48 protein-coding genes and 5 pseudogenes (1 of these 53 cut by a window edge) are annotated in these 57,400 nt (G+C 63.7%); 33 read left to right on the top strand and 20 right to left on the bottom strand.

The features are described 5' to 3' along the window. The 3 genes from SP5_RS13930 to SP5_RS13920 all read left to right on the top strand — a co-directional run. Positions 1-606, top strand: the 3' portion of a protein-coding gene (locus SP5_RS13930; RefSeq protein WP_042489849.1) for a response regulator transcription factor. The gene continues 72 nt to the left of window position 1, outside the view; 606 of the gene's 678 nt are visible here — the last part of the coding sequence; the start codon falls outside the window, past its left edge; its stop codon occupies positions 604-606. Further along, positions 584-1,945 (top strand): sensor histidine kinase, encoded by a 1,362-nt coding sequence (locus SP5_RS13925; RefSeq protein ID WP_042489847.1) that lies wholly within the window; start codon positions 584-586, stop codon positions 1,943-1,945. Before SP5_RS13930 ends, SP5_RS13925 begins: the two co-directional genes overlap by 23 nt. A 113-nt stretch (positions 1,946-2,058) precedes the next feature. After that, complete coding sequence (locus tag SP5_RS13920) at positions 2,059-2,721, top strand: Dps family protein (RefSeq protein ID WP_042489845.1); 663 nt, start codon at positions 2,059-2,061, stop codon at positions 2,719-2,721. Between the two features lie 590 nt (positions 2,722-3,311). Here the strand turns inward: SP5_RS13920 and SP5_RS13910 are convergent. Beyond that, the gene (locus tag SP5_RS13910) at positions 3,312-5,492 is read right to left on the bottom strand and encodes a catalase (RefSeq protein WP_042489841.1); all 2,181 of its coding nucleotides are present in this window, start codon (positions 5,490-5,492) and stop codon (positions 3,312-3,314) included. A 186-nt stretch (positions 5,493-5,678) separates the two neighbouring features. Here SP5_RS13910 and SP5_RS18850 point away from each other — a divergent pair, with 186 nt between their 5' ends. The 4 genes from SP5_RS18850 to SP5_RS13890 are packed head-to-tail and all read left to right on the top strand — an operon-like array spanning position 5,679 to position 8,966. Further along, positions 5,679-6,689, top strand: coding sequence for a glycosyltransferase family 2 protein (locus tag SP5_RS18850; protein ID WP_167334719.1), 1,011 nt, complete (start codon positions 5,679-5,681; stop codon positions 6,687-6,689). Next, positions 6,686-7,684 carry an acyl-CoA dehydrogenase family protein gene (locus tag SP5_RS13900; protein WP_042489913.1) on the top strand — a complete coding sequence of 333 codons (999 nt, stop codon included), beginning with the start codon at positions 6,686-6,688 and terminating at the stop codon, positions 7,682-7,684. The genes SP5_RS18850 and SP5_RS13900 overlap by 4 nt, the downstream gene beginning before the upstream one ends. After that, positions 7,681-8,334 carry a PIG-L deacetylase family protein gene (locus tag SP5_RS13895; RefSeq protein ID WP_042489839.1) on the top strand — a complete coding sequence of 218 codons (654 nt, stop codon included), beginning with the start codon at positions 7,681-7,683 and terminating at the stop codon, positions 8,332-8,334. The genes SP5_RS13900 and SP5_RS13895 overlap by 4 nt, the downstream gene beginning before the upstream one ends. Beyond that, positions 8,331-8,966 (top strand): class I SAM-dependent methyltransferase, encoded by a 636-nt coding sequence (locus tag SP5_RS13890; protein WP_042489837.1) that lies wholly within the window; start codon positions 8,331-8,333, stop codon positions 8,964-8,966. The genes SP5_RS13895 and SP5_RS13890 overlap by 4 nt, the downstream gene beginning before the upstream one ends. 121 nt (positions 8,967-9,087) lie before the next feature. Here the strand turns inward: SP5_RS13890 and SP5_RS13885 are convergent, their stop codons facing one another. Then, positions 9,088-10,101: an AI-2E family transporter gene (locus tag SP5_RS13885; protein ID WP_042489835.1), complete on the bottom strand. Its 1,014-nt coding sequence runs from the start codon at positions 10,099-10,101 to the stop codon at positions 9,088-9,090. Then, positions 10,098-11,003, bottom strand: coding sequence for a YihY/virulence factor BrkB family protein (locus tag SP5_RS18575; protein WP_167334718.1), 906 nt, complete (start codon positions 11,001-11,003; stop codon positions 10,098-10,100). Before SP5_RS18575 ends, SP5_RS13885 begins: the two co-directional genes overlap by 4 nt. 82 nt (positions 11,004-11,085) lie before the next feature. Here SP5_RS18575 and SP5_RS13875 point away from each other — a divergent pair, with 82 nt between their 5' ends. Beyond that, complete coding sequence (locus SP5_RS13875; RefSeq protein ID WP_167334717.1) at positions 11,086-11,424, top strand: hypothetical protein; 339 nt, start codon at positions 11,086-11,088, stop codon at positions 11,422-11,424. A 124-nt stretch (positions 11,425-11,548) separates the two neighbouring features. On the opposite strand, the gene SP5_RS13870 is transcribed toward SP5_RS13875, so the two are convergent. From SP5_RS13870 to SP5_RS13850, 5 genes are all read right to left on the bottom strand, one after another. Then, positions 11,549-11,734: a helix-hairpin-helix domain-containing protein gene (locus SP5_RS13870; protein WP_042489910.1), complete on the bottom strand. Its 186-nt coding sequence runs from the start codon at positions 11,732-11,734 to the stop codon at positions 11,549-11,551. A 196-nt stretch (positions 11,735-11,930) separates the two neighbouring features. Next, on the bottom strand, positions 11,931-12,878 hold the full coding sequence (locus SP5_RS13865; protein ID WP_042489833.1) for an SMP-30/gluconolactonase/LRE family protein: 948 nt from the start codon (positions 12,876-12,878) through the stop codon (positions 11,931-11,933). Next, the gene (locus tag SP5_RS13860) at positions 12,875-13,360 is read right to left on the bottom strand and encodes a cupin domain-containing protein (RefSeq protein ID WP_042489832.1); all 486 of its coding nucleotides are present in this window, start codon (positions 13,358-13,360) and stop codon (positions 12,875-12,877) included. The genes SP5_RS13865 and SP5_RS13860 overlap by 4 nt, the downstream gene beginning before the upstream one ends. Positions 13,361-13,961: 601 nt before the next feature. Next, positions 13,962-14,999 (bottom strand): ferritin-like domain-containing protein, encoded by a 1,038-nt coding sequence (locus tag SP5_RS13855; protein WP_042489830.1) that lies wholly within the window; start codon positions 14,997-14,999, stop codon positions 13,962-13,964. Positions 15,000-15,029: 30 nt separating this feature from the next. Beyond that, positions 15,030-15,983: a ferritin-like domain-containing protein gene (locus SP5_RS13850; RefSeq protein WP_042489828.1), complete on the bottom strand. Its 954-nt coding sequence runs from the start codon at positions 15,981-15,983 to the stop codon at positions 15,030-15,032. 253 nt (positions 15,984-16,236) lie between these two features. Here SP5_RS13850 and SP5_RS13845 point away from each other — a divergent pair, with 253 nt between their 5' ends. The 4 genes from SP5_RS13845 (at position 16,237) to SP5_RS13830 (ending at position 21,584) form a co-directional block, all read left to right on the top strand. Further along, positions 16,237-19,107: a TonB-dependent receptor gene (locus SP5_RS13845; protein ID WP_084220698.1), complete on the top strand. Its 2,871-nt coding sequence runs from the start codon at positions 16,237-16,239 to the stop codon at positions 19,105-19,107. 412 nt (positions 19,108-19,519) lie between these two features. Further along, positions 19,520-19,852 carry an ArsR/SmtB family transcription factor gene (locus SP5_RS13840; RefSeq protein WP_042489825.1) on the top strand — a complete coding sequence of 111 codons (333 nt, stop codon included), beginning with the start codon at positions 19,520-19,522 and terminating at the stop codon, positions 19,850-19,852. An 11-nt stretch (positions 19,853-19,863) separates the two neighbouring features. Continuing rightward, the gene (arsC, locus tag SP5_RS13835; protein WP_439645619.1) at positions 19,864-20,292 is read left to right on the top strand and encodes an arsenate reductase (glutaredoxin); all 429 of its coding nucleotides are present in this window, start codon (positions 19,864-19,866) and stop codon (positions 20,290-20,292) included. Continuing rightward, on the top strand, positions 20,292-21,584 hold the full coding sequence (locus tag SP5_RS13830; protein WP_042489821.1) for an arsenic transporter: 1,293 nt from the start codon (positions 20,292-20,294) through the stop codon (positions 21,582-21,584). The genes arsC and SP5_RS13830 overlap by 1 nt, the downstream gene beginning before the upstream one ends. A gap of 125 nt (positions 21,585-21,709) precedes the next feature. Here the strand turns inward: SP5_RS13830 and SP5_RS13825 are convergent, their stop codons facing one another. Next, complete coding sequence (locus SP5_RS13825; RefSeq protein WP_042489819.1) at positions 21,710-22,579, bottom strand: MBL fold metallo-hydrolase; 870 nt, start codon at positions 22,577-22,579, stop codon at positions 21,710-21,712. Between the two features lie 68 nt (positions 22,580-22,647). Here SP5_RS13825 and SP5_RS13820 point away from each other — a divergent pair, with 68 nt between their 5' ends. The 10 genes from SP5_RS13820 to SP5_RS19295 all read left to right on the top strand — a co-directional run bounded on the left by SP5_RS13820 (position 22,648) and on the right by SP5_RS19295 (position 32,291). After that, positions 22,648-22,965: an ArsR/SmtB family transcription factor gene (locus tag SP5_RS13820; protein WP_042489817.1), complete on the top strand. Its 318-nt coding sequence runs from the start codon at positions 22,648-22,650 to the stop codon at positions 22,963-22,965. Between the two features lie 4 nt (positions 22,966-22,969). Beyond that, positions 22,970-23,488: a rhodanese family protein gene (locus SP5_RS13815; protein WP_042489815.1), complete on the top strand. Its 519-nt coding sequence runs from the start codon at positions 22,970-22,972 to the stop codon at positions 23,486-23,488. A 7-nt stretch (positions 23,489-23,495) separates the two neighbouring features. Next, the gene (locus SP5_RS13810; protein ID WP_042489813.1) at positions 23,496-24,275 is read left to right on the top strand and encodes a sulfite exporter TauE/SafE family protein; all 780 of its coding nucleotides are present in this window, start codon (positions 23,496-23,498) and stop codon (positions 24,273-24,275) included. Positions 24,276-24,563: 288 nt separating this feature from the next. Beyond that, the gene (locus tag SP5_RS13805; RefSeq protein WP_042489811.1) at positions 24,564-27,815 is read left to right on the top strand and encodes a TonB-dependent receptor; all 3,252 of its coding nucleotides are present in this window, start codon (positions 24,564-24,566) and stop codon (positions 27,813-27,815) included. Between the two features lie 59 nt (positions 27,816-27,874). Further along, on the top strand, positions 27,875-28,579 hold the full coding sequence (locus SP5_RS13800) for a SapC family protein (protein WP_042489809.1): 705 nt from the start codon (positions 27,875-27,877) through the stop codon (positions 28,577-28,579). After that, the gene (locus tag SP5_RS13795; protein ID WP_052811563.1) at positions 28,572-29,609 is read left to right on the top strand and encodes a cupin-like domain-containing protein; all 1,038 of its coding nucleotides are present in this window, start codon (positions 28,572-28,574) and stop codon (positions 29,607-29,609) included. Before SP5_RS13800 ends, SP5_RS13795 begins: the two co-directional genes overlap by 8 nt. Further along, positions 29,606-31,138, top strand: coding sequence for a tryptophan halogenase family protein (locus SP5_RS13790; protein WP_042489808.1), 1,533 nt, complete (start codon positions 29,606-29,608; stop codon positions 31,136-31,138). Before SP5_RS13795 ends, SP5_RS13790 begins: the two co-directional genes overlap by 4 nt. A 287-nt stretch (positions 31,139-31,425) precedes the next feature. Next, positions 31,426-31,605 carry an OmpA family protein gene (locus SP5_RS19300; RefSeq protein ID WP_076709914.1) on the top strand — a complete coding sequence of 60 codons (180 nt, stop codon included), beginning with the start codon at positions 31,426-31,428 and terminating at the stop codon, positions 31,603-31,605. A gap of 29 nt (positions 31,606-31,634) precedes the next feature. After that, positions 31,635-31,919, top strand: a complete 285-nt coding sequence (locus tag SP5_RS18570; protein WP_157013743.1) for a hypothetical protein — start codon at positions 31,635-31,637, stop codon at positions 31,917-31,919. After that, positions 31,920-32,291, top strand: a complete 372-nt coding sequence (locus tag SP5_RS19295; RefSeq protein ID WP_157013742.1) for a hypothetical protein — start codon at positions 31,920-31,922, stop codon at positions 32,289-32,291. Between the two features lie 32 nt (positions 32,292-32,323). Here the strand turns inward: SP5_RS19295 and SP5_RS13775 are convergent, their stop codons facing one another. Beyond that, positions 32,324-33,757, bottom strand: coding sequence for a DUF6880 family protein (locus tag SP5_RS13775; RefSeq protein WP_042489804.1), 1,434 nt, complete (start codon positions 33,755-33,757; stop codon positions 32,324-32,326). 40 nt (positions 33,758-33,797) lie between these two features. Between SP5_RS13775 and SP5_RS19290 the strand changes: the two genes are divergently transcribed. The 4 genes from SP5_RS19290 to SP5_RS13760 all read left to right on the top strand — a co-directional run bounded on the left by SP5_RS19290 (position 33,798) and on the right by SP5_RS13760 (position 39,605). Next, on the top strand, positions 33,798-33,962 hold the full coding sequence (locus SP5_RS19290) for a hypothetical protein (RefSeq protein WP_157013741.1): 165 nt from the start codon (positions 33,798-33,800) through the stop codon (positions 33,960-33,962). A 537-nt stretch (positions 33,963-34,499) separates the two neighbouring features. Then, positions 34,500-36,038: a flavin monoamine oxidase family protein gene (locus SP5_RS13770; protein ID WP_281177334.1), complete on the top strand. Its 1,539-nt coding sequence runs from the start codon at positions 34,500-34,502 to the stop codon at positions 36,036-36,038. Positions 36,039-36,445: 407 nt separating this feature from the next. After that, positions 36,446-39,037 (top strand): TonB-dependent receptor plug domain-containing protein, encoded by a 2,592-nt coding sequence (locus SP5_RS13765; protein ID WP_042489800.1) that lies wholly within the window; start codon positions 36,446-36,448, stop codon positions 39,035-39,037. Between the two features lie 61 nt (positions 39,038-39,098). Further along, the gene (locus tag SP5_RS13760; RefSeq protein WP_052811557.1) at positions 39,099-39,605 is read left to right on the top strand and encodes a RidA family protein; all 507 of its coding nucleotides are present in this window, start codon (positions 39,099-39,101) and stop codon (positions 39,603-39,605) included. A 129-nt stretch (positions 39,606-39,734) separates the two neighbouring features. Here the strand turns inward: SP5_RS13760 and SP5_RS13755 are convergent, their stop codons facing one another. The 3 genes from SP5_RS13755 to SP5_RS13745 all read right to left on the bottom strand — a co-directional run bounded on the left by SP5_RS13755 (position 39,735) and on the right by SP5_RS13745 (position 44,866). Further along, positions 39,735-41,243, bottom strand: a complete 1,509-nt coding sequence (locus SP5_RS13755; RefSeq protein WP_042489905.1) for a tryptophan halogenase family protein — start codon at positions 41,241-41,243, stop codon at positions 39,735-39,737. Next, on the bottom strand, positions 41,240-41,956 hold the full coding sequence (locus SP5_RS13750; RefSeq protein WP_042489798.1) for a DUF6445 family protein: 717 nt from the start codon (positions 41,954-41,956) through the stop codon (positions 41,240-41,242). Before SP5_RS13750 ends, SP5_RS13755 begins: the two co-directional genes overlap by 4 nt. Before the next feature lie 69 nt (positions 41,957-42,025). Beyond that, positions 42,026-44,866, bottom strand: coding sequence for a TonB-dependent receptor (locus SP5_RS13745; protein ID WP_084220695.1), 2,841 nt, complete (start codon positions 44,864-44,866; stop codon positions 42,026-42,028). Positions 44,867-45,406: 540 nt separating this feature from the next. Here SP5_RS13745 and SP5_RS13740 point away from each other — a divergent pair. Continuing rightward, positions 45,407-46,013, top strand: a pseudogene (locus SP5_RS13740) (integrase core domain-containing protein); the annotation flags it as partial. On the opposite strand, the gene SP5_RS20000 reads toward SP5_RS13740, so the two are convergent. Next, positions 45,950-46,087, bottom strand: a complete 138-nt coding sequence (locus tag SP5_RS20000) for a DUF3649 domain-containing protein (RefSeq protein WP_369386093.1) — start codon at positions 46,085-46,087, stop codon at positions 45,950-45,952. The pseudogene SP5_RS13740 and the gene SP5_RS20000 sit on opposite strands and share 64 nt — an antisense overlap. On the opposite strand from SP5_RS20000, the pseudogene SP5_RS19995 reads away from it, so the two are divergent. Continuing rightward, positions 46,024-46,280 (top strand): annotated as a pseudogene (locus tag SP5_RS19995) (transposase domain-containing protein); the annotation flags it as partial. The gene SP5_RS20000 and the pseudogene SP5_RS19995 sit on opposite strands and share 64 nt — an antisense overlap. Before the next feature lie 113 nt (positions 46,281-46,393). Here SP5_RS19995 and SP5_RS13735 read toward each other — a convergent pair. Genes SP5_RS13735 through SP5_RS13725 form a run of 3 tightly spaced genes read right to left on the bottom strand, consistent with a single transcriptional unit; the run spans position 46,394 to position 49,061 of the window. After that, a complete protein-coding gene (locus tag SP5_RS13735) occupies positions 46,394-47,116 on the bottom strand; it encodes a phosphocholine cytidylyltransferase family protein (protein ID WP_042489795.1) in 723 nt (240 codons plus the stop codon). Next, a complete protein-coding gene (locus SP5_RS13730) occupies positions 47,113-48,210 on the bottom strand; it encodes an inositol-3-phosphate synthase (RefSeq protein WP_042489792.1) in 1,098 nt (365 codons plus the stop codon). The genes SP5_RS13735 and SP5_RS13730 overlap by 4 nt, the downstream gene beginning before the upstream one ends. After that, entirely contained in the window at positions 48,210-49,061 is an 852-nt protein-coding gene (locus tag SP5_RS13725; protein ID WP_042489790.1) for a CDP-alcohol phosphatidyltransferase family protein, read from the bottom strand. Before SP5_RS13725 ends, SP5_RS13730 begins: the two co-directional genes overlap by 1 nt. Positions 49,062-49,191: 130 nt before the next feature. On the opposite strand from SP5_RS13725, the gene SP5_RS13720 reads away from it, so the two are divergent. After that, positions 49,192-49,401 (top strand): glutathione S-transferase family protein, encoded by a 210-nt coding sequence (locus tag SP5_RS13720; protein WP_042489788.1) that lies wholly within the window; start codon positions 49,192-49,194, stop codon positions 49,399-49,401. Positions 49,402-49,653: 252 nt separating this feature from the next. On the opposite strand, the gene SP5_RS13715 is transcribed toward SP5_RS13720, so the two are convergent. Beyond that, positions 49,654-52,077, bottom strand: coding sequence for an ABC transporter permease (locus SP5_RS13715; protein ID WP_042489786.1), 2,424 nt, complete (start codon positions 52,075-52,077; stop codon positions 49,654-49,656). A 332-nt stretch (positions 52,078-52,409) separates the two neighbouring features. Here SP5_RS13715 and SP5_RS13710 point away from each other — a divergent pair, with 332 nt between their 5' ends. The 3 genes and pseudogenes from SP5_RS13710 to SP5_RS13700 form a co-directional block, all read left to right on the top strand. Next, the gene (locus tag SP5_RS13710) at positions 52,410-53,657 is read left to right on the top strand and encodes a sigma-54-dependent transcriptional regulator (RefSeq protein WP_042489784.1); all 1,248 of its coding nucleotides are present in this window, start codon (positions 52,410-52,412) and stop codon (positions 53,655-53,657) included. Positions 53,658-53,673: 16 nt separating this feature from the next. Then, positions 53,674-54,816, top strand: a complete 1,143-nt coding sequence (locus SP5_RS13705; protein ID WP_245613501.1) for a sensor histidine kinase — start codon at positions 53,674-53,676, stop codon at positions 54,814-54,816. Between the two features lie 69 nt (positions 54,817-54,885). Then, positions 54,886-55,164, top strand: a pseudogene (locus tag SP5_RS13700) (transposase); the annotation flags it as partial. Positions 55,165-55,215: 51 nt separating this feature from the next. On the opposite strand, the gene SP5_RS13695 reads toward SP5_RS13700, so the two are convergent. Together SP5_RS13695 and SP5_RS13690 are read right to left on the bottom strand one after the other, a co-directional pair. Continuing rightward, a complete protein-coding gene (locus SP5_RS13695) occupies positions 55,216-55,551 on the bottom strand; it encodes a transposase (protein ID WP_042489778.1) in 336 nt (111 codons plus the stop codon). Positions 55,552-55,721: 170 nt separating this feature from the next. Then, positions 55,722-55,967 (bottom strand): annotated as a pseudogene (locus SP5_RS13690) (transposase); the annotation flags it as partial. 63 nt (positions 55,968-56,030) lie between these two features. Between SP5_RS13690 and istA the strand changes: the two are divergent. Continuing rightward, positions 56,031-57,400: pseudogene (gene istA / locus SP5_RS13685) on the top strand (IS21 family transposase); the annotation flags it as partial.

Genomic DNA, 57,400 nt, shown 5'->3' with positions numbered 1-57,400 from the left:
GGGCATGAGGTTTGCCATGTCGGCAGTCTCGCCTCGGCCGCCAGCCTCGTCGAGGAATTGGATTTCGACCTGTTGATCCTCGACCGGCAATTGCCCGATGGCGAGGGGCTGGATCTGCTGTCCGATCTGCGGGGGCGGGGGCGGCGCACACCCGCCTTGGTGCTGAGCGCGCTCGGCAGCCTGGACGACCGGGTGCGCGGCCTGCGCGCGGGGGGCGACGATTATCTGCCCAAGCCGTTCGCGCTGGTCGAACTGATCGCGCGGGTCGAGGCGCTGCTGCGCCGCCCCAACGACACGCGCGAGACGCGGCTGATCGCGGGGCCGGTCGACCTCGACCTGCTGGCGGGCAGCGCCACCCGCGCCGGACGCGACCTGGAACTGTTGCCGCGCGAGTTGAAGCTGCTCGATTATATGGTGCGTCGACCGGGGCGGATCATCACCCGCTCGATGCTGCTCCAGGATGTCTGGGGTTATAGTTTCGAGCCCAATACCAATGTCGTCGACGTCCATATGGGCCGCCTGCGCCGCAAGGTGGACGGCGAGGGTGAGGCGCAGCTGATCCGCAATGTGCGGGGGCAGGGCTATGTCTTCGATCTTCCCCACTGATCCGCGCGCGCGGGCGACCTGGCGCTGGGGCAGCGCGCTGGCGGCGATGCTCGTCCTGCAATCGCTGGCGCTGGCGGCGGTGTTCTGGGTGCTGGTCGACGACAATCACCGGCGCGAGATCGAGCATCAGCTGAGCGACGACTGCACCTTCTTCCGCCTGACCCCAACGGAGGAGCGGCCCGAGGAACTGCGCGAGAAGCTGGACCGCGACCTGCACCGCGACCTGTTCCTGGCGCTGTTTGATGCGAACGGACGGCGGATCGCGGGCAATGTCGCGCGCCTGCCGCCCGGCCCGCCGCCCGCCGCCCCGTTCGTCGCCTCGATCGCGCCGACCGAACTGCCCGGCAAGCATAGTGACGAGGCGCGGGTCCAGCTATGCCCGATGGGCGACGGCACCCTCCTGCTGGTCGGCGTCGATCTGGACGATACGGAGGCTTCGATGCGGCTGGTCGGCCAGTCGCTGCTGGTCGGGCTGGTGCCGGGCATCCTGATGGCGCTGGTCTTCGGGCTGATCGCCGGGCGGCGCGCGGCGCGGCAGGTCGACGCGGTCCGCCGCCTGACCGAGCGCATCCTGTCAGGCGATCTGTCGCAGCGTCTTCCCGTGCCGCGCGATCCCGACAGCTTCGGGCTGTTGTGCGCCGACATCAACCTGATGCTCGACCGGCTGCAACTGCTGGTCGCCGACATGCGAGGGATCGGCGACGATATCGCGCACCAGCTTCGCACGCCCCTGACGCGGCTGCGCGCACGGGTAGAGCGGGGGATGCGCGACGATATCGACCGCGCCGCCTTTGCCGCGACCGCCGAGGCGACGCTGGCCGATGTCGACAAGCTGCTGGGCATCATCGCCGCGCTGCTGCGTATCCGCGAACTGGAGGATCATGCCCGCCGCAGCCGCTTCGCGCCCGTCGATCTGGCCCGGCTGGTCGAGGATGCCTGCGACCTGCACCACCCGACCGCGGAGGATCGCGGCATCACCCTGTCCTATGCCATCGAACCGGTGCCGCCGGTCGATGGCGATGCCAGCCTTTTGATCGAGGCGGTGTCCAACCTGATCGACAATGCGATGAAGTTCGGGCCGGTCGGCGGCGCGGTGCGCGTCACCCTGGGGATGCAGGGGCGCGACATCGTGCTGAGGGTCGCCGATGACGGTATCGGCGTGCCCCCGGCCGAGCGCGCGCTGGTGCTGCAACGCTTTTATCGCGGCCGCGCCGATCAGCCGGGGGTGGGGCTGGGCCTGCCGCTGGTCAAGGCGATCGCCGATCTCCACGGCTTCGGCCTTGCCTTTGCGGCGCCGGGCAGTGCGGTGTCGATCATCTGCCCCGGCGCGGGAAAATAAACATAAATTTATAGAACCCTCTTCCGAGGGTCGCGTTCACCGTCCGCCGACTGACGGCCTGAGCCGAACTCTATTTCCCCCGGCTGAGTCCCTTTATCGAAGGAACAGGAACGATGCGTTACGCTTCGCTCGCGCTGGTCGCGTGCCTCTTTGCCGCGCCCGCTTTCGCCCAGACCAACGACATCCAGACGGGCAACGGATTTCCGCAGAACAGCCTGTCCAGCCAGCCGCATGGCGGCCCGCAGGGCGAGGCGCAGCGTGCCTCGATCATGGCGCTCCAGCAGACGCTGATCGAACTCCAGCAGCTTCAGCTCCAGACGAAGCAGGCGCATTGGAACGTGTCGGGCACGCTGTTCTACCCTCTGCACGAGCTGTTGCAGGACCATCATGACGGTGTCGCCAAATATGCCGACGAGGTGGCCGAGCGGCTGCTTGCCATCGGGGCGTCGGCCGACGGCCGCGCCAACACCATCGTCCGCACCAGCCGCGTCCCCGAGATGCCGGGCGGCTTCATCGACGATGCGCAGGTGATCGGCTGGTTCGCGGCCAACTACCGCGTGGTCAGCGACGAGATCGGCCAGGGCATCAAGGCCAGCGAGGACGGCGATCCCACGACCTCCAACCTGTTGCAGGAGGTCCAGCACGCCATCGACAAATATCAGTGGCAGATGCGCGCCATGGTCCAGCCGACACCGACCGACGCCAATAACGCTGCGGACCTGAACGGCGGCCGCCCGGTGCAGCCGATGGCCCGCACCGCGCCCGCACCGCGCTGATGGGCCAAGGGCTGCTCCCTAAGCGCCTGTTCCGTGTCGGGGCGAGCCCTTTCCCGGCGGGAAGGGTTCGTCGCGACACGCCTCCATGATGTCGCCGCCATGGACCATGCGGTTGCCGACAGCGAAAGCGGGCGGCGAGTATCTCGCCCCCCGCCCGTTGGTGGCGTCAGACCCGCTCCACCATCAATGCAATGCCGATGCACATGAAGGCGATGCCGCCCCGCCGCGACCATCTGGCGCACCGCCGGGTGCCAATCGGCGAAGGCCGCCACCGCGAAGACGTTGACGTGACCGCCATCGCGCCATGCACCGCTTCCCCGAACGCTATGGCTGAATCCATAAGTTCGATGCCTCCTAAGCGGTCTGGCCCGGCAATGCCGGTGGCGACCGAAGCCAAAGCGAATAGCCCCAATCTGTTGCCGCTCAAGTGCCCGCCTGGCTCCGACAACCAACCGACCATCGTTCCAGGGGCGAAGTTCATGAAGGACGGCGGCCAATTGCCGAGGGATCCATCGCTTATCGTCATTGTAGGAAGGGGGATGCCATGATGAACGGGAAGGCCATGTCGTGCCTTCCCGTTCCCCTGATCGTTACTGCGAGGTCTGAAGCGACGCTGCATCAAGGTCCACATCCAGCTCTCGCGACCAGATCCGGAGCGCACGGCACTGACTGACGAAAGTCTTGGCATCTTTGGCTTTGGCCAAGGCGACGAAACCCTCGTCCCGTTCCATCATTCCGGCGGCGTTGAACAGGGCATTGGCGGCGTCGTTGTGGCCGATGAACTTGCAATGGGCGAAGGCATCGGTGACGAAGTCCTTGGCTGTGGCATCCCTGGTAAGCATGGCCACGCCCGTCTCGGATGGCAGGACCGCGACGGCATCGTAGAGCACCGAGGGGCCGCCATCGATCTTCTGCTTGGCGGCGACTTGCGTGCCGTCGTCGAGCGTCACCCCACGGATCTTGGGAGCGACGACTTCCCAAAGCGCGCCCTCCGCCTCGAGCGCCTTCGTCAGTGCGGCGAACAGATCGGCGCTGCTGCCGTCCGTCAGCAGGATGCCCATCTTGCGCCCCTTGAAGTCCTTGGGGCCGTTGGACAGGATGCTCAGCTTGGCCGAGGGCGGCAGGTCGAGCGTGGGCTTGGCTGCCTGGGCGGGCTCGGGCAGGTCGAGGCCGAGCCCGTCGGCGACCGTCGCGGCCAGCCCTTCGTCGATCAGGCGCAGATGCGAGACGGCGCGCGCGCGGATGTCGACCCGCTCGACCTTCGACAGCTCGAACACCAGCGCATCGCCGATATGCTTCTGCTCGATGGGCTGCTGGCTGATGAAGAACTGCCGTGCCTGGCTGTAATGGTCGGCGAAGGTTTCGGCGCGGATACGCTGCTTGATGCCCTGCACCTCCGCGGGGAAGCTGCGATAGCCGATGGTCGGGTTCTCGCGCGGACCGCCATCGGGACCCCAGCTGTTCGGTTCGTAATTGGCGCGCCCCTTGGGGTTGCGCATCGCCATATGGCCGTCCTGCTGGAAATTCATCACCGGACAGCGCGGCGCGTTGACCGGGATATGGGTGAAATTGGGTCCGCCCAGCCGTTTCAACTGCGTATCCAGATAGGAAAAGTTGCGGCCGTGCAGCAGCGGGTCGTCGGAAAAGTCGATGCCGGGGACGACATTCTGGGTGCAGAAGGCGACCTGTTCGGTGTTGGCGAAGAAATTGTCGACATTGCGGTTCAGGGTCAGCGTGCCGACGATACGGACGGGCACCTGTTCCTCGGGGATCAGCTTGGTCGCATCGAGATGGTCGAAGGGCAGGCTGTCGGCGGTTTCCTGGTCGAACAGCTGGACGCCCAGGTCCCATTGCGGAAAATCGCCGCCCTCGATCGCGGTCCACAGCTCGCGGCGGTGGAAATCGGGATCGGCGCCGTTGATCTTGACCGCCTCGTTCCACAACACCGATTGCAGGCCCTGGCGCGGTTTCCAGTGGAATTTGACGAAGGTCGACTTGCCCTCGGCATTGACCAGGCGGAAGCTGTGAACGCCGAATCCCTCCATGGTGCGGAAGGAGCGCGGAATGGTCCGGTCCGACATCTGCCACATGACCATATGCCATGCCTCCGGGCTTAAACTGGCGAAATCCCAGTAATTGTCATGCGCGGACTGGGCCTGGGGGAAAGCGCGGTCGGGTTCCTGCTTCACGGCATGGACCAGGTCGGGGAATTTGATCGCGTCCTGGATGAAGAACACCGGGATGTTGTTGCCGACAATGTCCCAATTGCCCTGTGTGGTATAGAATTTGACCGCGAAGCCACGCACGTCGCGCGCCAGGTCCATCGACCCCTTGTTGCCCGCGACCGTCGAGAAGCGGACGAACACCTCGGTCTGTTGGCCGACCGTGCTCAGCACATCGGCCTGGGTGTAGTCCGCCAGGCTGTCGGTCAGCTCGAACACGCCGTGCGCGCCATAGCCGCGGGCATGGACCACCCGCTCGGGGATGCGCTCATGGTCGAAGTGGAATATCTTCTCGCGCAGGATGAAGTCTTCGAGCAGGGTCGGGCCGCGCTCGCCGACGCGCAGGCTGTTCTGGTTGTCCGCGACGGGAACACCCTGTTGGGTGGTCAGCGTCTGGGCCGTGTCGTCGGTGCTCTGGTGCGTCTCTCCCCCATGACCCCGGGACTCGGCATAATGGGTGGGCGTGTCCGATGCGGCAGGAAGGGCGGGGGCCTTGTCGGGTGTCTCGCCCTTTGTCGCGCCCGCGCGCGACTTGATCTTGTTGGCCATGATGATGCCTTTGCGTCCGTGAGGAATGTCAGCGTCTCAACGCATGGAAAGCACAATCGCCCTGCCGTTAAATGGTTGATATTGATCAAGTCTTATCCTGTCGGCCTGTCGTACACAGGCAGGGCCGATCCGCATAGGTCGAGACGCACGAAGCATGGGAGAAGGATTCTGAGCGAGGACATCCCCGTGATCATCTGTGTCCCGGCGCGCAACGAGGCGGGCTTGCTGCCCCAATTGCTGTCCGCGATCGCCGGGCAGTCGATAGGTGCGAATGGCATGCATCTTTGCCTGTATCTCGATGATTGCCGGGACGGCAGCCGGGATATGCTCGATCGCATGCAGCCGGTCTTGCCCTTCGGGTTGACGGTGGCGCAGGGCACCCGGGATACGGAGCCCAATGCGGGCGCGGCCCGCCGCGCGGCGCTGGCCATGGGCCTCGAACGGCTGGCTGGCGCAGAGGGCCTGATATTCACGACCGACGCCGACAGCATGCCGCATCGCGACTGGATCGCGGCGGGGTGTCGGGCTTTGCAAGAGGCGGATGTGGTGGCGGGACGTATCCTCCGCCTCGATGCCGCGCGAGACCCCCTGCAGTGCCGCATCGAACGCTATTATGATCGGCTCCACCGATATCGCCGCCTCGTCGACCCGGTGCCATGGGAGGCGCGGGATACCCATCATTTCGGCGGAGGCGCCAATATCGCGGTTCGTGCGTCCGCCTATCGCGCGATCGGCGGGTTCCGGCCGTTGCCGTCCGGCGAAGATGCCCGGTTTCTGGACGATGCGGCGCGGGCCGGCTTTCGCGTCCGCCGCGACGGGGCGATGGCGGTCGACACATCGTCACGGCGAGACGGACGCGTCGCCGGGGGCCTTGCGGACGTGTTGCGGGCGCTGGATCACGGCGAATGGCCATCCATGGCCGACCCGCGTGGATCGTCATGGCAATGGCGCGCACAGGCGGCGGCGAGACGCAGTTTTGCGACGATCGACCAGATTCATGTCCGCACGGCGCTGGGGGAAAGCCTGGGCCTGTCGGCGGACCATATCCTGGGCGTCGCGCGGGACTGTCCCAATGGCGAGGCATTTGCCATGCGCATCGTTCCGGCACCCATGGCCCATGATGCCATGGTGTCGCTGGCGACGGCGGAAGATCGTCTGGGCGAACTGGAAAGCCGGTGGTGCGAGGTCGCGGCATGACGATGATGGCCGATCAACTGCGGGGCGCGATCGCTGCACAGGGCTGGGCCGATCATCCGCCATGCGATCCGCAGACGGCGGACGAACTGATCGCATTGCTGGCCAGGCTGTACGGGATCGGCCGCCGCGACCTTCCGCTCGCCCGACTGGTCGAGGGGCATGTCGATGCCGTGCAGATCGTCCGGCGCTATGGCTCGGCCGCTCAGGTCGACGTGCTGGGCCGTGCCTTGGCGCGCGGCGCGACGCTGGGGGTGTGGAATGCCGGATGGCCGGGGGAGGCGCTGCGGCTGGACGACGGGCGGCTGAGCGGCGGCAAAAGCTATGCCTCGGGGGCGGGGGTGCTGAGCCATGCGCTGGTGACGGCGGACACGTCCGACGGGGTGCAACTGCTCCTCCTCGACCTGTCCCGCATACCACCGGCGGTCGACTCCGATTGGTGGCGGGTGATCGGCATGCAGCGATCCGAAACGCATCGGGTGCGCTGGGATCATGCCCCCGTCACCGACGCGGATCGGATCGGCCGGCCCGGCTGCTATGCGCATGAGCCCTTTTTCAGCGGCGGCGCGCTGCGTTTCGTGGCGGTTCATGCGGGCGGCGTGGCGGGCATTTGCGACCTCAGCCGCGATCATCTGGTTGCGGCGGGGCGGGGCGACGATCCCTTTCAGGCCGCCCGACTGGCCGAGTTGTTCGCACTGGCCGAGGGCGCGGCCGCCATCGTCCGGCGGACGGCACGGCTGTGGTTCGAGAATGCCGAAGAAGGCGACGAACCGCGCCTGGCGCGCGTGGCGGCGGCCCGACTGGCGGTGGCCGATGCGGCCGAGCGGGCGATGGTCGTCGCACGCGAGGCCGTGGGGCTTGCCAGCCAGTTCCACAGCCATCCTCTCTCGGCCATGCTCAGCGATCTGGCGGTCTATCTCCGCCAGCCCGCCCCTGACGCCCAAAGGCTTCGCGTCGGTCGCGGGGTTCTGCAGGGTCTGTTGGTGCCCGCCCTGTGAAACTGGATCTCAACGCCGTTCGCCATGCCGTCGTCGTCGCACCCCATCCCGATGACGAGATCATCGGGGCCGCTGGCCTGATACAGGCCTTGCGGCGGCAGGGCAGTGTGGTCCGGGTCGTCGTGGTCAGCAATGGCGCCGCCTCGCATCCCAACAGTGGGGCATGGCCCCCCGAACGGCTGATTGCGGCGCGTCGGCAGGAAAGCCTGTCGGCGCTCGGTCGTCTGGGTGTGGTGCGTCATCGCGTGACCTTTCTGGGGTTGCCGGACGGTGGCCTTTCCGCTCAATCGCTGCTGTGTCGCCAGCGGCTGAGCCGGGCGATCCGTCGGTGCCGGGGTTTGGACATGCTCATCGGCCCCGCCATGACCGACGCGCATCCCGATCACCGGGCCGTCGCGGCGGCGCTTCGGGACCTCCATTTTGCCGGACGACGCATGACCTATCAGGTCTGGCCACCACACCGCGCGAGGGGTGCCCGATGCCGGACCGTTTCGCTGGCGGGCGGCGTGGCGGCGAAGCGATCGCTCATTCGGATGCATCGTACGCAATTGGGCGTGATCGCCGACGATCTTCATGGCTTTACGATCGCACGCCATGAACTCGCAGTCTTCGCGTTCCCCGTCGAACAGTTTGCCGAGGAGCGGCGATGAGGCCTATCGATCTTGCCGGTTTTGCCGAGAAATTCGCGGCAAGTGGCGACCCCTGGGGGACCTATTCCGACCGGGACGAAGCGACAAAGCGTGCGGCGATCCTGCATGCCCTGGGTCCTGGCCCCCTCGGCCGCGTTCTGGAACTCGGCAGCGGGAATGGATCGAACAGCCGGGCCATGGCCGCGCGCGCCCTGCGCCTCGATGCGACGGAGGGGACCGCCGAAGGTACGGCTCTGACGGCCCGCGCCATCGCGGACCGCCCCCGCGCGCGCGCCATCAGCCTGGCATTGCCCGCGCGATTTCCGCAGAAAGACTATGACGCTATCGTGATCGCGGAACTGCTCTACTATCTTTCCCCGCCAGCGATGAGGCACGTCGCCAGGCACGTCACACAGGCGCTACGCCCCGGCGGGCGGCTGGTGCTCGCACATCATCGGATCGACTATTATGATTTCGCTCAGCACGCCGCCGGGATACAGCAACGCTTCCTCGACCTGACCGGCCTGTCCTGGCGGACAGCCACGGTGCGCCGTCAACGAAAATGGCATGTCATCGTCGCACGAGCGATAGGCGAGCCACGGCGCCGCAGCCAGCCGTCTCACGGTCATCATCCGCCATCGCCCAGGCCATAGGTATCGGGCAACCGCCGCCCATGGCCCATGGGACGAACGGGCCGATCCGGAAAGCCCAGATAGCGGCATCGAATGACCTCCTATCGGTCCGGAGGTGGCCATGGAACCCTGGCCATCGGACTTACGCGGACAGCAATTTGGTGATCCATCGGCTGCGATCGAACTGGCCGCAGATGATGACGATCGCGGCGGTGAGCGGCACGGCGATCAGGGCGCCGGCGATACCCCACACCCAGCTCCAGAACGTCATGGCGATGATGATCGCCAACGGTGACAGCGACAGCTGCTTTCCCTGGAGTAGCGGATAGACCACGTTGCTGATCGTCATCTGCAAGATCACGAAGCCGACGAAGACCAGGGTCGGCATCTGCCACCCGCCGAACTGCACGAAGGCGAACAGCACGGGTGGCACGATGCCGACGATGTTGCCGATCACGGGCACGAAGTTGAGCAGGAAATTCAGGATACCCCAGACCAGCGCAAGCTCCAGCCCGGTCATCCACGACCACAGGGCGGATGCAGCCCCCGTCAGGATGCTGGTGGCCAATGTGGTGCCGAGATACCGACGGACCTGACCCGATATCTCCTCGCTCACTTCCAGCATGTCGCGACGCGCGCCGCCTTCGCACATCTCGTACAGACGCCGCCGCAGCCGCGGCACCTCGGGCAGGCCGAGCATCACGACGATACCGATGAACCCGACATAGGTGACGAAGGCATAGGCACCGCTGGCCAGCATCTGCAACAGCCCCATGATGCGCTGGCGGTTGATGGTCCCCGCGATCGGTACGCCATGCTCCGCCGCCCAGGCGGCAAGCCGCATATAGGCCTTTTCAAGCCCGGCCCACTCCGCCGACATGGCCCCGATGACCTGCCCGATCGACAGATAGACGGATGCGGCAAAGGCCGCGAGGATCGCGATCAGCGACAACAGGGTCAGCGTATAGGCGATCCACGACGGCATGAAGCGGGCAAGCCAGCGCTTGAGCGGCCACAAGGCGGCGACGATGATCGCGGCGAAGGCGACCGGCATGATCACCGCAAATCCTGCCCGCAGCGCCGCGATCAGCAGGATCGCGGCAATGATCGTCAGCATGCGATTGCGGTAGCGGTCCTGCACCGGATTTTGGGTCATTTGCGTCGTTCCTCGATGCGGGTCCCGGAATCGGCCATGGCCTCGGCGTTGAGCCGTGCGCCGAGCAGCAGCGCCCATGCCGAGACCATCAGCCACAGCATCAGCACCACCACGGCCGCGAGGGATCCATAAGTGTCGTCGAACCGCGCGATGCGCGCGACATAGATGCGGAACAACAGCGTGGCGGTGAGCCACATCGCGACGCCTGCGATCGTGCCCGGCAGGGCGCGGCGCCACGGGATCGCCTGCTCCGCCGCGGGCGCGTAGCGATAGATCAAGATCAGCCCTGCGCCTGCCCCGAGGGTCAGCGAGCCGAACAGCGTGATCGTGGACACGAGGCGCGCGCCGGGCAGGCCATCGGGTACATAGCTTTGCAGGAACGCCAGGACGGACAGGGACACCAGGGCGGTCAGCACCAGCGCGGCGCAGCCCAGCACCAGCGCCGTCGACGCGAACTGTCGGCGCAGACCCTGGCGCTCCCGCTCGATCCGATAGGCGAGGTTGATGCCGTGAAGCAGCGACCGCCCGGCGCGGCGGGCACTGAACAGGGCGATAGCGATCGAGAGGAGGAATGCGGTGATGGAGGCGCGGTCCGTCGCCAGTGCGTTGTGCAATCCCCTGGCGACGATCCTTCGCGCATCCACCGGCATGATCGCGGTCAGTGTCAACAGATTCTGCGCCACCGTCGCGGCCGGCACGATGGAGCCATAGGCGCCCGCGACAAGGCCGACCAGAGGGATCATGGCGAGGAAAGCGGCAAAGGCGATCGAGCTGGCCGCGATACCGAAATCGTCGCGCATACCGCTACGCACCGTCCGCCACGAAAGGATGGTCCAGCGCCGTACGTTCGACGATCCCACCCGCAGATGCCTGCCGGTCGCTCCGCTCGACCCCCATTCCATGTCCCCGCCCCCCCAATCGATCCCGACGCCTGTGTCCGGGTGACGGACCCATAACGATCGGCCTCCATTTAGGTCCGATCGATTGCAAAAAGGACTGACGGACCCGATGATATCGGGGCGTCGCATCGGCTGGCTCGTCCGGCGTGTCGCTCGAAAATCCGGTTTCGTACCGCGCTCCACCCGCGCCGCCGGGATGGTGTCGCACGTCTTTGCCGGGATCGTCGCGCGAGCGGTGCCGGATCATTTCATCGGAGATATCCGACAGAATGCGGTCGGCACGCTCCCTGATGCTCGCCCCGATGCTCGCCCCGATGCTCGCGGCGTCAAACCGGCATCGGCCATCGCGGTTCAGCAGAACGCCCAACGGGAAATGCACGGTGAGGCCGCTGTCGCCAGAATGTCGGCAGCCCTGGTGACGTGAAAATGGAGAGAGGATTTCTGTTCAGAGGTTCGGCAAAAGGCCAATATGACCCAACGGTAGAAACTGGAAAGCGTTGGGTGCCTGTCGAATGGCGGCTGCCGGGGCCGGGGGGCGATAACGACCGTCATTCGGTGGAGACAACGGCCTCGGCCCCGTTCCACTTGCCTGCGAGGCCCGGCACTTCCTCGAGCTGGCGGACCTCGCTGAAGCTGCCACGCTCGTCCCGATATCTCACGATCTCGAAACCATGTCCCTTCAGCTGGGGCACCGCGTCCAGTTCCGCTGCGGTCGCGCTATTCAGGTTGATCATGTACGTCTCCCATCGGTCCGGACCAACGAACGTCGCGTCATGGCGTGCCATCGCATTCCAGGCTGGCGTCTGTTTGCAGGGCGAGAAACCCGTGCCCCTCCCGTCGCGACGTCATCCAGATCGAGCCATAGGACCTCGGACCGCGCGACACCGGCCTTGTCGCCTTGGCCTGACGACCGGGTGCGACCAGCATGGGCTATGCCAGCGGCAACATCCAGAGGTGCGCGCCGCCGGTCACGAACAGGCGCATTTCGTCGGCGTCGAAGGTACAGTTGCTGCACGTCTCCGGCGTCGGCACGGTGGCGAGATGCGTACCGTCATCATCGAACAGCTCGACCCCCTTTGCCGAACTGCTCCACAGCCAGCCGCGCCGGTCGATGGTGAAGCCATCGGGTATCCCCTCGGCCATGGTAGCGAACCGTCGCCGGTTCGACAATGCGGTCCCGTCCCAGTCGAAGGCGCAGATCGCCACTTCGCCCTCGCCATGCTCGGGAGTCTGCGAGGCGTAGAAAGTGCGTCGATCGGGCGAGAAGGCGAGGCCGTTGGGCTGCGCCATGTCGACCATCCGCCGCACCGTGCCATCCTCGTCGATCCGACAGATCGCGGTACGCCCGCTTTCCGAACGGCCGGGCACGCCTTGCTTGGGGTTTTCGAGGCCGAATGTCGGGTCGCTGAACCAGATCGCCCCGTCGGGGGTGACGATCAGGTCGTTGGGCGCATTGAGGCGGCTACCCTCCGCCGCCCATGCGATGGGGGTCGCGACACCCGTGCCGTCGGACCGGCTGATCGCGCGACGGCCATGCTCGCAATGTACCAGCGTGCCGTCCGGCAGCACCGCATTGCCGTTGATGAACGGCGTGGCGTCGAGGAGCACGTCGACCGCGCCGTCCTCACGCCACCCCAGCACGCGGCGACCGACGATGTCGCTCCATACCAGCGTTCGCTCGCGTGCCCACCATGTCGGCCCCTCACTCCAACTCGCCCCATCGTACAACGTGACGAGCCGCGCCTCACCGAGCACCGCGCCCGCCGCGGCGTGGTGGATGGTTGGTGGCGCCACCTCGGTCCGCTCGGGCGGTCCGGGCTGACGCAGCCGGGCGGGAGTCAACAGCGGGGCGAGCGGCGTCGCCTGAGCGTCCGTCATGCCCCGAACGGGTCGCGGGTCTGCGCGGCGGGCGATGTGGCGAACTGGATCATGATCTGGAGACAGGGCTCGTCGCCGATCTGGCCCGATCGATGCCCCTTGCTGTCGGTCGTGTCCTGATCCTGGCCGAAATGAATGTCGCCCGGTCCCATCTCCACCCGGTTGCCGTCCATCGTCTCGATGAACCAGCGGCCGCGCAGCGGGATCACCCATTGCGGCTTGGGGCTTTCATGCCAGTCGCCGACCCAGCCCACCGGCAGGATCGCGAAGTTGACCGCTTCCACCTCGCCGGGAAACGGTCGCATCCATTGCGGGTCCGCGCCGCCGCCGACACTCTTCTGGCCAAAGCCGGTCATGCGCGACAGGTCGATCCGGCTGCCGCCATCCGCCCCGGTCCACATATGAAGGAAGGGCAGCACCGGCGGCCGCTCGGCATCGGTGCCGTCATTATCGAGCGTCACCCGGGTCGGCAGGTCGGTCATCTTCGTCTCCTCCAGCCTCACGATGCGGCAGGACCGCGAAGCGATGGTCCAACGGCGGGCGGGCGCGGAGGTTTCGTGCGCCCCGGAACGTCGCGGCCTGCCGACCCAACGGCGCGATCCCATGATAGGGTGCGATGGCCACGAAGCGGATCGACGAGGTTCGCGGGCTGCGCATGACGCCGCTGTGATCTTCGCGGCGAGACTCCGCTCTCCTGCACCTTTGCGCTGCCAGCGATGCAGCATCGTCGGCATGATCCCCAACCCGGCCGAAACCTCGCTCTGCATCCGGCCACTCGTCTTTAACAGCGCCACCGCCTCGCGCGTACGCTCGTGCTTGAGCCGACGCTTCGTCATATTCGCAATCAGAACACGTCCTGGCTGCGCAGAGCCCGTCGTCGGTGTCCGGCAAACCAGCGGAAGATCAACGGAAGGCTGGCTCGGCGGAAATTCGAGCCGTTTGAGACGAGTTTGAACGCGCAAACAGCAACGCTCCATTCGAACGTCTTTTACCGCGATGCAAAAAGCGAAGAGGGGGAAGCCCTCTTCGCCAACGTTTCGTGCGCCGTCAGAGTGGGGTGCCGAAGGCGCACGACCCGAGGGATCACATGACGTTGTTCCCACTGGTCTTGATCAGCCCGTTCACACCGCCCGGGAAAAATCCTCCCGAGGATGCTGCGGTGCCGGATGCGTACAAAATGCCCAGAGCCTGTTCGGGCGTGCGGCGCAACGCTATCCAATTATTGTCGCGGAGCTGGATTTGGGAGCCAAAGTCCTCTCCGCCGCCGAACGACCCTATGCCGCGGTCCAGGCCGACGGGACCATCGAGCCGATCCCGAACCTCGGCCATGCGCCATGACCGTTCGAACAGGATTTCGCTTTCCGGGATCGATCGCTTCTGAAGGATCGCGCGCTGGTAGAGGGCGTTGCGAATGGCTCCGTCGCTGGCGGCTATGCCCGCGACGAGCGCCGCGACCGGGCCGCTTGTCGTCGCGCCCACCTGAAAGCCCTGGCCGACCGATGTCGTCATCACGACCGCCGAAAGGGCCACTGCGCCGAGCAGGAACTCGTCCTGGCTGGCATAGGGATCGAAGAAGCTGGTCGGTTGCGTCGTTGTCGACGCCACGCGCGCGATCGCATCGAACGGTCCGTTCTGGCCACCGGCGATGTTCAGGGCGGGCTGGGCGGTCGCCGCGCTGCCCAGCGTCTTGCGCAGGAAAGCGATCCGGGCGAGCACGGCATTGGCGACCTCATTCACCCCGGCCAGCGTCATCGGGTCGGCGAACATGACCTTGCTGCCGCCCGTCACGCCACCTGGGGTGCCGACTCCCGTAATCAGCGCGGCGGGCAGGGTGGTGCCGTCCAAAGCGCGGACCAGGAACGTGCCATAAAGATAATGAAGCTGCAGGATGAGGTTCATCCGGTCGGCGTCGGTCGCCGTATAGGCTGCGGGTGGCGTGGGAGTGGCGGTCGCCGATGCGGTAGGCGTCGGCGTGACCACCGATTCGGACCCGACGACATCGTCATTACAGCCCTCGAGAAAGGCCAGCCCGCCCGCCATGATCGAGGCGGTGCCGAACCAGCGGATCATCTGGCGGCGCGTGGTGTCGGCAGTGGCGATATCCTTGTCGGAATAGGTCATGTCATCCCCCTTGGGATCGAAATTGCGGACTTAGTTGGCGGCACCCGTCTTGAACGTGCCGTTGATCCCGGTCGGGAAAAAGCCGCCTTGGGTAGCGGCGCCCGGCGTCATGAACAGCACGTTGAGCGCATGGCCGGGCGTTCGCGACAGGTGCAGCCCGTCATCGTCGGTCAGCGCCAGCCGGGCCGCCAGGCGGCCATTGACCGGAACGGGAGACAGGCCACGATCGGTCGTGTCGCCCCCGCCAATGCCATTGCGCCACGACGCCATGCGGTCGACCATCGTCACGATTTCCGGCCGGGCTGCGGATGCGGCCATCAGGATGGTCCGTATCGTCGTGACGTCCGTCGCCGCCGTCGCCGCCATCGACAGCATCGATGCGCGGATGACCGGATTGGTATAAAGCGTCGACAAGCCGTTGAGCGCCGTTGCCTGCACGGCCAGGATCGTTTCCGCGGCCAGCGCCAGATCGACCGGCGAGGCATAAGGATCGAAGCTGTCTCCCGGTCCGATCGCGCCCGCCAGCCGGAACATGGCGGTGAACCGTTCTGCCGTCATGTCGATCTGATTCTGCGCCGGAGAGTCGGCGCGGAGCAGGTCGCGGAGGAAAAGAGTGCGAAACCAAAGCGAGTCCGCAATTTCCTGAATACGCGCCTGGATATCACGCGTCCCGGCCGGAAAACTGACCTGCTTGGCCGAGGTCGCCGAAACGCCCGGCCGATCCAGCGTCTCGCCGCCGCGGATATATTGGGCCGGCAACTGTCGGCCTGCGCCGTAAATCGCCAGTTGCAGCATGTTGGTCGAAAGATAGTGCAAGTTCAGCGCAAATTGCAGCGGTGCGGTGTCGACCGATGACGCCACCTGGGCCTGAGCTATCCCGGCAGTTCCGACGACCACGGCCCCGGCCAGCACGGCTCCGGTCAGAACTTGGCCGAAGAATTCGCGACGACCGGAACTTGTCGATTCGCCTCGATGTTCGGGCATGATTCGAAAGTCTTCCATTTCCCTCCCCTGTTGTTGACCGCCACGCCTGGGGGCGGCTGCGTCACCCGGTGCTCTGCCTATCTTTGGAACTGCGACATCCGGCCTCGGCGAATCCTTCCTGAGCGTCCAGGCATCCTATGGCTGCGCCCATATGAAATTTTTTTCAAGTTTAATTTGTCCGAGTTTAAGAGTCCAGCTACGTTGCACAAGCAAGTTAAAAGGGCTTCCGTAAACGTTTTTGGGGGAGGTGAGGATGCTGTCCATGCATGGACTCGCAGGCGGGGTTGCTGTTGCTGCTTTAATTGCTGCTTTTCCGGTTGACGATGTTGCTGCGCAGCAGAAGCAAGATGTTACTAAAAAAGCACAGAATGTGTTAACTGGCGGGGCTTCTGCAAAGAAGGCGAAGCGCAACCGCACAAAGCGCGATGAGAAAATAGCGAAAGATGCTGCGAAGAGCGGCGAATCGCAGCCTCAACTCTCGAACACTAATGGGCGACTCGAAGGCGATATTATTGTCATGGGGCTTCGCGAGAATGTGAAGTCGGCCCGAAACGCCAAGCGCCGGGCATCGCAGATCGTCGACGTCGTGGTCGCGCAGGACATCGGCAAATTACCAGACAAAAACATTCCCGAGGCGCTGGCGCGCATTCCCGGCATCCAGATCGAGCGCAATCGTGGCGAAGGTGGGGAAGTCAAAATTCGCGGCCTGGGCGGGGCCATGACAACGGTCAACGGATCGCCGACCTTCTCGGCCGGTGATCGAACGACCTATCTGAACGACATCTCGTCCGATCTTGTCGCTGCGATCGAGGTGTTCAAGACACGAACACCGGACCAGGTCGAAGGAAGCCAGACCGGCGTCATCAACCTGACCCTGCGTCGGCCGACCGACTTCAAGGAGGGAGCCACCTACGCCTTCAATGTGCGCGGCGATTACGCGGACCAGATCAGGAAGGTGAACCCCTATGTCAGCGCCCTCGTCGCATATAATGCGGACACCGATATCGGGCGGATCGGGTTTTCGGTGAACGGCACCTATAACGACGTGCGCTACAATGAATCGAGCCGCTGGAACCAGCGACCGATCGTCCCGAACAACCCGCGCCAGATCGTGCTGCCCAGTACGACCCCAAGCAACATCTACATGCCCTTCGAAGTCGGCTTCGCCGGACCCAATGGCTGGTCGCGCCGCGCCGACGTGCAGGTTTCGACGCAATGGCGGCCCGACGATCATTGGTCGATCACCCTGGAAGGCGGCTATCGCAATCAGAAAATGCTCTGGGCCGACAACGGCTTCGTCCTGCCGCTGACCTATTCGGCATCGGCCGCACCGCCGCCGGTGTTGTCGAACATCAAACTCGGCCCCGATGGCCGGCTGGTCGAGTCCCTGACCGTCACCTCGCTCGACCCGTTCGGGCCGGGCCGCGAATCGTTTCAACATGAAAGCCGCAATTACAATGGCCGCTTCCAGGTCGACTTCACCAATGACCGGCTGGAATTCAACGGCTGGCTCAACTACGCCCGGGCCGAAAATTATTCGAACAACATATTCCACTGGATCCGCTTCAACCAGCAGCCTGAATTTGACATCATCTTCAACGACAAGCGCGACCCACTTGGCGGGTCGCACGTAACGTTCAAGAATTTCGATCTGCTCGATTCTAAAAATTATTTGTATATTGATGGATTCAACCAATCTCGCCAGTTCACGACCAGTGCCGAACTCGAGGTGAAATATGATCTCAAGCTCTACACCGGCTGGAATCTGATCGACTATCTGAAGACCGGTTTCCGCTACGCCAATCGTAGCTACGACAGGCAATATGGGCGCCGTGGCGACTATCGCAATCTGCGCCTGCCGATCAGCAGCCTGCCTGACTATAAGTTGGTGAGCAGCGGCAAGGGCTTTCAAGGCTCGCCATCGGCATCGACCGCCGAATGGTTGATCGGTGATACCAATTCGATCCGGCAGAGCTGGGATGCGATACGGGGGCAACTGGTCGGCATCTATCCCGAGCTTGCCGATCCTTATCCCACCTACAACCCGCTCGATTATTTCGAAGGTTCGGACGGCAGCTATGCGGCCTATGCCATGGCGCATTATAACGTGAAGCTGTTGTTTCCGATCGACGGGGTGATCGGGGGCCGCCTGGTCAACAATCTGACCAACCTGACCGCGGTCCAGCGCGTCGCGCGGTTCGTGAATATCGACGACCGACTGGTTGAACAGACCACGGACGAGACGATCTCTCCGAAGGGCAACTTCCTCGACTTCATGCCCAGTGTGAATGCCATCATCCACTTCACCCCCAAGCTGCAGCTGCGGACGGCGTGGACGTATGAAGTGGGCCGCCCCAGCGTCTATCAGATCAACCCGCGGCTCCAGATCGATGTCCGCAACGCCGCGCGGCCCGTCGCGGGCGGCGGCAACCCAAGGCTGGGTCCGATCACCACCACCAAATATGACGCCTCGTTGGAATGGTATTTTGGGCCTACCGGATTGGCCAGCCTGGCCGTTTGGCAATGGAGCCAGGAAGGCTTTATTGGCAATCGAACGCTGCCCGAGGTTTTGCCTCAGGCGCCCAATGTCCTGACACTGGTCACGCGCCCCTATAATCTGGGTCGCGGGCGCCATCGCGGGATCGAAGGCAATGTGACCACCTTCTTCAGCTTCCTGCCCGGTATCCTGAAAAGCTTCGGGATGCAGGTGAACGGCACGATGAACATAACGCGGCAGGCATTCCCCGTGTTTCGTCCGGACAGCAACGAGATTCGCGACGCGGAATTCGTGTACGGCCCGTTCCTGAACGTGTCCAAGTACATGTACAACATCGTCGGCTTCTTCGAGAAGGACGGGCTGAATGTCCGCGTCGCCTATAACTGGCAATCGCGGCGTCAATGGTGGCGTGACGGCGCTGATCCCTTCAACAATCTGTTCCTCGATCCTGTTCGTCGCCTGGATGCGTCGATCAACTATGACGTGAACAAGAACCTGACGCTCGCGCTGGAAGGCTCCAACCTCACGGCGGACGGCAATCGAAGCTATTGGGGATCCTATGCCGCACCACAGGATGTGCGGTACTTTTCTCGCAATTTCAGTTTTTCGGTGCGCACTCGCTTTTGAAAGGAGCGGCATCGTCGGGATGCCACGGCCCTGCGTGGCGTCACCGGAGAATGCCGGGATCCTATATCTCGCGCCTGATCCCTTCAGGTGGGAGAGATGCCGGTCCGCTGCCTTGCCTCACCGGCTCCTGCCATGACGCTGCGGGAGACCGGGTGGGGATTGGGCGGGTGCCAGGCTGACGTAGAGCGTTGAGCATGAAATCCGGATCACAGGATCATGCAGATCATGGATTGCGATCGACCGTTGGCAAAGGGGGATCATGGGGCAGGTCGCAGGGCATCCGGCGGCGCCGTCGCGCTTTCTCAAGGCGGCAGCCTGCCCAAAATCCGCCATCGGACGGGTGGTGGAATGTTCGATCCGCATATGAGGACGCGGCAATGGCGTCGAACAATATATCCATTATGCTGGATGGATGGAAAACGATTCGGCTATCGCTGCGCTCGGTGCTTTGGCACAGGAAACCCGGCTGGAGGTGTTCCGACTGCTGGTCCGCCACGAACCCGCCGGGATGGCGGCCGGTGAAATCGCCCGTCAGCTCGGCGTACCGCAAAACACCATGTCGGCGCATCTCGGTATCCTTGCTCGCGCAGGCCTGATCCGATCGGCGCGCCAAAGCCGATCTATCATCTATCGAGCCGATCTCGGCGGCCTGCGCGCGCTGACGCTGTTCCTGGTGAAGGACTGCTGCGCTGGCGCGCCTGCACTATGCGCGCCGCTCATCGCCGAACTCGCCCCCTGCTGCTGAAAGGACAAGCCGTGGCCGTCGATATCGTCATCTATCACAACCCCGGCTGCGGCACGTCGCGCAATGCGCTGGCCATGATCCGCAACGCCGGTATCGAGCCGCATGTGGTGGAGTATCTGAAAACGCCGCCCTCTCGCGCGCTGCTGGTCGAGCTGATCGACCGCGCGGGCATGACGCCTCGCGAGTTGCTGCGCGAGAAGGGCACGCCCTATGCGGAGCTTGGCCTGGGCGATACGGCGCTGTCCGACGACGCGCTGGTCGACGCGATGATGGCGCATCCGGTCCTCATCAACCGACCGCTGGTCGTCTCGCCGCTCGGGGTGAGGCTGTGCCGCCCCTCCGAATCCGTCCTCGATCTGTTGCCGAGTGGCCAGCTCAGCGCGTTCGCCAAGGAAGTCGGGGAACAGGTGGTGGATGCCGCGGGCCAGCGTTTCGCCTGATGATCCTCGCCATCCTGATCTTCGTCGCGACGATCGCACTCGTCATCTGGCAACCCAAGGGCCTCGGCATCGGGTGGAGCGCCATGGGCGGAGCCATGGTGGCATTGCTTGCGGGCGTCGTCACGCTTTCCGACGTGCCGGTGGTGTGGGGTATCGTCTGGAACGCGACCGCCGCGTTCGTCGCGATCATCGTCATCAGCCTGCTGCTGGATGAAGCGGGCTTTTTCGAATGGGCGGCGCTGCACGTCGCCCGCTGGGGCGGCGGGAACGGTCGCCGCCTGTTCGTCCTGATCGTGCTGCTGGGCGCAGGCGTGTCGGCGCTGTTCGCCAATGACGGCGCGGCGCTGATCCTGACGCCGATCGTCGTCGCCATGCTGCGCGCGCTGGGGTTCAAGGACAGGGCGACGCTGGCGTTCGTCATGGCGGCGGGGTTCATCGCCGACACCGCCAGCCTGCCGCTGGTCGTATCGAACCTCGTCAACATCGTGTCGGCCGACTTCTTCCATATCGGGTTCGGCGACTATGCGGCCGTGATGGTGCCGGTCGACCTGGTGTCGATCGCCGCCACGCTGGGCGTGCTGCGGCTCTTTTTCCGACGCGACATACCCGTGGACTATGACGTGGGGGCGCTGCGGGCGCCGCGTGACGCGATCCGCGATGCCGCGACCTTCCGCGCCGGATGGATCGTCCTCGCGCTGCTGCTCGCGGGCTTCGTCCTGCTCGAACCGACCGGCGTGCCGGTCAGCGCGGTCGCCGCTGCGGGCGCGATCCTGTTGCTCGTGATCGCCGGACGGGGCGATGTGATCCAGACACGCAAGGTCGTGCGCGGCGCTCCGTGGCAGGTCGTCATCTTCTCGATGGGCATGTATCTGGTCATCTACGGCCTGCGAAACGCGGGGCTGACGGACCATCTGGCGGCGCTGCTCGATCGCACCGCGCAAAATGGTGTGTGGGGGGCGGCGCTGGGTACGGGCGTGATCGCGGCTGTCCTGTCGTCGGTGATGAACAACATGCCGACCGTGCTGGTGGGCGCGCTGTCGATCGACGCCAGTCACGCGACCGGGACCGTCAGGGACGCGATGATCTACGCCAACGTGATCGGCTGCGATCTCGGCCCCAAGCTGACCCCGATCGGCTCGCTCGCGACACTGCTGTGGCTGCATGTCCTGGGGCAGAAGGGCGTCAGGATCGGTTGGGGTTATTATTTCCGGGTCGGGGTCACGCTCACCGCGCCGGTCCTGCTCATCACGCTGGCGGCGCTCGCGCTGCGGATGGGGATGGGGATGGCTTGAGGCCTCTCCACGACCTTGTGGCGCAGCCCCGAACGCCACGACCCGGTTACCGGCCAATCGGTCACGTGCCGCGCAACAGGGTCGGGCGCTATTCCGGGCGGACGATCGCGACCGCACCATGATCCTCATCGCGCTTTCCACGTCACCGGAATGCGAAGGTAGCTGACGCCGTTCGCCTCGGCCTCGGCGAAACGCCCAGCGCGGATGTTGACCTGGATTGAGGGCAGCAGCAGCCTGGGGACGGACAGCCCGGCGTCGCGCTGCTCGCGCATCGCGACGAAATCATCCTCGCTCACGCCGTCATGGACATGGACGCTCGACCGGCGCTGCTCGCCCACCGTCGTCTCCCAGCGATAGTCGTCGCGGCCCGGCGCCTTATAATCGTGGCACAGGAACAGTCGCGTCGCCTTGGGCAAGGCCAGCAACCGCCGGATCGAGCGATAGAGCGTACGGGCGTCCCCGCCGGGGAAGTCGGCGCGGGCGGTGCCATAGTCGGGCATGAACAGCGTGTCGCCGACGAACGCCGCATCGCCGATCCGATAGGCGATATCGGCCGGGGTATGGCCGGGGACGTGCAGCACCTCGACCTCCAGCCCGCCGATCGCGAAGCGGTCGCCGTCCTCGAACAGCCGGTCGAAGTCCGAGCCGTCGGTCTTCAGGTCGTCCATCGCGAACACGGGGCGGAAGATCTTCTGCACGTCGCGGATATGCGCGCCGATCCCGATCCATGCGCCGGTATGCGCCTTGATGAAGGGGGCGGCCGACAGGTGATCGGCATGGGCGTGCGTCTCCAGCACCATCACGATCCGCCAGCCCTGTGCGCGGGCAAAGGTGATGATGCGTTCGGCCGAGCCGGTGTCGGCGACGCCGCTCGCCATGTCGAAGTCGAGCACCGGATCGATCACCGCCGCTGTCCGCGTCGCGGGATCGCCCACGAGATAGCTGATCGTGTTCGTCGGCTCGTCGAAAAAGGCCTCGATAAAGGGCTGGGTCATGATTTCCTCCGTTAGCGCTTGCTAATATATTAGATAGTGCTACATAAGCAATACCTAATGGAGTAGCGATGATGCACAAACCCCCGATGGACCTGGCGACCTTCGAGGCGAAGGCCGGACAGGTCGCCGACACGCTGAAGGCGATCGGCAATGCGCGCCGGCTGATGCTGCTGTGCAAGCTGGTCGAACATGGCGAGGTGACGGTCGGCGACCTGGCGCGCGATGTGGGGCTGTCGCAATCGGCCTGCTCGCAGCACTTGGCCAGGATGCGCGACGAGGGCCTCGTCACCTATCGGCGGGAGAGCCAGACGCTCTGGTACGCCGTTGCCGATCCCCGCGTCGAAACGCTGCTCGCCACCCTTTACCAGCTCTATTGCAAGGATTGATGCGATGACGCTTGCGACCCTATCCCCCGCCGAGACCCATGCCGTGATCCGATCCGGTGCGCGCCTGATCGATATCCGCGGGGCTGACGAACATGCGCGCGAGCGTATCCCCGGTGCGGTGAACGTGCCGCTCGACCGGATCGGCGACCTGCCGTGTGACGGTCGCCCGGTCGTCTTTCATTGCAGATCGGGGATGCGGACTGCCGCCAATGCGGCGCAGCTCTGCGCGGCGGCGGGCAACGCTCCAGCCTATATCCTCGGGGGCGGCATAGAGGCGTGGCGACAGGCAGGGCACCCCGTGGTCGCCGACCGGTCGCAGCCGCTGGAGATCATGCGGCAGGTGCAGATCACCGCCGGGGCGCTCGTGCTGGCTGGCGTCCTGCTCGGCCTGTTCGTGACCCCCGGCTTCTTCGCGCTGTCGGCGTTCGTGGGGGCGGGACTGATATTCGCTGGCGTGACGGGGTGGTGCGGCATGGCCAATCTGCTGCGCATCATGCCGTGGAACCGGCGCGCGGCGGCCTGAGGCGATCATGGGCACCGCCGCCATCCTCGCCGCGCTCCTATCGGGTGGCGTGATCGGCCTGATCCTGGGCCTTGTCGGCGGGGGCGGGTCGATCCTGGCCGTGCCGCTCCTGATCTATGTCGTCGGGGTCGGATCGCCGCATGCCGCGATCGGGACAGCCGCTGTCGCCGTCACGGTCAACGCGCTGGCCAGTCTGATCGGTCATGCCCGTGCCAGCCGCGTGAAATGGCGGTGTGCGAGCGTCTTCGCCGTGTCGGGCATGATCGGTGCTGCGCTGGGGGCGGAACTGGGCAAGGCGTTCGATGGCAAGCGGCTGCTCGTCCTGTTCGGGCTGCTGATGATCGGTGTCGGCATGTCGATGCTGCGCAAGCGCCGTACGGCGGAAGCGCCCGACGTGCGGCTGAGCCGCGACAGCGCCAGGGCGCTGCTGCCGCGCCTCGTGCCGATCGGACTGGGCGTCGGATTGGCGGCAGGCTTTTTCGGGATCGGGGGCGGTTTCCTGATCGTGCCGGGGCTGATCCTGGCGACCGCCATGCCGCTACCCTTCGCAATCGGCACCTCGCTGGTCGTCGTCAGCGCGCTGGGGCTGACCACCGCCACCTCCTACGCCTTGTCGGGGTTGGTCGATTGGCAGGTGACCGCGCTCCTGATCATGGGCGGCGTCGTCGGGACGATCGGCGGCATCGCGCTGGGCAAGATTCTCGGCACTCGCAAGGGGCTGCTCGAACGCGGATTTGCCGCCATAGTGATCGCGATCGGCGCCTATATCACGGCGTCATCCATCTAGATCGATCCGCCATCCCAGCGTGGCGGACGGCAGGCCGTGGTTGGGGGGCTGCGCCGGACCGCGATCGCCTGACACTTGCCACCGATGCCCAAAGTCTCGTCGCGAAAGGCGAGGGGAGTGTGGCGGCGGAAGCACAGTCGCCCGGTTGATTGACCGGGCACCATGCCGCCACGGCATTTTGATTGACACCGATGCCGGTCGGTATAGCTATGAACTATAAAGAAAATAATTAGCCGAATTCATCGGCGAACAATCAGAGCAAAAAATAGCCGTAATGGGAGAGGTGGGATGAAGGGGAAGACGCTTGCGCGCGTGCTCGTGCGCTCGACATCGGTGCTAAGCCTGACGGCGGGGCTGTTGCTGGCTTCGCAGGCCCAGGCGCAGACGGCACCGATCGACCCGCAACAGGGCACGCCCCAGGCGGACACCAGCAGCCAGACACCCCCGCCGGGCGAGGCAAGCCCGACCAACCCCCAGCCGGAAACCACGCCGGACGACATCGTCGTCACCGGCGTCCGTGCCTCGCTGGAACGCTCGATCGCCATCAAGCGCGACTCGAACGGCGTCGTCGACGCGATCAGCGCCGAGGATATCGGCAAGTTCGCCAACACCAACCTGGCCGAGTCGCTGCAGCGTATTACCGGCGTTTCGATCGACCGGCGCAATGGTGAGGGTTCGACCGTCACGGTCCGCGGTTTCGGCGCGCAGTACAATCTGGTCACGCTGAACGGCCGCCAGTTGGCGACGTCCAACATCGTCGCGGTCGGCGGCGACCAGGGCGGTGACGGCGCGGGCGGCTTCGGGCGCTCGTTCGACTTCTCGAACCTCGCCTCGGAAGGGGTGAAGACGCTGGAGGTCTACAAGACCGGGCGCGCCGCGATCCCGTCGGGCGGCATCGGCGCGACGGTCAACGTGGTCAGCCGCCGCCCGCTCGACAATGCCGATACCGGGCTGGTCGGGTCGCTGGGCGTCAAGGGCAGCTATGACAACAGCTCGGCCGACTGCATCGACTGCGGCGCGCGCGTCACGCCCGAGGCGTCGGGCACCGCCAGCTGGACGGACAGCGAGAAGCGTGTCGGCGTGTCGCTGTTCGGCAGCTATCAGAAGCGCAATTTCAGCTTCGCCAGCGTCGCCCCGGACAATTGGAATATCCGTTCGCTCAACGACTTCCTCAACCCGTCCAACGGCTTCATCAACGGCGCAACCAAGATCAACAACCGCCCGACCGGCAACCCGCTGGTGTCGGTGCCCAACGACTTCCGCTATCACTTCTCCGAGGCCAGCCGCGAGCGGATCAACGGTCAGGCGATCCTGCAATTCCGTCCGACCGACACGCTGACCTTCACCGCCGACGGCCTCTATGCCCAGCTGCGCCAGTCGGAGCGCCGGTCGAGCCAGTCCAACTGGTTCAACCGCCCGTTCAGCGAGGTGACGTTCGACGATGCCAGCAACGGTATCGCCACCACCCAGTTCCTGGCCGAGACGATCAACGGTGTGAAGGACGCGGCGTTCGAACAGGCCTATCGCGCGCAGAAGAACAGGCTCTACGACGTCGGTGGCAATATCGAGTGGAAGCCGAGCGACCGCTTCACCCTGTCGATCGACGGCCATGCCGGCGAGGCGCAGAGCCTGCCCGAAAATCCCAACGGCCAGACATCGACCACCGTCGCGATCAACGCGCCGGTCGTGACGGGCCATACGCTGCGCTGGACCGATAAGGGGTTCCCGCAGCAGACGCTGTCGATCAACGACGGGACGCAGAGCACGACCCCGACCGGCCAGTCCTTTATCAAGGGCAACAATAACGGCGTGCTGGACGTCGGCGATCTGGCGAGCGCGGTGCAGCGCCAATTCGCCTCGAACCAGACGCAGCGGATCCGCGAGCTGCGCGCCGATGCGGCCTGGGAATTCACCGACCAGATCCGGTTCGATGCGGGTGCCGATTATCGCACCACGACGACCCGCCAGACCCAGTTCAACACGCGCCAGGTCCTGGGCGACTGGGGCAATTCGCTGCCGCCCGACGTCGCGCGGCTGGCACCGGGGCAGGTCTTCCAGTTCTGCAACACCTGCAAGTTCGAGCATAACAACCCGAATGCCGATCCGAACACCCAGATCGCCTTCCGTACCGAGGACGCGACCAAGCTCTACAACACGCTGTTCAACTATTATTCCGGCGTGACGAACGACGGGGTCGACCACCGCAACAATATCGACGCGAACAGCGACAATTCGGTGCGCGAGAATATCTGGTCCGGCTATCTCCAGGGCAGCTGGAACGGGCAGGTGTTCGGCCGCAATGCACAGATCGTCGCGGGCCTGCGCTATGAGAATACCAAGGTGCGTGCGGTGTCACTGCAACCGGTGCCGCTGGCGATCGTGTGGACGGCGGACAACGACTTCGTGATCCAGAACAGCGCGGATCAGCAGGCCATCTCGGCGCGCGGGTCCTACAGCAACTGGCTGCCCGCCGTGGATGCCAAGATCGAGGTTCTGGACAATCTGTTCGCCCGCGCCTCGTACAGCAAGACGATCTCGCGTGCGCCCTATGGCAACCTCTTCGCCTCGACCGGCGTCGGTGCGCCCGGGCGGCCGACCGCGATCGGCGGCATCGCGACGGGTTCGTCCAACAACACCGGCCTGCTGCCGCTGTCGTCGGACAATATCGACCTGTCGGTCGAATGGTATCCGCGCAAGGACGTCTTCCTGTCCGCGGGCTTCTTCGACAAGCGGGTCCACAACTTCATCGGCAACACGGTGGTGAACCGCAACCTGTTCGGCCTGCGCGACGCGACGTCGGGCCAGGCGGGCACCCGGTCGGGCACCGCCCGCCAGCAGCTGGCGAACACGTTCGGGGCGGACATCACCGACGTCAACCTGTTCACCTATACCGCGCTACTCCAGCAGAATAACGGTAATGTCGCGGCGGCGAACGCGCAGTTCGCGGCCAATTACAACACGCAGAGCCGCGCGCTGAACCAGGGCTTCGTCGACTCGATCCTCAGCCAGGTCGACATCAGCCCGAATGCCAGCGACCCGCTGTTCAACTTTGCGGTCAACACGCCGATCAACAACCGCGACGCGCATATTTATGGCGTCGAGCTGGCGGGCCAGTATTTTCTGGGCGAGACGGGCTTCGGCGTCGCGGCCAGCTATACGCTCGTTCGCGGCAATATCGGCATCGACATCGCCGCCGATCCCAGCGTGAACACCTTTGCGCTGGTCGGCCTGTCGGACACCGCCAATGCCACGCTGATTTACGACAAGAACGGCATTTCGATGCGCCTGTCGTACAACTGGCGCGACAAGTTCCTGAGCGACATCAACCGTGGCGGCGATCGCAATCCGGTCTTCACCGCGCCCTATGGCCAGCTCGACCTGTCGATGAGCTTCGACCTGACGCCGCGCTTCGCGCTCGGCTTCGAGGCGATCAACCTGACCGAGGAGGGGGTTCAGACCTATGGCCGCGACCGGATGAACACCTGGTATCTGGCCGAAGGCTCCGCCCGCTATCTGATCGGCGCGCGGTATCGCTTCTGATCGTGGAAACCCGGAAGGCTGCTGTCCCCTCTGCGGTCTTCCGGGTACAAGGGGCGATCATGGCCGCACCTGTTCTGCTCAACAATATCGACCATCGCGACCTTCGTGTCGCGATCGGTCATCACGCCCGCTTCGGCGATGCGATCAACCAGACGCGCGTGTTTCCGTCCGAGTTCGAGGAGCTTCAGCGCGAATACGCCATATTGCTGCGGCGGGACGAAGGCGGGGTACTTTATGCGACCATCCTCCTGGGCCTGGACCCGGACGAAAACCTGTTCCTGACGGGCGACCGATGGGAGGCCCGCTACATCCCGGCGACCCGGGCGCGCGGACCGTTCTCGATCGGTCACGACGCCACGGGCGAGCCCATGGTCTTTGTCGACCCCGAGCATCCGCGACTGACCGCCGAGGGTTTTCCCGTGTTTCGCGAACATGGCGGCAACGCGCCGCTGCTCGACCATGTCTCGGCCATGCTGCAACGCATTTATGAGGGCGTGCAGACCGAGCGCGCGATGTACGACGCCTGGGCCGCGCTCGACCTGCTGACGCCCGCCGTCCTGCAACTCGATCTGGATGAGGGGCGGCGGTACAATGTGCCGGATTGCCTGACGATCGACACGGCACGGCTGGCGGCGCTGGAGGCCGGGGCCTTGGGTGATCTCCATGCGCAGGACTATCTGCGCCCGGCCTTCTGGATGGCGTCTTCACTGGGCAATCTCCGCCATCTGATCGACCGCAAGCTGAGCCGGGATGCGCATGGCTGAGCGCCTGCCCACCGCGCGTCATGCCCGCGAGCTGGTGGAAACGAAGGTGCCCGATCTCGCGGCGCTTGTCCAAGGCAACGAGCCGGTCATTCTGCGAGGCTATGCCGCGCACTGGCCGCTGGTCCGGGCGGGGCAGGTGTCCGCCCGTGCGGCGGCTGACTATCTCCTGGGCTTCGATCATGGGCGGCCGGTGACCGGCTATATGGGTGACCCGGCGATACGGGGGCGGTTCCATTATGACGAGACGGTCACCGGACTGAATTTCCAGACGCAGACCCTGCCCCTGCGCGCGTTCCTGACGCGGCTGCTGGACGAAGCCGAAGGGCCGGGGGAACCGCCCGCCCTCTATATGGGGTCGACCGATCTCGACGCCTATCTGCCGGGTTTTCGCCGGGAGAATGATCTGGTTCCCTCCGGCGAGCTGTTCCAGCGTCACCCGCCACTGGCCAGTATCTGGATCGGTAACCGGACCATCGCCTCGGCGCATTACGACATGGCGAACAATGCGGCGATCTGTGCCACCGGTCGGCGCCGCTTCACGCTGTTTCCCCCCGATCAGATCGGCAATCTCTATCCCGGTCCGCTTGCCCCGACGCCGGGCGGGCAGGTGGTCAGCATGGTCGACTTCGCCCGGCCGGACCTCGATCGCTATCCCCGTTTCGCCGATGCCATGGCCCACGCCGTGGTGGCCGAACTCGAACCCGGTGACCTGCTGATCTATCCGGCTTTATGGTGGCACCAAGTCGAGGCGCTGGAGGCGTTCAACATCCTCGTCAATTATTGGTGGACCACGGCACCCGACTATCTCGATACGCCGATGGATAGCGTGATGCATGCGATGCTGTCGCTGCGCGATCGACCGGCGGCGGAGAAGCGGGCCTGGCGGGCGGTGTTCGACCACTACATCTTCGGCGACGGCGAAACGGTCGTGGCCCATCTGCCGCCCGCATCGCAAGGCCCGCTCGCGCCGCTCGACGAGGCGATGGCGCGGCGGCTACGTGCGTACCTTCTGCAAAGGCTGAACCGATGAGCGATCCCTATCGGCCGACCCATGTCGTCATTGCCGGGGGCGGTACGGCGGGGTGGCTCGCGGCAACGGCGCTGGCGCGGCAGCTGGGGCCGCTGGTCGATGTCACGCTGGTCGAGTCCGACGAGATCGGCACGGTCGGCGTCGGCGAGTCCACCATCCCCACGGCGCGCAGCTTCCATGCCTTTCTAGGGCTCGACGAGGCCGAGTTCATGAGGGCGACCCAGGCGACCTTCAAGCTGGGCATCGCGTTCGAGAATTGGGGACCGGACGGCGCGCGCTATTTCCACCCGTTCGGGACGGTCGGCCGGTCGGTGGCGATCGCCGATTTCCAGCATTTCTGGCTGGAGGCCAGGCGTCACGGCTTTGGCGGCGCATATACCGACTATTCGCTCGAGACGCGGGCGGCCGAGGCGGGTCGGTTCGGACGGGACGAGGCGGGCACACTGGCCTATGCCTATCATCTCGATGCCACGGCCTATGCCCGCTTCCTGCGCGGTATCGCCGAACCGGCCGGGGTGCGCCGGGTCGAGGGACGCATCGCCAGGGTCGAGCGCGATGGTGCGGGCGGCGACATCGCCGCATTGCATCTGGCATCGGGCAACCGGATCGAGGGGGACCTGTTCCTCGACTGCACCGGCTTTCGCGCACTGCTGATCGAGGGTGCGCTGGAGACGGGCTTCGAGGACTGGAGCGAATGGCTGGCCTGCGACCGCGCACTGGCGGTCCAGACCGAAGCCGTCTCACCCCCGGTTCCCTATACCCGCGCCATCGCGCACCGGGCGGGCTGGCGCTGGCGCATCCCGCTTCAGACGCGGGTGGGCAACGGACTGGTCTATTCCTCGGCCGACATGAGCGATGACGAAGCGACCGCGACGTTGCTCGGCGGAATCGAGGGTAAGCCATTGTTCGAGCCGCGTACTTTGCAGTTCCGCGCCGGGATGCGGCGGCGGGCCTGGAGCGCCAATTGCGTAGCGCTGGGACTGGCGGCCGGGTTTATCGAGCCGTTGGAATCGACCAGCATCCATCTGGTCATGATCGCGGTGATGCGCCTGATCCAGGGCTTTCCGTTCCAGGGTCAGGATTGCGCGGCGCTGCGGACGCGGTTCAATGCCCAGTCGCGTCACGAATGGGAGCATATCCGCGACTTCATCATCCTGCATTATGCGCAGACCGGACGAACGGACTCGGTGTTCTGGCAACGCTGCTCCACGATGTCCGTGCCCGATACACTGGCGCAGCGCATGGCATTGTTCGTCGAAAGCGCAGGGGCATGGCAGGGGCAGGACGATCTGTTCAAGATCGATTCCTGGATTTCGGTCATGCTTGGGCAGGGAATGGTTCCAAAAGCCCATCACCGCATATCGGGGATGCTCAGTCCGCATGCCCTGCGCGATTCCTTCGACGGGCTCGACCAACAGCTTTCCCGGCAGGTGCAGCAGATCCCGGACCACCTCGCCTTTATGAACGGATATTGCGCGACGCAGGCTCGGCCGGATCTCAGAATCGATCCGGGTGACGCAGCCCACTGATCTGACTTCGCCACCGGTTCCGGCCCCGGACAGTCGCCTGAGGTTGATTTCGGAGCGGATGCTGTCGGCGATGCCTGGCGATCATCGGGGAAAGGTCGGCACCGACAATCGGCGCAACCGGCCCAGTTGCAGCGGCGGCCAGCATCAAGGCGGGCTCGAAGCTGCGCCGAGCCGCGAGGCGCTGCTCCACCGGATCGGCTGCGCGATCGAGAACGAGCAGGGCAGTGTGGTGGGCGGGGGCGCCATACCGACAACACCCCATCGCCACCGTCCGCTTCCCCGACAGCATGGCCCTGAGCGCAGCGAGGGCCGGAACCATCGCGGCGTTGATCAGGGACGACCTGTCCGATCCGTCGTCGGGCACGACCAACGGCCTGGGAGATACCGTGTCGATCGCCTCCAACGCCGATGCCGCGGGCAAGTCGCAGAAGAGGCGTGTCGAAATCATCGTGCCGAGGCGCTGCTGATGCGGCGGTTCTTTGCAAACCGGTATGGGGTGACGATCACCGCCGCGGTCTTGCGGGCTGCCTTGCTGGCCTTCGGACTGCCGCTGTTCGTGCCCTTTTTTTGGCCCCTCTCGGTGCGGATCGCCGCAGTGGCGCTGGTCGCGCTTGCCTGGGGGCTGTGGCGGTATCTCCGCCGCCGCGCCGCCGCGCCGCCGCGCCGCCGCGCCGCCGTGCCGCCGTGCCGCCGTGCCGCCTGCAGGGTCGCCGATGCGATCGCCGCCGAACTGGCGGGACTCGATGCCGCCGATGAGGAAGGCAAGCCACTTGGTCGTTGATTGACCGAGGCGCTGGCCAAGTTGCAGGGGGCCTCGGGCGGGCGGTGCGACCATCTCTACAGCCAGACGTTGCAGGCGCAGGGCATGGCTGCCAGCGCGATTGACTTTGACCATGTATCGCCGATCACTCAATCGGGCTGTGCCGCGCTCGACGCCTATCGCAAGATTCGCCCAACGGGTCGCCATCGCCTGTCGGTGCCGCAGCGCCCGTTCGAGGTGCGCATTCGGGTTCATCGTATCATCGGTCATCGGGGTCTCTGTCGGTCGAGTGTCCTAACTCAAACCTATCCCAAGATCGCCCATGGCCACCCCTCAGCTACACCACCCCGCGGGGCACAACCTGCGGCCCAAATCCGATCTCTGATCTTCTGACCGTGATCGAGACCCATTTTGGCGGGGCGCGTCTACGCACTCCAGAAGCCGCTCTTGCGTCCATGGCGATCCTTCAGTCCGGTCACATACGCCTGATGGTCGGCGTGCCCGCCATATTCCTCGATCCTGCGGGCAAGGTGGGCACAGGTCTGCAGGTGGCGGGCGGCATGGGGGTATCGCTTGGAACGGGCCTTCTTGAGCGAGAAGTCGATCATCGCGCGTAGAAGCAGCGTCGCGGCCAGGGGATGGCGCTGCTCCATCGCCTCCGCCGCCGGGGCCAAAAGCCAATAATGGTCGCCGTTCAGTTCGGCATGGCGATCGAGGACCATGCGGCCAGCCTCATCGATCGCCGGCCATTCGAGGAAGAATGACAGTGCCTGATGGAAATCGGGAAACCGGCGGGCATAGGCCAGGGCTTTCATCTCCGCCTCCACGTCATCAAAATCCGGCAACCGCTTGATGAAGGCTTTCAGATAGCCCCTGTCGAGGTTCGTTTCGAACAGCTGCCACCGTTCACGCTGCGCATCGTCGACCATGCCCGACGCTTCCAGGGCATCGATCCTGACCCTGTGCCAGTCTGGCCAATAGTCGCCCTGACGCATTCTACTCTCGGCGAGCCCCAGCGCGGCCAGCGCGTCCTGAGGCCGGCCGGACGTCAGAAGGCGTTTGGCAATGCTGGCCGCGATCGCTGGATTGGCCCGCTCCGCCTCCGAATGGAGAGCCGCATAGCCGTCGACATCGTTCAGGGCGTCGGCAATGTCAGACAGCGCGCTCTGGACGAGCCGCGCCCGGCGTCGCGCGGCATATTCATCCCCGAAGATCGGTCCATGGCTGCTGATGGCGATGATCTTGCGACTGTCTTTCTCGGAAGGAATCGGGGGGCTTGCCGCAAGCTGTTCAAACTTCGCCTTCAGCATGGTCAGGCCATCCGTCCCGAGCGCCGTCGCCATCAAGGGAATCAGGTCATCGAACTGATCATGATCATTGGCGCACAGCGCGTCATGGATGCGGTCGGCCAGGCGCGCCGGGTCGAGCCTGGCCCGCTTGGCGACGTCCCCGATATCCTCCAGTGCCTGCTCGAAGACGCTACCGATCGCCCCATTGCTGTCGTCGCATCGTCCGTAGATGGAGGGGGCCATGTCGAGCAGCCGCCACAGCAGCTCCAACGCTTCTCCCGGATGAGTCGGTGCGACATGGGTCATGATAGCCGATCGCTGCATTTCGAGATCCTGCGCCATCGGCCCGACCTTGTTCCAGTCCAGGAAGGATTTCGACCGGGCTATCGTCGCGAGGCGCTTGCGGATCTGCGCGGCGACATCGCTGCCCCCAGCCTGGCTTGCCAGTTCCAGCCGCAAGCGCCTTTTCATGACGGCATCACCCTGCGCCAATTCCAGGAGCAACTCCGCAAGCCTGACAGCCCCCAGTGAGGAAAGGTTGGTGGCGTTTAGCGTCTTCGTTGAAACCATGCTCCGATGTTGCGAAGGCCCGCGGCCGGGTCAACCATGAATGCAGGGCGCCGTTTGCGTTCGTGCCACGGTGTCGGCGCGGCGCGTCCTGTTCGGCGTGCCGCTCGGCCGGCCCGACCTGTCACGCAAGATGGTGCCGGCGCCGCAACGGCTCGAACTGCTCAGACTGTGTTGGAGCGAGGGCATCGTGCTGATCAGAGCCTGACCCCGCGCGTCCATCGACACGATCTTTTTATCGAAGCCGGCGAAACGACGCGGGTATTTGGTGACCGGCTGCGGGGCGCAGCCGCATGGCACGACATCCCCCCGAAATCACCGCCCGGACCACCCTGTCGCGCAGGTCCGTCGAATGCGGCTTCGCTATTCAGACCGGCCTCCTTGGCCAGCCTGCCTCTTGGATAGCATCGGCACCCTTTGTGCATTCCTGTCGATCCAGTCTCACGTCATCCCGCCCTCCCTCGAACCTTCCGCCAGACCGGGTCAACAAAAACATTGCAGTTTGATGAATTTTAGTTTTCATTTCGAATCGCTCACCAACCGAGTGAGTGACCGAAAGTTGCGTGTCTACCCTTCGGGTGGTTGCCCGCGGCCTGTGGTCCTGACGCTGAAGAGGATGCTGATGGCGTGGTGACGGTTTCATACCGCCGCCCTGTTCAGCGTTCGAGCGAAGGGGAATGGGGTAGCTATGGCGACACGGCGCACGGTACTCGGTAAGCTGGGGATGTTGGCGGGGCTTGGTCCCATGATGGGGGCAATGCAGGCATTGGGCATGGCGGGTATCGCCCATGCCCAGGATTGGATGCCCTTGCCCATAGGAGTTGGTCACGGCCGCCACGTGGTGGTGTTGGGTGCCGGTATTGCAGGACTGGTGGCCGCCTATGAACTGGAACAGGCTGGCTTCTTTGTTACCTTGCTGGAAGCACGCGATCGCGTCGGGGGACGCGCCTGGACGGTGCGCGATGGCGACCGGATCGAAATGATCGGCGAGGCTACGCAGACCGCTCGATTCTCAGACGATATCTACTTCAATGCCGGACCGGCGCGGATTCCAAGCTTTCATCAAGGCTTGCTCGGCTATGCCAAGCGGTTTGGCGTGCCGATGGAGGTGGAGGTCAATTCCAGCCGTTCGGCCTATATCATGGGCGATGACGGCTCGAAAATCCGGATGCGCACTGCGATCAACGACATGCGCGGCCGGATTGCGGAACTGTTGGCAAAGGCGATCAACCAGGGTTCGCTCGATCGCGAGCTGACGGCGATCGATCGCGAGCGGCTGACGCCTTTCCTCCGCGCCTATGGAGATCTGGACGCGACGGGCCGCTTCAAGGGTACGGAGCGCTCCGGCTTCGGAAATGCGCCGGGGGCGGGGGTCACCTTCGCATCGCCCTCGGCCGCGCTGCCGTTGGAGCAGTTGCTGGCCAATCAGCGCTTGCCGATGACGCTCTTCGAAGACAATCTCTACATGCAGGCAACGATGTTCGAGCCGGTAGGCGGCATGGATCGGATCCATGCCGGTTTTGCCCGCCACCTTCGCCGACCGGCCATGCTGGGTGCCGAGGTCACGCAAATCCGTCAGCGGCCAGCAAGTGTCGAGGTCGTCTATCGCGACCGTAGCAGCGGTGTGGTCAGCCAGGTCAGTGCCGATTATCTGATCTGTACGATCCCGTTCCCGGTGCTCGCCAAGATCGACACCAACTTTTCGCCGCGATTGAAACAAACGGTGGAAAGCGTAAAATATGACTATTCAAGCAAGGTGGCGTTCGAGAGTCCGCGCTTTTGGGAGCGTGAGCAAATCTATGGCGGTCTATCCTTTGTCGGAGGGCCGACCACCCTGGTCTGGTATCCGTCTGCAGGCCTGCATAGCGAGCGGGGTATGATCCTTGGCTGCTACAGTTCCGGGCCAGTCGCCGCGGAATTCGAAAAGCGACCGATCGCGGAGCAGATCTCCTTTTCGCGAGGGGTGATCGACCGGCTGCATCCCGGACACGGTGCGGACTGTGTCAACGGTCTTGCGGTCAACTGGCATAAAATTCCCTTCAGCCTGGGGCCATGGCCGGACTGGAATGCAGGCAGCGCAAATGGGCGCCAGGAGGGGCATATCGATACGCCCGCCTTCCGCTTTTTGCAGGAACCGGAAGGGCGGATCTATTTCGCAGGAGCCGCTCTCAGCCAGACACCGGGATGGCAGGAAGGCGGAATCCAGTCGGCCCGTCGCCAGGTCACTATACTTGCGCGCCGTGTCGCCAGCGAGGGGGCTTCGCGACCCCTGCGCAGGACGTGATCGCAATCCCTGGCACGGGCTTCGACAGTATAGCTTGGCCGCGTGACGGGCGGATCCGTCCCTCGTCTTAGCTGAGCGCTATTCTGGAAACTCCATCATGAACGCCTGCGAATTGGGGAAAATGCGGCTGCGTCGGTAGAGGTAAAGTATAAGTAATATCTAGAAAATATTAGATTTATTTGAGGCGGATACGTCGGGATGTCGGTGATTCAATGTGCTCAGGAATGCAATGAAAAATCCTTTTTTAAATGGTATTCATTATTTAATAAATAGATATTGAAGTTTGCAGAATTATAGTTGAACTTTAAGAAGTCGTGAAAGTTCTGAAAATACATAAAAAACAATGATACTATAAATAGTAGTCGGGCGAGGATCCTGTCTGGTCGTTAAGGGCAAGGGGGATTGCTATGACTCGATATGATCACGTGTCTTTTATAGCGTTGACTGCCTGTTGTGTAATGGGATCGAATCATCCCGCCTTTGCGCAACAGGCCGCACCGTCATTAAGACCGGTATCTGCAACGGTAGAGCCAGACCCTACCCTGGCCGAGCCCATGTCACCCCCACAGGATGGTGGCGAGATTATCGTAACCGGGACGCGCGCTACGGGAATGACCGCAGCGGAAAGTGCCGCCCCGATCAAGGTGCTGGGCGAGGACATGCTCAGCCATGTCGGGCAACCGAATCTGAACCAGGTGCTGACGCAACTTGTGCCATCCTTCACGGCACAGGCCTTTGGGGGCGATACCGCCAATCTCACCCTCTCTGCGCGCCTACGCGGTCTCAGCCCGAACCACGCGCTGGTGCTGATCAATGGAAAGCGTCGTCACGGCACCTCCAACCTGGCCGTTCTCGGCGGACCATTCCAAGGCGCGGCAACCGCCGATCTGGATCTGATCAGCCCGTCATCGATCAAGCGTATCGAAGTTCTCGAGGATGGCGCAGCCGCGCAATATGGCTCGGACGCGATCGCGGGCGTCATCAATATCATCCTGAAGGACGATGCGCAGGGTGGGGATGGATACATCACCGCCGGGCGCAACTACAGCGTTGGCGGCGACACGCTCGCAGGCACCCTGCATCTGGCGACTAAGCTGGGAGAGAGCGGCTTCCTGAACGTGACAGGCTTTCACCGTTTCCACGACTTCACCCGGGTGGGTGGACTGGATCGCCGAGTCACCGACATCAACGGCACCCTGCTGACCGCGACGTCCAGTCCATCCCTGAACGCGACGCAGCGACAGCTCTATCCGCTGATGGCCGGCTTCCCCTATGTGAACTGGATCAACGGCGATGCGCAGTCGTCGCTGACCAACCTGCAGTACAATACCGCCTATAATTTCGGTGACGTCGAGGTTTATAGTTTCGGTACCTATTCCAAACGGATCGCCAGTGCGTACCAAAATGTTCGCGTCCCGACGCGGGTTGCGCGTACGGTTGCCGGGGTCACGACCTATTTCGATCCGGATGGAGACAATCCACCCAACGGATTCAGCCCGCGCCAGAAAATTCGTGAGGATGACATGGCCTTTACCGGCGGTGTGCGCGGTGATGCCGGTGGTTTTCATTACGATCTGTCGACGACGTTCGGGCAGGATAAGGCGCTGATCTATACCATCGACTCGGCCAACGCCTCACTATATGTCGATACCGGCTTCACGCCGACGAGCTTTTACAACGGCCTGTTCAAGTCGACGGAGTTCACGGTCAATGCCGACCTTCGGCGCGAGATCGAGGCGGGGCTGGCGGCTCCGATCACGCTGGCCTTCGGCGCGGAATATCGTCGCAACGTTTATGAGATCGGATCGGGCGACGCGGGTTCGATCTACAAGGAAGGCGGCCAGTCCTATCCGGGCTTCCGTCCATCCGATGCAGGCATTAACGCAAGGACGGGCAAATCGCTCTATGTCGATGTCGCCACCAATCCGGTCGAGAAATTGAAATTGGACGTCGCCGGACGGTACGAGCATTATTCGGATTTCGGCAGCCGTTTCATCTACAAGGGTACCGGGCGTTACGACTTCTCGGACGCCTTCGCGCTTCGCGGCACCTTCTCGACCGGGTTCCGCGCTCCGACGCTGGCGGAGTCCTATTATTCCGCCACCAACGTCTCGCCAACCGCCGCGTTCGTACAGTTGCCAGCCAATTCGGCCGCTGCAAAGCTGATCGGCTTTCAGAATCTGAAGCCCGAGAAGTCGACAAACTATTCGCTTGGCACGGTGATCCGGCCCGCGTCCAATTTCACCGTCACGCTCGATGCCTATCAGGTGCGGATCCGCGACCGCATTCTGGGCACGGGGTCGATCTTCGGCAGTGGCGGTGCGATCAATTTCCCGGTCGTGACGCGCGCCATCATCGCCAACGGCAATATGCTTGATCCGACGGTCAGCCAGACGGGCATCAACATTTTCACAAATGGCGCGGATACACGGACACGCGGCGTCGATCTGGTACTGACTTACATGTCGGACTTTGGCGATTATGGCCGTGCGAATTGGACCATTTCAGGCAACTATAACGAAACCAAGCTCACGCGCCTGATTGCGGCACCCTCCACCCTGACGAACCCGGCCACGGGTCAAATCATTCCACTTTTCAACCTCGGCGCTCAGTCGAACATCGAGACGGCGTCACCGCGCGTGAAGGTCATCAGTTCGGTTCTCTACAGCATCGACAAATTCTCGATGACGCTGCGCGGCACCGTCTACGGCAAAAGCTCGGCGCAGCTCAGCCCGGATGGCGGCACATTTTACAACCAGGAAATCGGCACGACCTTTATCGGCGATATCGAGCTGAATTACGATATCACGCCCAACCTCGGCATCGCCTTGGGTGCCAACAATGTCTTCAACAAGCGGCCGCCGACTGTCCCGCTGGTGCCTGGTACGACAAACCAGACCCTGGTCAACGGGGGCAACGTGCTCGACGCACCGCTGACCTTCAGCCCCTATGGTATCAACGGTGGTTATTACTATGCGCGCCTGAACGTCAATTTCTGATCGTTACCGGCGGGTGTCTTCACGATGCCCGCCGTCCAGTCATAAACCGGAAGGATATGCCATGTCGTATCGCCTGATCGCTGCCGCCATCTTTGCCCTTGCCACCGCGACTGCCGCACCGGGGCAGAACGGACCGGTCGTCCGCCATCCCAACACACCGCCAGGCCTGATCTTGCAGGGTGTGACCGTAAAGCCTGGCGCGACGACGCTCTATCTGTCCGGGCAGCTGGCAGCGCCACTCGACGTCGCCAGCAAGAAGCCCCCCGCGCAATTGACTGTTGAGGACTTCGGCGACACGAAGACGCAAACAGTGAGTATTTTGAACAAGATCAAGGCGATCCTGGCCGCACGAGGCTTTGCGATGGCTGACGTCATCAAGATGACTGTCTTCGTTGCGGGTGATCCCAAATATGGCGGCAAGATGGACTTTGCGGGCATGAATGAAGGGTTCAAGCAATTCTTCGGTACGGCTGACAACCCCAACACCGTTGCCAGGTCCACGGTTCAGGTGGCCGCTCTGGCCGCACCGATGTACCTTGTGGAGATAGAGGTGATCGCAGCCAAATAGGATTATATAAAATTAAATATATTTTGTCGGAATTTGCACCGAAGCTTCGGAGATTTTCCATGCGGTCGTCAGAATGATTGGGATCGGGGCTCGTTGATCACGACCTGCAGATGATGGTGGCCGCCCGGATCAGTTCCGGGCGGAACAATGTCGCGCGAGGAAGTCCGCATGGGCGGCCATGTGTCCGGCCGCCGCCTGCGTCACCGCCGCAATCCGGTCCAGCCGGGCGCGGAGTTCGTCCATCGGCATACCCTGAGCCAGCGGATCATGGCCGCTTGCGATCAGGCCCTGTCCGTCCATCACGGCCAGCCAGCTGGTCTTGGTGAACAACTCGTCCGCTTCGCGATAGACCCGGCCCGTGCGGGCATAAATGGCCAGCCGCTCGGCCAGCGTTTCGGGGATGTCCATGCTTGCCAATTCCCGCCAATAGGCCGTGTCGCGCCGTTCGGTGGCGTGGAAATGCAGGATGAGGAAGTCGCGAACGCTGTCGAATTCCGCCGCCATCAACCGGTTGTAGCGGCGTGTATCCGCCGGTTCGAACGCCTGGGTGGGCAGCATTTCCAACAATCGGGCGATCCCCGCCTGGATCAGATGGATGCTCGTCGACTCCAAAGGCTCCAGGAAGCCCCCGGCCAGCCCCAGGGCCACGCAGTTGCCAATCCAGAACCGGTCGCGCCGTCCGGTGCGGAAATGCAAGGGACGTGGATCGGCCAGCGGCGCACCGTCGAGATGAGCGAGCAACGTCGCTACGGCCTCGTCATCGGACAGGTGGCGGCTGGCATAGACCAGGCCATTGCCCGTGCGGTGCTGAAGCGGGATACGCCATTGCCAGCCCGCCCCATGCGCGGTCGAGCGGGTGAAGGGCGCTGGCGGTCCGGCGTTGGCGGTGGGCACTGCAACCGCGCGGTCATTGGGCAGCCAATGCCCCCAATCCTCGAACCCCGCGCCCATGGCATCGTCGATCAGCAGACCGCGAAAGCCCGAACAATCGATGAAGAGGTCGGCCGCGATCCGGCGCCCATCGGCCAGCATGACGGCTTCGATAAAATCACGCGGGCCGCCGCGTTCGACCGATACGACGCGACCTTCCTCGCGGCGAACACCGGCGGCTTCGGCATGGCCGCGCAGGAAACGGGCATAGAGCGCCGCGTCGAAATGAAAGGCATAGCCGATATGCGCGAGCGGGGTGTTGCCGGGCTGGGGCCGCATGAACCGCCCGCTACGGGCCGCCGCCGCGCAGATCGAATAGGCCTCGAGCGGCAGGGCTTCGCCTGCCAGCCGCAGCCGCTGCCACATCGCCTCGAATGGGATGGCGCCCTTGTCGATGCCGTAGACCCCGAAGGGGTGGAAATAGCGATGGCCGGGGCGCAACCAGTCGACGAATTCGATCCCCAGCTTGAAGGTCCCTTGGGTCGCCCGGATGAAATCGTCTTCGTCGATGCCGAGCAGCGCGTTGAAGGCCTGGATCGGCGGGATGGTGGCCTCGCCGACACCGACGGTGCCGATTTCCTCGGATTCGACCAGGGTAATCGCGGGACCCTCTGGTCCCAGCACGCGGGCCAGCGCGGCGGCGGCCATCCAGCCCGCGGTACCTCCGCCGATGATGGCGATCCGGCCGATGGGAGCATCGCCGCTCATGCCGCCAGCCTGCATTGGAGGAACAGATTGCCGGTCAGCCGCCCCATTCCGGGGTCTGCGGCGTGGGCGGGCAGGCGGGTGATCCATCCCGAGTGCAGCAGGTTCGCACGGTAGAGGATCAGCCGGTCGGGCCGGGCGGCAATGACGTCGATCATCTCGAAGGCGGCATCGCCATCGGTGCAATAGCCAGCGGGCGGTGGTGGATCGTCCGCGCGTGCGGCATGATATCGGGGCAGACGCTCTGCATCCAATGTCTCGAAACCGGTGGTGCGGTGGCGGAAAAAGGCGGTGCCGTCGTCATTGTCGGTTGCCAGGAAATGGACGGTCGCGAATTGCAGCCGGTCGGCCGTGTCGACATGCGGCACGCGCTGATCCTCGGTCAGGGCGGCGGGATCGGTCGTGACCAGCGAGAAATTGCCGCGCGCGCGGGCGGGGCGAACCGGCGTGCCCGTGAAATGGGTCGAAATCAGCGGCAGGACGCGGCGCACCATCGCATCGACATAGGCAACGGGTGCAGGACCGAGCAGCCCGGGATAGGCGCTGCCCACCGTGGCTGCGGGGGCAAAGGTGGATTTGGTCGCGGCGAAGTCGCGCAAATGCTCGACCCATCCTGTTGCTCCGTCCAAAATCACCACCGGCTCGCGCTCATGGCCGATATGGCGAATGGTCGGCACTGCATCGATCGCAAATTCCAGCGCGGGCGCCGTGGCCATGACTATTCCCAACCCCTGACGAAAAATGCCGGCATGGCCCGATGGTCAGACCATGCCGGCAGGTGGGGATCAATAGGTTGCGCGGAGCGACAGGCCGAAGCGGCGATCGTTCAGCTGGTACTGAAGCGGCTGCCCCATGGTGCCGATATATGTGACGTTCATGCGGTTGGTCAGGTTCACCGCATCGGCGGAAACCGCGATGTGGCTGTTCAGATTGACGCTGACCGACGCATCCAGTGATGCATAGGGCTTGGCATATTGCGGCTGGTTGGTGCCCGCACCGAAGGTTTGGTCAAGATAGCTCGACCGCCAGTTATAGGCGAGGCGTGCGGTCAGCGGCCCCTTTTCGTACAGGCCGATCAGATTGTAATTATGCTTGGACAGCTTCTCCAGCGGCAGTTGGGTGTTGCCCGAACCGGCAATGGCGAACGGGTTGGTTACGTTGGAGTCGACATAGGTGTAATTCGCCTGCATGCCGAGGCCGCTGAGCAGGCCCGGCAGAAAGTCGAAGAACTGTTGATAGCCGATCTCCGCACCCTTGACGGTCCCCTTGCCCGAATTGAGCACGGTATTGACGTCATAGGCGCGCCCCTGGAAATTCTGGACAATCACGCCGCTGGCCAGAAAGCCGTCGACCTTCTTGTAGAACAGGCCGCCGGTCAGCGATCCGGCGGGAGCAAAATACCATTCCGCCGTCAGATCGAAATTGTTCGAGGAAATCGGGCGCAGGCGCGGATTACCCGAATTGGCGCTGGGACGCCCGGTGATCGGATTGATCTGATTGGGGTTGTTCAGCGTCAGGTTCGTGGACAGCTGGTCGAAGTTCGGCCGCGCCAGCCCCTTTGAATAGGCGAAGCGCATCTGGAACTCTTCGGTGATCCGCGCCCGCAGGTTCACACTGGGCAGCGCGCGGGTGTAGCTGTTCTGGATCGAGAGCGGCGAGCTGGTCCCGTTGGAGTTGAACTGCGTCCCGAACGAGGTGAGGTCGGTCTTCACCAGCCGGACGCCGACGCCGCCATCGAAGCGCAGGCCCGCGCCTTCGAACGCGTAATCGACCGTGCCCCAGGCAGTATAGGTCTTCTCGGTCTGCGAATTCAGATCGCCGGGCGTGAAGGCGTCCTTGGTCTGCGCCCCGAACAGCGCGTACAGCGCCTTGGTCTGTGCCCAGACTCCGTCGCCAGCGGGGAAGGCGGGATAGAGGAACCCGCCGGTCACGCTGCGTCCGTCGAAGAAATTCTTGGACGGCCCCGGCATCGCCAGCTGGGGATTGCGGCTGAGCGGGATCAGCGGGGTGCCGTCCTTGGCCGAACAGGACGGATCCGGTCCGGTCGCATAGAGGCAAACGCCATTCCAGGTGCCGCGCAGATCGATCGAATTGTCCGAATAGCGCGCACCGCCGCGCAGTTTCTGCAGGAAGCCGCCCTCCAGATCATATTCGATGTCATAGGCCAGCGCGAGCGTGTCCGCGTCGTTGCGCTGGAGCGCATCGGCGATGAACGGCGTGGTGTAGTTGGCCGGATTGCTGAGCAGCGCCTTGTCGCGCACATCCCATTGCGGGCGGCTGCCGCGCAGGTCGAAGTCGATGGTGGACGGATGCGGCGATCCGGTGGGCGTGTTCTGCCCGGTTGCGGTGAACAGCGACAGGACATGGCCGTTGCGGTCGGCGTTGTAATAGCTCTTCAGATACTGGGCGTCGAAATGAACCTTGGCGCGGTCCGTCGCCTGCCATTCGGCGGCCAGGGTGAAGTTCTGGCTCTGGCTCCACAGCTCCTGGTCGAAACGCCCGGTTTCGAAATTCTGCCCTCGCAGCGAGCCGGAAGTCGCATAGCCTTCCTTGTTGAAGGTGAAGGTCGAACCCGGCAGCGGGTTCGACTCGCTGCCCCCATTGACCGTGTAATAATAGGCTCCGCGCCGATTGAACCAGTATTTCGCGAGCTGATACTGGCCGGTGATCAACAGATTGTCGGCGGCCTGCCACTGAATCGCGCTGGCGATGCCCAGGCGGCGGCGGTCGCCCAGATCGTCATAGACCTGCATCCCCATCGGCGCCTTGGCATTGGCGGGCGCGCCGGAAACGCTGCCGGCCGGTATCGGCTGCTGCGGGTTCGCGAGGATGCCGTCCTGGCGGTAATGTGCGGTCGAATAGACGGCGTTGAACAGGACGCCGATCTCGCCGATGCCGGTGTCGAAGCGGTTGCTGTACAGACCGGAGGCCGAATAGCCGAACTTGTCGACGCGGTCATAATAGTTGCCGCGCAGCGTTCCGCTGATCGTCTGGCCGGGCTGGTCGAAGGGCAGGCGGGTGCGCAGGTTCACCGCCGCGCCGACGCCGCCCTCGATGATATTGGCGGGGGCGTTCTTGTAGACGTCAATGCCGCCCAGCAATTCGGGGGGAATGCCTTCCAGATCGAAGGCGCGGCCACCCGATGCCGAATAGATCGCGCGGCCGTCGAGGAAGTTCTGCACCTGGGTAAGGCCGCGCACCGTGATGGCGGGCGAGGTACGGTGATCGAAGTCGGTCGCGCCTTCGCCGTAGCGGCGCTGGATCTGCACACCGGTGATGCGTTGCAACGCTTCGGTCGTGTTGGCGTCGGGCAGCTTGCCGATGTCCTGCGCCTGCACCGAGTCGATGATTTGATTGGCGTTTCGCTTCAGCGCCTGCGCCGATCGCAGCGATTCCCGAACGCCGGTTACCACGATGTCCTGATCCGAAACCCCTTGTTCGGCGATCTGCGCCGCATTGAGCGCGCCGGTCGGCTGGCTCGGATCGCGACCCTGCTCCACGTGAAGCTCGGCACCGCGCTTGGGCGGCGCAACGGCGGTTTGCGCATGGGCGATGTTATGAATGCCACCAGTTGCGATCGCAACGACGGACGCGCCGAACAGCCAGCGCGATGCAATATCTCGCATAGATCCTCCCCCCAAAATGTCTGTCCGCTAAAATGCGGTTCGAGCGCTACATGGCACAAAGCCAAATGCCTGACAAATGAATTTGAAAGAAATGGCCGTCTAATGACGTCTTTGCGCAACATAATGATTTCATTGGAGTATTCTGGGTGTTCGGTGCGTCGACGCTTTTGCCCACGCAATGGCTATCCGACAAAGATCCTTCAATTGTCTTTCCGTATCAAAGGTATAGCCATATCCTGCATCGTCGAGGGGGCCGAACGAGAAGGTCTGGCAATCCACCGATAGCTCCCCGCCATGTCGAAAATTTTCGTTGGAGCTTGGCCATTGGCCTTAAATTTCAATCGAGATCAAAATGGCTCGCTGAATAGGTTTCACGAACATCGATGGCTCAAGTCCGACAAGATGGATCCACGGAAGGCTGGGGCTAGTGCGCAGTGCTATGGTAGTGGGAAATCATGGGCATCGGTTGGTCGCGGATTGGTGAAGACATGGTCGGGCAGGGCGGCAGCCCTCCTTACGCCGGTCCATGGTTTATGAGGGCGGGTCGGCGTCATGCTCGAACGCAAGAGGCACATGATGAACCACAAGAAGCTCTACCGGCTATACCGGGAGGAGGGTCTGTCGGTGCCTCGGCGCCCGGACCCGCGGCAGCCGGACGCCGATGCCTGTGCCACTGCGGCCGAGCAATCCCTGGTCGATGGACTTCGCGGCCGAGACTTTCGGCGCTTACCGTCGGCTGCGTATCCTGGCGATCAATGAAGACGCCTGCCGGGAAAACCTGTGCCTGCTGGGCGACACCGGCATCTTGGGCGTGAGGGTGGCGCGCGAGCTGGACACGCTGGTGCGTCTGTATGGCAAACCGGCTTGCATCGTCAGCGATAACGGAACGGGTTCGCCAGCCGGGCGATCCTGACGTGGGCCAGCGTAGAACACGGTCGAGTGGCACACCATCGATCCTGGCAGGCCGCAGCAGAATGCGTTCATTGAATCGTTCCATGGGTCGCGGCGCGAGGAGCTCCTGAATGAGGAGCTGTTCGACAGCCTCGGAGACGCTCGGCGCAAGCTGGCTGTCTGGCGCTACGACTATAACAATGTCAGGCCGCACTCGACGCTGGGCAACAGAACACCGGCACAAGCGCGCCGGGCGTTCCTGCAAGATCGAAGCGGGGCGTCGCAACTGGTTGTTCGTCGGTTCTCGCGCAGACGGCGAGCGCGCCGCAGCTATCTACGCCGTCTTGCAGACCCCGGCCTTCGCCGGGGCAGGTTCTGCAAGGCCAACGGTGTCGATCCGCAGCCCTATATCGCCGACGTCATCGCCACGGTCGCAAGCGACTGGCCAACCAGCCGCTGGGACGAACTCATGCCCTGGAACTGGATGCCGTCGGCAGATCAGCCGAACGCACAGGCTGCATAATCCGCAGTTTCCACGCCATGCTTATTCTCTTCCCCGAGATCATCGGGGAGAAGCGGTCTGGTCATGCCAAACCGACGCTTAAATTCCCGCACGGTGCCGTTCTGTTAGGTGCTCTAAGCATCGCCTGTGCTGCGACGACGTGTGGTGAGCCACGTTTCTGCAATGCGCCATGCCCGCTCATCGTCCACATCTATCCATCCAAGATCGCTGCAATCGCTGATGCCAGCAGCTTGGTCGGCTGCCAGGCGCCGCATACCTTCGGTCAGAGAGGGCTTTTCCAATCCGCGGAGTGCGTCGAACAGACCCTTGCCAACAGCAAAGACACCCGTATCAAAGCAATCATATACCGCGAGTCCCTTGCCAATGCTGACCAAGCGGTCGCCATCCGTCTGAGCGCACGTCACATCGTCAAGATCGATCCAGTCGTGATCGATCCGACGGTCGATTCCGAGCGATGCGCCGCCCCCCGTATCGGCATGGGCCATTCGCCGATAGAATTCCGGTTCGACGAGATGGTCGCACATCGCAAGGACCGCCTCCTCACCGTACAACAGTGGTTCCGCTGCGAGCAACGACGAGCCGTTGGGATGGCGATGATCCTTTACCCGTACGGTTTCGACTTTGATCGGCCAGTCTTCCGCCGCGACATAGGCCTCGATCGTCTCTGCCTCATAGCCGACGACCACGACCGTCCGGGCCAACCCCGCCTGCGCCATGCCGGACACGGCATGGGCAAGCAGTGTCCGCCCGCTTACGTGGCAGAGCGGCTTGAGCGGGGCGACAGTGCGAAGGCGTGAGCCTTCGCCTGCCGCGAGAACGATACCGGTTTCGATCATTCCGCCGCTACGGCAATGAACTCGTCGACTGCCTGCGCCGCAAGGTCATCGGTCATCTGAATACGCGGATGCTTGCAGAAATACGCCGAGGCCGCGTCGATCGGCCCCGCCAAACCGCGATCCCTCGCCAGCTTGGCGCACCGGATCATATCGATGGCGACGCCTGCACTGTTCGGGCTGTCCTCGACGGACAGGCGCAACTCGAGGTTCATCGGCACACCGCCGAACATCGTCCCTTCCATCCGCAGGAAGCAGATCTTGTTGTCATTTTGCCAAGGCACATAGTCGGACGGGCCAATATGAACATTGTCGTCGTGCAGCCGCTCCGCAGCGACCGACTGCACCGCCTCGGTCTTCGAGATTTTCTTCGAGGCAAGGCGGCGATGATTGGACATGTTGAGGAAGTCGGTGTTGCCGCCGGTGTTGAGCTGGTAGGTCCGCTCCAGCTTGACGCCCCGCTTGGCGAACAGATCGGTGAGCACGCGGTGAACGATGGTGGCGCCGAGCTGCGCCTTGATGTCGTCGCCGATGATCGGCACGCCAGCCTTGGTGAAGCGTTCCGCCCACACGGGGTCACTGGCAATGAACACGGGAATGTTGTTCACAAACGCCACGCCCGCCTCGAGCGCGCATTCGGCGTAGAACTCACTGGCGGCCTGCGAACCCACCGGCAGATAGTTCATCAGCACATCGGTCTTGGTCTCGCGCAGGGCGGCGACCACCTCTGCTTTGGAGGCCTCCTTGTCACGGGCGAGCAGGAATGTCCGATGATCGTCATAATCCGACATATGTTCGGCGACGCCGTCAAGAACATGCCCCATCCGTACCTTGGTACCCGTGGGAGGCACGGTTTCGCAAAAGACGGTGGTGCAATTGGGCTTGGCGAAGATTGCCTCTGCGACGTCCTTGCCGACTTTTCGTTGGTCAATATCCCAAGCAGCTACGACATGGATATCGGTCGGCTTATAGCCGCCCAAGTCCCAATGCATGAGCCCGACCGTTTCGTTTGCACCCTCGCGATAATAGGAAAGCCCCTGCACGAGAGAGCTGGCGCAGTTGCCTACCCCGACAATGGCAATATTAATGGCCGGCATTACCTGTTGCTTCCTTCTGTATTTGGGAAATGATTTTCCGGCACTGTAAGGCGATTTTCGACGGTGCGATGCTGGAAAAGTCCAATGATGAGGATGATGTTCAGCGGGATGATTTCAAACCACCAGAACAGGCGTGGATTGCCGAAAAGACAGGCAAGGAAAATGGCATAGACTCGCACATTGGCGGACAACAGGCTCATCAGCCGCATGGGCCTAAGGGCCAGGGTGGCATATCTTGCCGCAAGCTCAGCAGGAGCTTGGTGCTGCGCCAGCGCATGGTCGAACCGCGCGGCAACGCGATCCAATAATCCCCAGCAATGATCATAGAGTTGAACAAGCGGATTGCGGCTGGGTGCAGGGCCGGCGATCTTCGCCACCGCATCCCGGCGCCGGTGAAAGCGGGCTCGCTCGCTTTCATACATGTTGGATTGGACCATATGTGCGATGCCTGCAGCCACCGCCAGTATCCAATCTTGCAATGTGCCGATGGAGAAGGCCAGCGAAACATAGATCAGGACGAAAACGCCATGGTCGCACAGCCCATCCAGCGCGCGTCCCAGCGGGCTGGCTGTGCCTGTGGCCCGCGCGATCATCCCATCCAGGCCGTCTGCGACAAGCCAGCAGACGGACAGCAGCAGGCCGACAACGGCAAAAGGCCACATTTCCCACTGGCTGTAGGCCAACGCCGCTGATGTGCCCAAAGCCAGCCCGGCCAGCGAAACGGCATTGGCCGAGATTCCACGCGCGATGAACCAGGGCACAAGAAAGCGTGCCGCTGGATGAATAATCCAGAGATTTGTCGGATCTTCTATCCGACGGTCCCGTGACGTGTCGGGGATGGTAGATGTCATTAAATCGCAATGTATGAGCTTAGCTGTCTGACTTGCAAGCGATTTGCAACGAGCCTGCCACGCATTCTATCAGGTCGGTCGTTGGGGCAGGCTCGGGTTGGTGGTCAGCGCTGCGGTACCAGGGCAGGCCATGATGGACGGCGCCGTCATGCCGTTCCCAAGCCAGTTTGCCGGGCTTGATCTGACGTGGTTCGACGGATCGTCAATGCTGCGGCTGAAGCTACGGCTCGCTCATCATCTCGCGTCGAATCTCTTTCATAGGATCACGCACAGGGTTTCCCCCTGGCCTCCGCAGGGGACGGCGATCGTCATCGAAGGTCTGACGAATGCAGATCAGTAGGGCGATGCTGCCTGAGCAAATAGCGGCCTTTCTGCGATTGATGAGCGTCCGCTTTCTAGGGGTGGTTGTGGACCTCTGAATGACCGCAAATTGGGTCTCGACCGCCTCAGCGGCCCGCTGGTGAGCGAGCGCACGCCCAAATGACTGCTACCGTGATGGTGGGGTAGGGCTCGATGCCTGCGCCGCCGTCTCCTGCTACGCCTCTGAATTTCGCCCCCAGTTTGCAAGAGGGTGCCGTTGGACAAAGCGGCTTTAGTCATGGCGCAATGCCCATGCGGGAGTCGCGCGGCTGGCGTGCAGCGCCTGGCCCAATACGGTAAGCATGGCGATCACGAGCGCCAGCAGGGTGGCACCGGCAAAGAAGAGCGGCGACAAGGTAATCCGGTCATCGAACCCTGCCAGCCAAATTCGCATCGCGACATAGGCCAGGGGCCAGGCGACGATATTGGCGAGGAGCACAGGTCGCAGGAACTGCCCCACCAGCAATTTGACGATATCGGCCGATGACGCACCCAGCGTTTTGCGGATGCCGATCTCCTTCACCCGCCGCGCCGTGTTGAACGATGCCAGCCCCCACAGGCCGACGCAGGAGATCAGCGCCGCCAACCCCGCGCCGATCCCGAATAGCCGCGTGGCCTGCTCATCGGCTTTGTAGAAGTCCGCCAGCCGCTGATCTGCGGTGCCGACGACCAACGGCACCTGCGGTGACAGGCGACGCCAAGTCGACCGGATGCGGGCCAGCATCGCGGCGGTGTCGCCCGTGTAGCGGATGGCGGCAACGGCGGACGTCGGCACATCCCGGGCATATTGATACACGGTAGCGGTTTCGGCCGTGCGGGGCGACGCGAAACGGAGCTGGTCGATCACGCCAATAATCGTGCGCGGAGCACCACGCCCAACGGTCTTGCCGATCGCCTCTTCGGGTGTGCGGAAGCCAAGCTGCTCAAGCGCCTTGCGATTGATGACGACGTTGCGGCCATTTTTCCACTTGGTCCAGTCGCTCGAATCGTCGCCACCATGCGCATCGTCAAAGACCCGCCCGGCAAGCAGTCGGGGTGCGTAGGTGCGAAAAAAATCAGGCCCGACGGGGATGTTGTTGACCGTCACGCCCGGCCCGCTTGGTTGCTCGATCATATCGAGGCTGGCATTGACCATGCCGGGGGCCGAACTGCTCGATCCGACCGAAATCACACCGGGCAAGCGACGCAGGGCGTCGAGGATCGGTCGGGCCTGAGTGGGAAAGATCCGCTTGTCTGCCAGCGAGGGTATGACCAACAACCCCTCACGACGAAAACCCAGATCGGATCGCCGGACATGCGCGGTCTGCTCCACGAGCACGACCGTGCCGATCATGAAGGCGATCGCCAGACCGAACTGGATCACAACCAACATCTCGCGAAACCGCGCGCCGCTGCGCCCACCCCCCGGCGCCCGCGTCGAGGCCAGCACGGCAGCGGCCGGAAAGCGGGACAGGAGGACCGCCGGATAGAAACCCGCCGCGAAGGCGATGACCAGGACGAGCGCCACCAGCACGGGCAGCGCCAAGGCATAGGGAAAGTTTAGCGAAAGGCCCCCCGCCGCGTTGACGACGGGCAGGCTGACCTCCGCCAGGATCATGCCGAGCAGGCTGGCGACCGCCGCCATGGCGGCCGCCTCGCCGAGGAACTGGCGGATCAGCCTTCCCCGGTCCGCACCCAGTACCTTGCGCATCGCTACTTCGCGGGCGCGCAGGCCCGACTGGGCAGTTGCGAGGTTCACATAATTGATGATCGCGATCAGCAGGGTCAGCATGCCCACCAACCCCAGCGTCACGATCGTCAGCGTGCGACCACTGCTCTCCGCCCCGCCGGGCGGTTGCAGGTGCAGCCGCGTGAGCGGAAGCAGTGAAAGCGCGATGATCTTGGCCGGATCGGGTCCCAGATCCTGCCCGGCATGACGTTGGACGAACGCGGGCATCTTCGCCTCGAACGCGCGCGCCGCCGCCGCATCAGGAAAACGCAAATAGGTGGCGCCATCCACCATGCCCCATCGGTACCAGGACCATTGCACCGGCGGCGGCGGTGTGCGCGGCATCGGGATCAGGATATTTGCCTGAAGGTCGGTGGTTTTGGGCAGGTCCTCGAAGACTCCCGCAACGCGGTAGACCTGCGGCGCATCGACCGCGATCGTGAGGCTCTGGCCGATGGGGTCCGCATCGCCGAACAGCCGTTGCGCCTCTGTCCGGCTGAGCAGCACACCCGACGGATCGGCGAGGGCTCGTCGCCCGTCTCCGCGCGCCATGGGGATATCAAAGACGTCGAAAAAGGACGGATCGACCTGCGCCACGTCGGCCCCGATCGCGTCGTTTTCGCGGATGACGCTGCCTCCCTGCTTGCCGCCACGGATGCGCGTACCGATCAGGCTGGGGAAATCCTGGCGCATCTCTTCCAGCAGTCCCGGCATTGCTACCGGATAGGCTCCATTGAAGGGGCTACCGGGGATTTGGAGTTGGGTCTGCACGACATAGAGTTCGTCATGATGCGGCAGCCACCGCTCGAAGCTCGTCTCGAACCGGACATAAAGGCCCAGAACCAGGAACACGGCGATCCCTACTCCGAGCCCACCGATGTTCAGCGCGGTATAGAGCTTGTGACGGGTCAGCGATCGATAAAGCGAGGTGAGTGCGAAATGGTTCATCGCTTATGTCCCGGCAGTAGTAGGATCAGCAGCAGGCGAGGTGCGGTGATGTCCCCGCGCAGGTGGTGCAGCGCGGTCTGAGCTACCCGGGCCACCTGGCCAAGGCGGTTGCGCCTGAAGTCCGATCTTTCGCCCACTTTCCGGCTCAACCAGCATGGTGCCGTGCACCGTCGATCCGCCTGTTCATAGCGGGCTGGCGCTGGTGTTGCGTATGTGGGTGGTTCGGTCATCATGGACATGATGTCACTGTCCATGATCCGAAAAGCTAAGTCGCTATGAATGAACAATTCTGCTCAGCATCGCGCACAGGCGATCCCTCGTCGGCGAACACTATGTCCGCAGCCGGACACTCCGACCACACGTCAATACCCGGCGAAATCCTGATTATCGAGGACGATAAGGTCGTCGGTCGTACGACGGAGATCCTGTTTCGACTGGCTGGGTATCGGGTTGAGATCGCCACCGACCCCGACAGCGCCTATTCGATGCTCGCGCGTCGTCGCTATGACGCGATCCTGCTCGATATGAACTTCACCTCGGGCCGCTCGGACGGCCAGGAGGGGCTAGCCTGTCTCGCCCGAATCGTCGCGGGCGATCCCCGTGCGTGCGTCGTGGTCATCACCGCCCATAGCGGCATCCGCATCGCTGTAACGGCCATGCAGGCGGGCGCTCGCGACGTCATCATCAAACCGTGGCGCAAGGACGATCTACTCGGCAAGGTCGACACCGCGATCAGGCGAAACGCGGGCAACAGCGCGGTCCAGCAGTCTGCGGCTATCGGTCCGTCGGCAGGCGGCGCTCTACTTGGGGCATCGGCCGCGATCGAACGCGTCCGTGCGCTTGTCCGGAGGGTCGGACCGACGATCGCCTCTATATGTGTCACCGGAGTATCCGGCACCGGACGCTCCCTGGTCGCCGAGGCGCTGCACGCATCGTCCTCCACTGCCGAGACCAAGCCGACACGGGTCGACCTGAGCGATCCCGACCAATGGCCCGCTCTGGGCCAGACCACCGGCACGATCATACTGCGCCACGCCGATCAACTGGCTGCGCACGCGCAGGCACGGCTGTTCGATCGGCTGGTGCCGGGCCTACGTTGCATCACCATCGTCGACAATGCCGCTGCACTGTCCCCGGCACTGCGCCGACGGCTCTGCACCGTCGAGATCGCGGTGCCGCCGCTCTCGGAACGTCGAGAGGACGCGGTGCTGCTCGCCCGTCACTTTGCAAGCGTTGCTGGTGAAACCTATGGCCATGCCGCCCCGCGACTGACGCCAGCGGCGGAGGCGTTCGTCGCCATCACCGACTGGCCGGACGAGGTACGCGGGTTGGCGATGGCCATCGAACGTGCGGTCGTGCTGTCGGACGATGGCCTGATCGACGTCGCCGCGATCCGGCCGGTCATGCCGGTCACCGCTTCGGCAGCCGAGACTGCATCGGTATTCCGGGTGCAGGATGCCGAGAAGCTGATGATCGAGGCCGCATTGAAGGAGCATCGCCACAACGTATCGCGCGCGGCTGTGGCATTAGGCCTAAGCCGTGGCACCCTTTATCGCCGGATGGCGCAGTATGGTCTCTAGACGCGAAGGTCATGCCTTGCTCGTCGGATCGGGACTGGGGCTGTCCGGTATGGCGGCCGGGATGGCGAGTATGCATGGTCTATGGCTGGCATCGTCCGGCGCGCTCCTGTTGCTGGTATGGTTGCTCGCGGCCAATCTGTTTCTGGTGAAGCGGCACCCAGCCGCCCCGGTCGCGGCGCCCGGCGCGCCCGACGAGGCGCAAATCGCGCATCACCTGCTGCTCGATGCTTCGCCAACGCCGTTGGTGCTGGTCGCCGGCGGGACGGTGCGGACGATGAACCGGGCGGCGCGCCGTCTCTTCGCGACCGACGACCGGATATTGCCGCCCCCGACGCCGCTGTTCGACCGAGATGCCACGCATCTGCGCCACGCCGACCGGAACTGGCGTACCGACAGGGTGGAGGTCGGGGACCGATCGGTGGTGGCACTGATTGATATCGAAAGCGAGGAGCGCACCGCAGAGGCGCGCGCGAGCGCCGAGATGATTCAGGTACTGGGTCACGAAATGCTGAACGGGCTGGTCCCAATCGTATCGCAGGCTGAGTGCGGAATAGTTGCGGCCGAGGCTCGTGACGAGAATCCAGCCCTGCTTGCGGAAATTCTGACGACGCTTGCGCGACGCGCCGAGGGGCTGCGGCGTTTCACCGAGGCCTATCGCGAACTGGCACGTCTGCCGCCGCCTTTGCGGTTGCTCGTGTCAATTGAAGATATGCTCAATGACCTTGCCCGGCTGTTTGCGAGTCGCTGGCCAGATGTTCATCTTTCGATCGACACTGAACCCGGCTTGTGTGTTGATATCGATCGCGACCAGATGAATCAGGCATGTTGGGCATTGTTGCAGAATGCCGTCGAGGCGATCGAGCACGGTGGCGCTTCTTCTGGTCTGATCAATATTCGTGCCAGTATGGACGATGACGTGCTCACAATCGAGGTACGCGACAACGGACGTGGCATCCCGCCGGATCGCGTGCATGGCATTTTTCGCCCCTTTTACACCTCAAAGCCCAGCGGAAGCGGGATCGGACTCAGCTTGGCACGCCAAGTCATGCAGGCGCATGGCGGCACGTTGACTTTGATTAGTCCTTCACCGGCAACATTTCGCGCACGGGTGCCCAGAGCTGGCACATTGAGCGATGGTGTCCTCACGGGTTGGGCCTGATGGATCACAAGAAGCCTTGAAGCGTCCCGGGTTTTCCGGAGGCTCCCACTTGTGAGTAGAAGCATCGGAATGAGCAAGACGACGAATAAGTTTTCGCCTGAGGTCCGCGAACGCGCGGTCCGGATGGTAGGCGAGCACCGGGCGGATTACCGTTCGAAATGGAACGCGATGGTGTCGATCGCCGGCAGGATCGGCTGTACGGCGGAGACGCTGCGTCGCTGGTGCCGGGATGAGGCTGGCCGACTGGCTGGGCCAATGGCGCTGACGGCTGATGATCGCGCCCGGCTGAAGCTGCTGGAGCGCGAAGTGAAGGAGCTTCGCCGGGCCAACGAGATCCTCATGAAGGCATTGACGTGCCCCCCGGTTTCTTCATCCAGTTGGAACTAGAGGCAGAATCGATCACGATTGCACATATCCTGAGTGTCGAAGGTAGTTTGCGCATTCGACGGGGTGGAAGCGTTGAAGGATGTGCTTGAGCGCGTCGAGGGTGGCATCGAACGAGCGTGGTGCTGCACGGCGCAATAGTGTCTTTATCTTGGCGAAGGCCTGCTCGATCGGATTGAAGTCGGGGCTATAGGGCGGAAGATAGAGTAGACCCATGCCGGCCTTCTCAAGGCATTGGCGGACGCCGTCGACCTCGTGTGCGGCCAGGTTGTCGCACACCACGATGCTGCCTGGCGGCAGTTCGGGGATGAGGTGATCGGTCAGCCATTGCTGGAAGATGCGGCCGGTCATGCCTGTCCTGAGCTTGTCGAAGGGGGCGTGTCGATCAGCATGGGAGCGGCGATCCCGTCATGGCGCAGGCCAGCGACGAAAGTCGACGTCATCCAGTGGCCGTGCGGTGCCTTGTCCGGCAGCGGCTTGGGGACTGTCAGGAATTTCGTGTGTGGGCGGGCGGATGAACATTACGCCGCCATGGCCTTGATGAAGCGTTCACCGAAGATGACGGCGAACTGGGCCTTGGCCATGGTCCACTCACGTGGCGGCATCTTCCACTCTTTTTCCGAACGGTTCAAGATCAGGTAGAGCAGCTTGGCGGTAGCCTCGTCGCTGGGGAAATGCCCACGGGCACGAACCGCCCGGCGCAGCTTCGAATTGAGCGCCTCGATGGCATTTGTCGTGTAGATGATCCTGTGGATCGGCGTCGAAAAGGGAGCCCTCATCCCGTTGGTCTAGGCTGTTCGCTTGGCGGTGTGTCAGGCGGCGAGATCGGGATGCTGGTATTGGAGAGGGTGTTGAGGATCCGGCGCGAGCCCGCGTCGGGGAAGGCCATCAAGGCGATAGCGCGGGACCTGCACCTGTCGCGCAAGGTGGTGCGCAAGGCGATCCGGGCGCCGGAAGCGGACATGGGGTATCGGCGGGAGGTACAGCCGCTGCCGAAGCTGGGGCCATTTCAGGCGCGACTGGATGCGTTGCTGGAGGAAGATGAGGCACGGCCGCGGCGCGAGCAGCTGCGCCTCACGCGCATCCACGACCTGCTGCTGCGCGAGGGGTTCGACGGCTCGTACGACGCGGTGCGGCGTTATGCGGCCCGCTGGCGCCGGGCGCGACGTCGCGACGTGATGAATGCGCCGGCGTTCATCCCGCTGCTGTTCCGGCCGGGCGAGGCTTACCAGTTCGACTGGAGCCACGAGGACGTGGAGATTTCGGGCAAGCCGATTGCCAAGTGAAGGTCGCGCATGTCCGGCTATGCGCGTCGCGGGCAATGTATGTGCGAGCCTATCCCCGCGAGACACAGGAGATGCTGTTCGACGCGCATGCGCGGGCGTTTGCCTTCTTCGGAGGTGTGCCGAGGCGCGGCATCTACGACAACATGAAGACGGCGGTCACGAGCGTGTTCACGGGCAAGGAGCGTGTCTTCAACCGGCGCTTCCTGGTCATGGCCAACCATTACATGGTCGAGCCGACCGCCTGCTCGCCGGCGTCGGGCTGGGAGAAAGGTCAGGTCGAGAACCAGGTGCAAACCGCACGCGGCCGCTTCTTCCAGCCACGCCTGCGATTTACCAGCCTCGAGGAGCTGAACGGTTGGCTGGAGGCCGAGTGTCGGCGCTGGGCAGAGTTGCACCAGCATCCCGAGCAGAAGGAACTGACGGTTGCTCAGGCCTGGGCTGCCGAGCGCAGCGTGCTCCAGCCTGTTGTCGCACCCTTCGACGGCTTTCATGAGAGCGAGCATGCGGTAAGCGGCACATGCCTCATCAGCTTCGACCGCAACCGCTACTCCGTTTCTGCCAGGGTAGTGCGACGTGCCGTTCAGGTCCGCGCCTATGCCGACCGCATCGTCGTGCGCTGCGACGGGGAAGTCGTCGCCGACCATCCCCGGCTTTTAGGCCGGGACCGGACCATCTACGACCCGTGGCATTATCTGCCGGTGTTGGCGACCAAGCCGGGCGCCCTGCGGAACGGCGCGCCGTTCCAGGGCTGGGAGCTGCCGCCTGCGCTGGCACGACTGCGGCGCAAGCTTGGCGTCGGTGACGATGCCGACCGGCGGTTCGTGCGGGTGCTGGCCGCAGTGCTCGACGACGGACTCGAGGCGGTGGAAGCGGCCGTGCGCGAGGCGCTGCTGGCCGGCGTGGCCAGCGACGAC

The sequence above is a fragment of the Sphingomonas parapaucimobilis NBRC 15100 genome (assembly GCF_000787715.1).
Classification (GTDB): domain Bacteria; phylum Pseudomonadota; class Alphaproteobacteria; order Sphingomonadales; family Sphingomonadaceae; genus Sphingomonas; species Sphingomonas parapaucimobilis.
Note: the sequence above shows the minus strand (reverse complement) of the source record. Positions and strands in the feature narration are given on the sequence as shown.

Excerpts from the sequence above, each read along its gene's own strand:
- SP5_RS13760 (WP_052811557.1), top strand. The coding sequence starts at position 39,099 with ATGTCGTATCGCCTGATCGCTGCCGCCATCTTTGCCCTTGCCACCGCG.
- SP5_RS13840 (WP_042489825.1), top strand. The coding sequence starts at position 19,520 with ATGGAAAACGATTCGGCTATCGCTGCGCTCGGTGCTTTGGCACAGGAA.
- SP5_RS13830 (WP_042489821.1), top strand. The coding sequence starts at position 20,292 with ATGATCCTCGCCATCCTGATCTTCGTCGCGACGATCGCACTCGTCATC.
- SP5_RS13795 (WP_052811563.1), top strand. The coding sequence starts at position 28,572 with ATGGCTGAGCGCCTGCCCACCGCGCGTCATGCCCGCGAGCTGGTGGAA.
- SP5_RS13885 (WP_042489835.1), bottom strand. The coding sequence starts at position 10,101 with ATGACCCAAAATCCGGTGCAGGACCGCTACCGCAATCGCATGCTGACG.
- SP5_RS13850 (WP_042489828.1), bottom strand. The coding sequence starts at position 15,983 with ATGCCCGAACATCGAGGCGAATCGACAAGTTCCGGTCGTCGCGAATTC.
- SP5_RS13770 (WP_281177334.1), top strand. The coding sequence starts at position 34,500 with ATGATGGGGGCAATGCAGGCATTGGGCATGGCGGGTATCGCCCATGCC.
- SP5_RS13755 (WP_042489905.1), bottom strand. The coding sequence starts at position 41,243 with ATGAGCGGCGATGCTCCCATCGGCCGGATCGCCATCATCGGCGGAGGT.
- SP5_RS13710 (WP_042489784.1), top strand. The coding sequence starts at position 52,410 with ATGTCCGCAGCCGGACACTCCGACCACACGTCAATACCCGGCGAAATC.
- SP5_RS13725 (WP_042489790.1), bottom strand. The coding sequence starts at position 49,061 with ATGACATCTACCATCCCCGACACGTCACGGGACCGTCGGATAGAAGAT.
- SP5_RS13910 (WP_042489841.1), bottom strand. The coding sequence starts at position 5,492 with ATGGCCAACAAGATCAAGTCGCGCGCGGGCGCGACAAAGGGCGAGACA.
- SP5_RS13865 (WP_042489833.1), bottom strand. The coding sequence starts at position 12,878 with ATGACGGACGCTCAGGCGACGCCGCTCGCCCCGCTGTTGACTCCCGCC.
- SP5_RS13845 (WP_084220698.1), top strand. The coding sequence starts at position 16,237 with ATGCTGTCCATGCATGGACTCGCAGGCGGGGTTGCTGTTGCTGCTTTA.
- SP5_RS13745 (WP_084220695.1), bottom strand. The coding sequence starts at position 44,866 with ATGCGAGATATTGCATCGCGCTGGCTGTTCGGCGCGTCCGTCGTTGCG.
- SP5_RS13695 (WP_042489778.1), bottom strand. The coding sequence starts at position 55,551 with ATGACCGGCCGCATCTTCCAGCAATGGCTGACCGATCACCTCATCCCC.
- SP5_RS13815 (WP_042489815.1), top strand. The coding sequence starts at position 22,970 with ATGACGCTTGCGACCCTATCCCCCGCCGAGACCCATGCCGTGATCCGA.
- SP5_RS13750 (WP_042489798.1), bottom strand. The coding sequence starts at position 41,956 with ATGGCCACGGCGCCCGCGCTGGAATTTGCGATCGATGCAGTGCCGACC.
- SP5_RS19290 (WP_157013741.1), top strand. The coding sequence starts at position 33,798 with ATGCAGGGCGCCGTTTGCGTTCGTGCCACGGTGTCGGCGCGGCGCGTC.
- SP5_RS13720 (WP_042489788.1), top strand. The coding sequence starts at position 49,192 with ATGATGGACGGCGCCGTCATGCCGTTCCCAAGCCAGTTTGCCGGGCTT.
- SP5_RS19300 (WP_076709914.1), top strand. The coding sequence starts at position 31,426 with ATGGCCCTGAGCGCAGCGAGGGCCGGAACCATCGCGGCGTTGATCAGG.
- SP5_RS13800 (WP_042489809.1), top strand. The coding sequence starts at position 27,875 with ATGGCCGCACCTGTTCTGCTCAACAATATCGACCATCGCGACCTTCGT.
- SP5_RS13765 (WP_042489800.1), top strand. The coding sequence starts at position 36,446 with ATGACTCGATATGATCACGTGTCTTTTATAGCGTTGACTGCCTGTTGT.
- SP5_RS13860 (WP_042489832.1), bottom strand. The coding sequence starts at position 13,360 with ATGACCGACCTGCCGACCCGGGTGACGCTCGATAATGACGGCACCGAT.
- SP5_RS13825 (WP_042489819.1), bottom strand. The coding sequence starts at position 22,579 with ATGACCCAGCCCTTTATCGAGGCCTTTTTCGACGAGCCGACGAACACG.
- SP5_RS13820 (WP_042489817.1), top strand. The coding sequence starts at position 22,648 with ATGATGCACAAACCCCCGATGGACCTGGCGACCTTCGAGGCGAAGGCC.
- SP5_RS13870 (WP_042489910.1), bottom strand. The coding sequence starts at position 11,734 with ATGATCAACCTGAATAGCGCGACCGCAGCGGAACTGGACGCGGTGCCC.
- SP5_RS13775 (WP_042489804.1), bottom strand. The coding sequence starts at position 33,757 with ATGGTTTCAACGAAGACGCTAAACGCCACCAACCTTTCCTCACTGGGG.
- SP5_RS13855 (WP_042489830.1), bottom strand. The coding sequence starts at position 14,999 with ATGACCTATTCCGACAAGGATATCGCCACTGCCGACACCACGCGCCGC.
- SP5_RS13790 (WP_042489808.1), top strand. The coding sequence starts at position 29,606 with ATGAGCGATCCCTATCGGCCGACCCATGTCGTCATTGCCGGGGGCGGT.
- SP5_RS13900 (WP_042489913.1), top strand. The coding sequence starts at position 6,686 with ATGACGATGATGGCCGATCAACTGCGGGGCGCGATCGCTGCACAGGGC.
- SP5_RS13810 (WP_042489813.1), top strand. The coding sequence starts at position 23,496 with ATGGGCACCGCCGCCATCCTCGCCGCGCTCCTATCGGGTGGCGTGATC.
- SP5_RS13920 (WP_042489845.1), top strand. The coding sequence starts at position 2,059 with ATGCGTTACGCTTCGCTCGCGCTGGTCGCGTGCCTCTTTGCCGCGCCC.
- SP5_RS13890 (WP_042489837.1), top strand. The coding sequence starts at position 8,331 with ATGAGGCCTATCGATCTTGCCGGTTTTGCCGAGAAATTCGCGGCAAGT.
- SP5_RS13735 (WP_042489795.1), bottom strand. The coding sequence starts at position 47,116 with ATGATCGAAACCGGTATCGTTCTCGCGGCAGGCGAAGGCTCACGCCTT.
- SP5_RS18575 (WP_167334718.1), bottom strand. The coding sequence starts at position 11,003 with ATGGAATGGGGGTCGAGCGGAGCGACCGGCAGGCATCTGCGGGTGGGA.
- SP5_RS13730 (WP_042489792.1), bottom strand. The coding sequence starts at position 48,210 with ATGCCGGCCATTAATATTGCCATTGTCGGGGTAGGCAACTGCGCCAGC.
- SP5_RS13925 (WP_042489847.1), top strand. The coding sequence starts at position 584 with ATGTCTTCGATCTTCCCCACTGATCCGCGCGCGCGGGCGACCTGGCGC.
- SP5_RS13805 (WP_042489811.1), top strand. The coding sequence starts at position 24,564 with ATGAAGGGGAAGACGCTTGCGCGCGTGCTCGTGCGCTCGACATCGGTG.
- SP5_RS13715 (WP_042489786.1), bottom strand. The coding sequence starts at position 52,077 with ATGAACCATTTCGCACTCACCTCGCTTTATCGATCGCTGACCCGTCAC.